The 57671-nt window shown below is 48.3% G+C and carries 50 protein-coding genes and 6 tRNA genes (1 of these 56 cut by a window edge); 28 read left to right on the top strand and 28 right to left on the bottom strand.

Annotated features, from left to right (window positions below):
• Positions 1–235 precede the first annotated feature (235 nt).
• The 9 genes from EHS89_RS12590 to EHS89_RS12550 all read left to right on the top strand — a co-directional run bounded on the left by EHS89_RS12590 (position 236) and on the right by EHS89_RS12550 (position 12718).
• Positions 236–1723: a glycosyltransferase family 39 protein gene (locus EHS89_RS12590; protein ID WP_124926497.1), complete on the top strand. Its 1488-nt coding sequence runs from the start codon at positions 236–238 to the stop codon at positions 1721–1723.
• Positions 1723–2409, top strand: coding sequence for a phosphatase PAP2 family protein (locus EHS89_RS12585; protein WP_124926496.1), 687 nt, complete (start codon positions 1723–1725; stop codon positions 2407–2409). Before EHS89_RS12590 ends, EHS89_RS12585 begins: the two co-directional genes overlap by 1 nt.
• Before the next feature lie 319 nt (positions 2410–2728).
• Positions 2729–4768 (top strand): hypothetical protein, encoded by a 2040-nt coding sequence (locus tag EHS89_RS12580; protein WP_124926495.1) that lies wholly within the window; start codon positions 2729–2731, stop codon positions 4766–4768.
• Positions 4769–4924: 156 nt separating this feature from the next.
• A complete protein-coding gene (locus EHS89_RS12575) occupies positions 4925–5446 on the top strand; it encodes a hypothetical protein (protein ID WP_124926494.1) in 522 nt (173 codons plus the stop codon).
• A gap of 9 nt (positions 5447–5455) precedes the next feature.
• The gene (locus EHS89_RS12570; RefSeq protein WP_124926493.1) at positions 5456–8434 is read left to right on the top strand and encodes a cytochrome D1 domain-containing protein; all 2979 of its coding nucleotides are present in this window, start codon (positions 5456–5458) and stop codon (positions 8432–8434) included.
• Between the two features lie 20 nt (positions 8435–8454).
• A complete protein-coding gene (locus tag EHS89_RS12565; protein WP_124926492.1) occupies positions 8455–9879 on the top strand; it encodes an FAD-dependent oxidoreductase in 1425 nt (474 codons plus the stop codon).
• Between the two features lie 48 nt (positions 9880–9927).
• Entirely contained in the window at positions 9928–10509 is a 582-nt protein-coding gene (locus tag EHS89_RS12560) for a hypothetical protein (RefSeq protein ID WP_124926491.1), read from the top strand.
• 74 nt (positions 10510–10583) lie between these two features.
• The gene (locus EHS89_RS12555) at positions 10584–11870 is read left to right on the top strand and encodes a hypothetical protein (RefSeq protein WP_124926490.1); all 1287 of its coding nucleotides are present in this window, start codon (positions 10584–10586) and stop codon (positions 11868–11870) included.
• An 89-nt stretch (positions 11871–11959) separates the two neighbouring features.
• Positions 11960–12718 carry a nuclear transport factor 2 family protein gene (locus tag EHS89_RS12550; protein WP_124926489.1) on the top strand — a complete coding sequence of 253 codons (759 nt, stop codon included), beginning with the start codon at positions 11960–11962 and terminating at the stop codon, positions 12716–12718.
• Positions 12719–12744: 26 nt separating this feature from the next.
• On the opposite strand, the gene EHS89_RS12545 is transcribed toward EHS89_RS12550, so the two are convergent.
• A tRNA-Thr gene (locus EHS89_RS12545) sits at positions 12745–12820 on the bottom strand.
• Between the two features lie 405 nt (positions 12821–13225).
• On the opposite strand from EHS89_RS12545, the gene EHS89_RS12540 reads away from it, so the two are divergent.
• Positions 13226–13813: a TetR/AcrR family transcriptional regulator gene (locus EHS89_RS12540; RefSeq protein ID WP_124926488.1), complete on the top strand. Its 588-nt coding sequence runs from the start codon at positions 13226–13228 to the stop codon at positions 13811–13813.
• Positions 13814–13863: 50 nt separating this feature from the next.
• Here the strand turns inward: EHS89_RS12540 and EHS89_RS12535 are convergent, their stop codons facing one another.
• The 7 genes from EHS89_RS12535 to EHS89_RS12505 form a co-directional block, all read right to left on the bottom strand.
• Entirely contained in the window at positions 13864–15171 is a 1308-nt protein-coding gene (locus EHS89_RS12535; RefSeq protein WP_211340337.1) for an ABC1 kinase family protein, read from the bottom strand.
• 397 nt (positions 15172–15568) lie between these two features.
• A tRNA-Asp gene (locus tag EHS89_RS12530) sits at positions 15569–15645 on the bottom strand.
• Between the two features lie 33 nt (positions 15646–15678).
• Positions 15679–15754, bottom strand: a tRNA-Thr gene (locus tag EHS89_RS12525).
• 177 nt (positions 15755–15931) lie between these two features.
• Positions 15932–16008, bottom strand: a tRNA-Asp gene (locus EHS89_RS12520).
• A gap of 47 nt (positions 16009–16055) precedes the next feature.
• Positions 16056–16131 (bottom strand) — tRNA-Thr (locus EHS89_RS12515).
• 125 nt (positions 16132–16256) lie between these two features.
• Positions 16257–16333, bottom strand: a tRNA-Arg gene (locus EHS89_RS12510).
• A gap of 105 nt (positions 16334–16438) precedes the next feature.
• Positions 16439–18547: a putative bifunctional diguanylate cyclase/phosphodiesterase gene (locus EHS89_RS12505; protein ID WP_124926487.1), complete on the bottom strand. Its 2109-nt coding sequence runs from the start codon at positions 18545–18547 to the stop codon at positions 16439–16441.
• A gap of 441 nt (positions 18548–18988) precedes the next feature.
• Between EHS89_RS12505 and EHS89_RS12500 the strand changes: the two genes are divergently transcribed.
• Positions 18989–19411 carry a c-type cytochrome gene (locus EHS89_RS12500; protein ID WP_124926486.1) on the top strand — a complete coding sequence of 141 codons (423 nt, stop codon included), beginning with the start codon at positions 18989–18991 and terminating at the stop codon, positions 19409–19411.
• Between the two features lie 108 nt (positions 19412–19519).
• On the opposite strand, the gene rep is transcribed toward EHS89_RS12500, so the two are convergent.
• Positions 19520–21535 carry a DNA helicase Rep gene (gene rep, locus EHS89_RS12495; RefSeq protein WP_124926485.1) on the bottom strand — a complete coding sequence of 672 codons (2016 nt, stop codon included), beginning with the start codon at positions 21533–21535 and terminating at the stop codon, positions 19520–19522.
• Between the two features lie 258 nt (positions 21536–21793).
• Here rep and EHS89_RS12490 point away from each other — a divergent pair, with 258 nt between their 5' ends.
• Complete coding sequence (locus tag EHS89_RS12490) at positions 21794–23530, top strand: putative bifunctional diguanylate cyclase/phosphodiesterase (RefSeq protein ID WP_124926484.1); 1737 nt, start codon at positions 21794–21796, stop codon at positions 23528–23530.
• On the opposite strand, the gene EHS89_RS12485 is transcribed toward EHS89_RS12490, so the two are convergent.
• From EHS89_RS12485 to EHS89_RS12475, 3 genes are all read right to left on the bottom strand, one after another.
• Positions 23502–25001 (bottom strand): YifB family Mg chelatase-like AAA ATPase, encoded by a 1500-nt coding sequence (locus EHS89_RS12485; protein WP_124926483.1) that lies wholly within the window; start codon positions 24999–25001, stop codon positions 23502–23504. The genes EHS89_RS12490 and EHS89_RS12485 overlap by 29 nt on opposite strands.
• A 79-nt stretch (positions 25002–25080) precedes the next feature.
• Positions 25081–26991, bottom strand: coding sequence for an EAL domain-containing protein (locus EHS89_RS12480; protein WP_124926482.1), 1911 nt, complete (start codon positions 26989–26991; stop codon positions 25081–25083).
• 33 nt (positions 26992–27024) lie between these two features.
• A complete protein-coding gene (locus EHS89_RS12475; protein ID WP_124926481.1) occupies positions 27025–27285 on the bottom strand; it encodes an accessory factor UbiK family protein in 261 nt (86 codons plus the stop codon).
• Between the two features lie 320 nt (positions 27286–27605).
• Between EHS89_RS12475 and glnK (EHS89_RS12470) the strand changes: the two genes are divergently transcribed.
• From glnK (EHS89_RS12470) to EHS89_RS12435, 8 genes are all read left to right on the top strand, one after another.
• Positions 27606–27944: a P-II family nitrogen regulator gene (glnK, locus tag EHS89_RS12470; RefSeq protein ID WP_124926480.1), complete on the top strand. Its 339-nt coding sequence runs from the start codon at positions 27606–27608 to the stop codon at positions 27942–27944.
• A gap of 66 nt (positions 27945–28010) precedes the next feature.
• Positions 28011–29270 (top strand): ammonium transporter, encoded by a 1260-nt coding sequence (locus EHS89_RS12465; protein ID WP_124926479.1) that lies wholly within the window; start codon positions 28011–28013, stop codon positions 29268–29270.
• 167 nt (positions 29271–29437) lie between these two features.
• Positions 29438–29776, top strand: a complete 339-nt coding sequence (gene glnK / locus EHS89_RS12460; protein ID WP_124926478.1) for a P-II family nitrogen regulator — start codon at positions 29438–29440, stop codon at positions 29774–29776.
• 152 nt (positions 29777–29928) lie between these two features.
• Positions 29929–31143, top strand: a complete 1215-nt coding sequence (locus EHS89_RS12455) for an aspartate aminotransferase family protein (RefSeq protein WP_124926477.1) — start codon at positions 29929–29931, stop codon at positions 31141–31143.
• A gap of 165 nt (positions 31144–31308) precedes the next feature.
• A complete protein-coding gene (gene astA, locus EHS89_RS12450; RefSeq protein WP_308430929.1) occupies positions 31309–32337 on the top strand; it encodes an arginine N-succinyltransferase in 1029 nt (342 codons plus the stop codon).
• Between the two features lie 72 nt (positions 32338–32409).
• Entirely contained in the window at positions 32410–33882 is a 1473-nt protein-coding gene (gene astD, locus EHS89_RS12445; RefSeq protein ID WP_124926476.1) for a succinylglutamate-semialdehyde dehydrogenase, read from the top strand.
• A 45-nt stretch (positions 33883–33927) separates the two neighbouring features.
• The gene (gene astB / locus EHS89_RS12440; protein ID WP_124926475.1) at positions 33928–35274 is read left to right on the top strand and encodes an N-succinylarginine dihydrolase; all 1347 of its coding nucleotides are present in this window, start codon (positions 33928–33930) and stop codon (positions 35272–35274) included.
• A 40-nt stretch (positions 35275–35314) separates the two neighbouring features.
• The gene (locus tag EHS89_RS12435) at positions 35315–38041 is read left to right on the top strand and encodes an EAL domain-containing protein (RefSeq protein WP_229753575.1); all 2727 of its coding nucleotides are present in this window, start codon (positions 35315–35317) and stop codon (positions 38039–38041) included.
• On the opposite strand, the gene EHS89_RS12430 is transcribed toward EHS89_RS12435, so the two are convergent.
• Positions 38038–39420 carry a sensor histidine kinase gene (locus EHS89_RS12430; RefSeq protein WP_124926474.1) on the bottom strand — a complete coding sequence of 461 codons (1383 nt, stop codon included), beginning with the start codon at positions 39418–39420 and terminating at the stop codon, positions 38038–38040. The genes EHS89_RS12435 and EHS89_RS12430 overlap by 4 nt on opposite strands.
• Positions 39421–39442: 22 nt before the next feature.
• Positions 39443–40144 (bottom strand): response regulator transcription factor, encoded by a 702-nt coding sequence (locus EHS89_RS12425; protein ID WP_124926473.1) that lies wholly within the window; start codon positions 40142–40144, stop codon positions 39443–39445.
• A gap of 161 nt (positions 40145–40305) precedes the next feature.
• Between EHS89_RS12425 and EHS89_RS12420 the strand changes: the two genes are divergently transcribed.
• Positions 40306–40779, top strand: a complete 474-nt coding sequence (locus EHS89_RS12420) for a Spy/CpxP family protein refolding chaperone (RefSeq protein WP_124926472.1) — start codon at positions 40306–40308, stop codon at positions 40777–40779.
• A gap of 156 nt (positions 40780–40935) precedes the next feature.
• Here EHS89_RS12420 and EHS89_RS12415 read toward each other — a convergent pair whose 3' ends face one another.
• Both EHS89_RS12415 and EHS89_RS12410 read right to left on the bottom strand, forming a co-directional pair.
• Positions 40936–41550, bottom strand: a complete 615-nt coding sequence (locus EHS89_RS12415; protein WP_170167494.1) for a DUF2799 domain-containing protein — start codon at positions 41548–41550, stop codon at positions 40936–40938.
• A gap of 110 nt (positions 41551–41660) precedes the next feature.
• Positions 41661–42005 carry a 4a-hydroxytetrahydrobiopterin dehydratase gene (locus tag EHS89_RS12410; RefSeq protein WP_124926470.1) on the bottom strand — a complete coding sequence of 115 codons (345 nt, stop codon included), beginning with the start codon at positions 42003–42005 and terminating at the stop codon, positions 41661–41663.
• Positions 42006–42266: 261 nt separating this feature from the next.
• Here EHS89_RS12410 and EHS89_RS12405 point away from each other — a divergent pair, with 261 nt between their 5' ends.
• Genes EHS89_RS12405 through EHS89_RS12395 form a run of 3 tightly spaced genes read left to right on the top strand, consistent with a single transcriptional unit; the run spans position 42267 to position 43431 of the window.
• Entirely contained in the window at positions 42267–42737 is a 471-nt protein-coding gene (locus EHS89_RS12405) for an Lrp/AsnC family transcriptional regulator (RefSeq protein WP_124926469.1), read from the top strand.
• A gap of 18 nt (positions 42738–42755) precedes the next feature.
• Positions 42756–43010, top strand: coding sequence for an FmdB family zinc ribbon protein (locus EHS89_RS12400; protein ID WP_124926468.1), 255 nt, complete (start codon positions 42756–42758; stop codon positions 43008–43010).
• Position 43011: 1 nt separating this feature from the next.
• Positions 43012–43431, top strand: coding sequence for a cytochrome b562 (locus EHS89_RS12395; protein ID WP_124926467.1), 420 nt, complete (start codon positions 43012–43014; stop codon positions 43429–43431).
• Between the two features lie 58 nt (positions 43432–43489).
• On the opposite strand, the gene EHS89_RS12390 is transcribed toward EHS89_RS12395, so the two are convergent.
• The 9 genes from EHS89_RS12390 to ftsY all read right to left on the bottom strand — a co-directional run bounded on the left by EHS89_RS12390 (position 43490) and on the right by ftsY (position 52632).
• Positions 43490–45691 carry a TonB-dependent receptor plug domain-containing protein gene (locus EHS89_RS12390; RefSeq protein WP_170167493.1) on the bottom strand — a complete coding sequence of 734 codons (2202 nt, stop codon included), beginning with the start codon at positions 45689–45691 and terminating at the stop codon, positions 43490–43492.
• A 180-nt stretch (positions 45692–45871) separates the two neighbouring features.
• The gene (gene trmB / locus EHS89_RS12385; RefSeq protein ID WP_124926465.1) at positions 45872–46603 is read right to left on the bottom strand and encodes a tRNA (guanosine(46)-N7)-methyltransferase TrmB; all 732 of its coding nucleotides are present in this window, start codon (positions 46601–46603) and stop codon (positions 45872–45874) included.
• A 223-nt stretch (positions 46604–46826) separates the two neighbouring features.
• A complete protein-coding gene (locus EHS89_RS12380) occupies positions 46827–47624 on the bottom strand; it encodes a thiazole synthase (RefSeq protein ID WP_124926464.1) in 798 nt (265 codons plus the stop codon).
• Positions 47625–47682: 58 nt separating this feature from the next.
• On the bottom strand, positions 47683–47883 hold the full coding sequence (gene thiS, locus EHS89_RS12375; protein WP_124926463.1) for a sulfur carrier protein ThiS: 201 nt from the start codon (positions 47881–47883) through the stop codon (positions 47683–47685).
• 45 nt (positions 47884–47928) lie between these two features.
• Complete coding sequence (locus EHS89_RS12370) at positions 47929–48306, bottom strand: DUF423 domain-containing protein (RefSeq protein ID WP_124926462.1); 378 nt, start codon at positions 48304–48306, stop codon at positions 47929–47931.
• A 201-nt stretch (positions 48307–48507) separates the two neighbouring features.
• A complete protein-coding gene (gene rpoH / locus EHS89_RS12365; protein WP_124926461.1) occupies positions 48508–49365 on the bottom strand; it encodes an RNA polymerase sigma factor RpoH in 858 nt (285 codons plus the stop codon).
• A 257-nt stretch (positions 49366–49622) separates the two neighbouring features.
• Positions 49623–50642 (bottom strand): permease-like cell division protein FtsX, encoded by a 1020-nt coding sequence (gene ftsX, locus EHS89_RS12360; RefSeq protein ID WP_124926460.1) that lies wholly within the window; start codon positions 50640–50642, stop codon positions 49623–49625.
• On the bottom strand, positions 50632–51294 hold the full coding sequence (ftsE, locus tag EHS89_RS12355) for a cell division ATP-binding protein FtsE (protein ID WP_124926459.1): 663 nt from the start codon (positions 51292–51294) through the stop codon (positions 50632–50634). The genes ftsX and ftsE overlap by 11 nt, the downstream gene beginning before the upstream one ends.
• A 12-nt stretch (positions 51295–51306) precedes the next feature.
• Positions 51307–52632, bottom strand: a complete 1326-nt coding sequence (ftsY, locus tag EHS89_RS12350) for a signal recognition particle-docking protein FtsY (protein ID WP_124926458.1) — start codon at positions 52630–52632, stop codon at positions 51307–51309.
• Between the two features lie 153 nt (positions 52633–52785).
• Here ftsY and EHS89_RS12345 point away from each other — a divergent pair, with 153 nt between their 5' ends.
• Together EHS89_RS12345 and rsmD are read left to right on the top strand one after the other, a co-directional pair.
• Complete coding sequence (locus tag EHS89_RS12345) at positions 52786–54021, top strand: hypothetical protein (protein ID WP_124926457.1); 1236 nt, start codon at positions 52786–52788, stop codon at positions 54019–54021.
• Between the two features lie 22 nt (positions 54022–54043).
• Positions 54044–54655, top strand: coding sequence for a 16S rRNA (guanine(966)-N(2))-methyltransferase RsmD (rsmD, locus tag EHS89_RS12340; RefSeq protein WP_124926456.1), 612 nt, complete (start codon positions 54044–54046; stop codon positions 54653–54655).
• A 59-nt stretch (positions 54656–54714) separates the two neighbouring features.
• Here the strand turns inward: rsmD and EHS89_RS12335 are convergent, their stop codons facing one another.
• A complete protein-coding gene (locus EHS89_RS12335) occupies positions 54715–55977 on the bottom strand; it encodes a M48 family metallopeptidase (protein ID WP_124926455.1) in 1263 nt (420 codons plus the stop codon).
• A gap of 175 nt (positions 55978–56152) precedes the next feature.
• On the opposite strand from EHS89_RS12335, the gene coaD reads away from it, so the two are divergent.
• Together coaD and EHS89_RS12325 are read left to right on the top strand one after the other, a co-directional pair.
• The gene (gene coaD, locus EHS89_RS12330; protein ID WP_124926454.1) at positions 56153–56632 is read left to right on the top strand and encodes a pantetheine-phosphate adenylyltransferase; all 480 of its coding nucleotides are present in this window, start codon (positions 56153–56155) and stop codon (positions 56630–56632) included.
• A 36-nt stretch (positions 56633–56668) separates the two neighbouring features.
• Complete coding sequence (locus EHS89_RS12325) at positions 56669–56914, top strand: YfhL family 4Fe-4S dicluster ferredoxin (RefSeq protein ID WP_124926453.1); 246 nt, start codon at positions 56669–56671, stop codon at positions 56912–56914.
• Between the two features lie 107 nt (positions 56915–57021).
• Here EHS89_RS12325 and EHS89_RS12320 read toward each other — a convergent pair whose 3' ends face one another.
• Both EHS89_RS12320 and EHS89_RS12315 read right to left on the bottom strand, forming a co-directional pair.
• Positions 57022–57534: a DUF501 domain-containing protein gene (locus EHS89_RS12320; RefSeq protein WP_124926452.1), complete on the bottom strand. Its 513-nt coding sequence runs from the start codon at positions 57532–57534 to the stop codon at positions 57022–57024.
• Between the two features lies 1 nt (position 57535).
• Positions 57536–57671 carry the final stretch of a M14 family metallopeptidase gene (locus tag EHS89_RS12315; RefSeq protein WP_124926451.1) on the bottom strand. 842 nt of this gene lie beyond the right edge of the window, so 136 of the gene's 978 nt are visible here — the last part of the coding sequence; its start codon lies off the right edge, out of view — the gene reads right to left on this strand; the stop codon is at positions 57536–57538.

Raw genomic sequence — 57671 nt, 5'->3', positions numbered from 1 at the left:
TATCCAATTTTAATGATTCCGCTTCCAACACCGGCAACTGATATTCAAAGTCTCTCCCTCTGATATTTATCTGAGCTCAAATATAGTCTTTGCCATCTTAGTAACGCCGAATCAGTTTTACATACTCCCCTCTATCGAGCGGTCATTTCTTTGACTATAGGGGTCTGATAAACTTAGCGACTTATCGTTTCAGCGCCGGTTTACCCGGACCTACAACCTCTTTCCGGAACATCCGATGTCTGCAGAGTCAGTCAATACCACTGAAGCCTTTATAAAACATCCTTTCAGATTATTTTTAGGCCTGATTTTCATTCTTTTTTGCTATAGAGAATGGGTGGTTCTCAGCACCCCTATTACACTGTTTTACGATGAAGCCTATTACCTGGGCTGGGCACAAACGCCAGACTGGGGCTACTACTCAAAGCCCCCGATGGTCGGCTGGCTAATAGCGGTGACTACCGCAATATTTGGCAATGCAGAGTGGGCAGTCAAACTCGGCGCCCCCTTGTGTTATAGCCTGGCCGCCATTTTAATTTATAAAACAGCAGAATTTCTGGTCGACTCAAAAGCAGCATTCCTGAGCGGAGCTATATTCCTGTTCATGCCGCTGGTTGCCTTTAACAGCCTGTTTATTACTACTGATGCACCACTTATCTTTTTCTGGTGTTTATGTTTCTATGCTTTTATCAGAGCCCGCCAGAGTAATGAATGGCAGTGGTGGCTGATTGCAGGTGTCGCAGGCGGCCTGGGGTTACTCTCAAAATATACATTCATCCTGCTGCCTGTCACTTTTCTGCTGTACGCCGCCTTTAGCCCTGCGGGTCGCCAGCTATTGCTTAATCCACGCTTCTGGATCACTTGCGTTCTTGCGCTTAGCTTCTTGCTACCCAACCTTTACTGGAACTATCAGCACGACTTCATAAGTTTCCAGCACACCGCAGAAATATCCCATCAGGACAGAAACTCGCTGAGTTTTGCCCGCTTAGCGGAGTTCTGGGGTGGTCAGCTATTTGTATTCGGCCCGGTTTTCCTTATCTATATCGTCATCAGGGGTTTGAAACGCCAACCAAAAAGCGATACCGAGAAACTGCTCTGGAGCCTGTTCTGGCCGACCTTTATTGTCCTGTCGCTACAAGCCTTTATGGCCAGAGCTAATATTAACTGGGCAGGCCCGGCCTATATTGGTGCCAGCCTGGTAGCCGGTTATTATCTGAGCCAGATAAAAGGCTACCGTCTGGTTATTGCAGGCTTAATTATCAATATGCTGTTTGCTGTATCTTTCTATCACTACAGCACTGTTACCGATGCATTGGGTATCGAGCGTAAGCGCGGTAGCGATCCCTATAAACGCCTGCTAGGCTGGCCAGAGTTTGTTAACCAATTCCAACCCTGGTTTGAACAGTACCCTGACCACAAACTCGCCAGCGATTCCCGTAAGTTGCTGGCTTATTTCGGCTACTACATTGCCCCTCAGGACTTTAAAGGTATTGCCCTGAGCGATGACAACTATATTGAAGATCACTACGAACTGAAATATCCACTGTCGGCCAGCACAGAGAAAAACTTTCTGTTTATTACTGAAGCAAAAGACGCTACAAAGCTGAGACAATATTTCGAAGAGGTGACTCTTTTAACAGAGCAGACTCTGGCCGTTTATAGCAACTTTTCCCGCTCGGCCCGGCTCTACAAAGTCAGTGGATTTAAAGGAGTACCGGAGCAATAATGCTTTTAACTACACTCAAAAATCACCGAACGTCCAGTATCTCGCTGATTCTTTTCTGCTTGTGTGCAGCCTTGTTTATCACTTACCCACAGCTGGATCTAATCATTTCCGGGGCATTTTATAACCCTGAAACCGAAGCGTTTATTTACCGCAAACAGTTGATAATCGTTGCGATCTATAAACTCTTTGCGGTTATACATCTCCCCATTCTGTTAGCACTGATACTCACCGGTATTCTGTATAAAATCGGCGTATTAAAACTCAGCAAACTAAAGAAATGGACCATAACCTTTCTCCTCACAGCCCTGATTCTGGGCCCGGGATTAATCGTTAACACCGTACTGAAAGATAACTCTATAGGGCGGGCCCGCCCGGTTCAGGTAGATAATTTTGGTGGCAACAGCCAGTTCACTCCTGCGTTTGTATACTCAGGTGAGTGTGCCAGGAACTGCTCCTTTGTCAGTGGCCATGCCGCCATGGGGTTTTATTTTATGATTCTGGGATGGCTATTCACCTCAGCCCGCTGGTTCTGGGCAGGCACTATGATTGGCGTCATTCTTAGCTTTACCCGAATCGTACAGGGAGGGCACTTTTTCAGTGACACCCTGTTCGCCTTCTGGGTGGTTTTCTTTGTTACCTCCCTTCTGGGTTACCTGTTCAATTTCAAGCATCCACTGAATAAATAAAAACTTAAGCTTTTCACCTTTCTGAATAATCACTCTCCAACAGGGGAGTGATGCTACCTGCCCCAAATCCAGAACTCCCTAGCTTCTCAGCATTATACTAATAAGCTCAACCCCATAAGTTCAAACAAAATCATAAGTATTTCACTATCAGGCAGCCCAAAAACAACGGCCAAATCATTTTAACTATTTATTGATTTGCGTCACGTAAATACAAATGATAATGTTTCTCATCTTCATTCGCATTGTGATATCTTTCACAACCAGCTGATGAACTCATTTGAACAGGGGTAACCCCTGCCACCCATATCAAGGAGAAACTATGTCTCGTCCCATTCTGAGCCTGACGGCCCTTGCCGCCATGGTGTTATGCAGTTCAGCACAAGCCGATGGTATCCGCGTAGAGGTTCTGGATAAGCGTTTTCAGCCGGCCGGATCTATGCTGGCATACACTGAATTTGAGCTATCGGGCGAACCACTGGCTGAAAGCCTGGGACTGGATCTGGACGTATTAGATCCCGATCAGCTAAATCAGCCGACAAGTTTTGATTACGCTGCAGGAATCGAGAGTTATGAATATTCCGAAGAAGCGATGTACGCCCTGAACTATCAGTCAAGAATGGGGCCTCACCTGTCTAACGGCCCACTAAATAAAGCCCGTGGCGGCAGTCCTGATAAACTAGGGCAGCGCTTTCTTGAAATGGCCAAATCAGTGGCCTTCCCTGCCGACGAGATTCCACTGAACCTATACCCGATATCCCTGCCTTATGAATCTGGTATGCCGGAGTTTGCTCAACCTGTCGATCAGACCGTTGTCAGCTCTGACCAGGTCGAGCACCTTGATGCCGCGGCTCAGGAACAGAAGCTAAACACTCAGACACCGGCATACTTCCGTGATTATAAATCGCTGTCATGGAGCAATAAGGACACCAGTAAAGTCATCAACCCTGCTGCACTAGGCGGCATTTTGCTTAAAGAAGTGATGTGGTCGCAAGACTTCCTGGGTGGTATGCATATCGCTGCCAGTGATGAAGAAGTGGAAGCCGAATCTTCAACTCAGGATCAGGATGGTGTACATGCACTGGGGGTTTCTGCTGCGGATGGCATGAACGGTATGATTCTGACCGAGCTTTCATTAGATAAGTTGTTAATTCTACAAGATAGCCTGGGATACGACGGTAAAAAACTTGGCGCTGCAATCACACCAGACTACGATCCGACTCAGGGAGCAGTCTGGTTCCCTCACAAAGTGAGCGTTAAAGAAGGTAGCAATAACGGCCTGAATGCTATCAATGAACTTACCGTGACCGATGCCAGTTCATCACTGCGGGATAACTGGCTGCTACTCTGGCCAGTAAGCGAGTACTTTGCATACTCTGACCAGCGCCAGGCCAATACCGGTCAGAACCCTGCCTTTACTGCAGTATTTGACGGAGCGCCTTTTGCTGCAGCTCCTACTGAAAATACAGATTCAGATCTGACTAACAATGTTAAAGCCAGCGATGCGTTCTCTGTAGCCAGCAACCTGAGCAATATGCTATTCAAAAACCTGGCAGCGCTACATTTCAACGCTGATAAGGGCACCTTGGTAGACAGCTATGATGGCAAACAAAGCCAACAGGTAACGACTTACGATGCCGCCTACAGCCTGGTAGCCCTGTCAATTTTCCAACGTGCTCAGGATGCACTGCCGGTAGGTTATGCATCTGCAGACGGTGGCGATGTTAATTTGAAGTCAGCAAACGGTAAGCAGGCTATGGATATGATAAAAGCGCAGGCTGATTTCATTCTTAACAGCCTGACAGCATCGAACGGTCTGGTTAATAACGGCATGACTCTGGGTGGTAAACAGGATACTGCACAATCACTGGATACTCAGTTCGCTGCTATCAGAGGCTTAACCGCCGCTTTCCTTGCAACCGAAGACAATCGTTACCGCGAAGCTGCACGGAATATTTACCTGGCAGTCGAACAGCAACGTTTTGATTCTGAAATCAATACCTGGGCTTCAGCGCCAGGCCAGCCAACCATTCACACCCCATGGACTGCAGCAGCCATTTCAGGCGCTCTGCGTGAAGCGATGCTGCATCTTAAAAATCAGGAAGGTGAAGAAGCTGAGGCTTTAGAGCTTAATACGCTGGCTCAGCGTTACGTTAGCTGGTTCAAAGGTGTTATTAACGGTCCTTCTATCGAGCAGGGAATGCAACTGGCTGAATGGCTGGGCGATTCCGGAGAACATCAGGTAGACGGCGGCAATGCCGATAACGATGCCGACAATGTCGCGCGGGTCACCGCTGCCGGTGGAGCCCATGGAACAGCGATGGTGATGGCATCGAAGGTAGAGGTGTCTGCTACTCATTAATCTGTCTATTGAGCTTATAAACGATAACACAGCTCACATCCGCCCCCGGATGTGAGTTGTCACTTTTCTAAGCTGAAGCCAGCTTTATACAGATAGCTTTTCTAATACTGACCTTTTAATAAAGAGACGATCTTTACGATTTACGGATCCGCTTATGTGTCGAATATGAATATACAAAGCCCCTCTGTGGCCACGACAGATGCATCATTAAAGCCTGCTATACAAAGCAGGCTTGGTGCGTGGTGGCGCCACCTGGCCTATCGACATAAAGCGGCTGAATTAAGCCTGTATCTGTTATTCATTACCGGATTACCGCTATGGAGCTTGTTTGAAATGGCATGGTCAGGGGAACGCTTTCTACTTCTGGCCCACTTTCTCGGTAGCATCATCCTATTTCCTCTGTTGATTCTGCCTTTCTGGCTCAGTCACCGACGACTTTGGCAAAGCAGCAAAAACCAAAAGCTGCGTAACACCGGCTATTACCTGGACCTGCTGATGTTAGTTTGCGCCCTGAGTGGCATTTACCTGCTATTACTTGGCAACCGGGGTGAATGGCTGGGTTACATCAGCCACTATCTGCACCTTGTGACAGCTATACCATTATCGCTGCTACTGCTTTTCCATGCCGCTCGCTGGTCTGTATTACGCCCACTATACCGCCCTTTTATTCGACGCTGAACACATACTATGAACGCTTTATTACGCATATTCACTCTTCTGTCTTTTGTACTTTGCACAACTTCGTTTGCAGCCCAAAGTAGCAGCTCAATCCTGGCATCTGCCGATCAGCAGTATATCTATACGGCTAACTTTGATGCGGGCAGCATAAGCCGTAGTTCAGGTACGTCAGAACAGGGGGATAAAGCGTTTAAAGAGATTAGCCTGGGGCAGGATATTCGTCGTATCGCCCTAAGCTCAGATGGAAAACGCTTAGCCGCTACCGATTACCTTGGCGACCGTATCTACCTGCTAAACGCAGCCAACCTTGAACTGATAAAAACCATCGACACCGGACGCCGCCCCTTTGCACTGATTTACGATACTAAGCATCAACTATTTTGGGCCACCCTGTTTGAAGCCAATAAATTAATCGCCTTCGACAATGAGGGAACTATTCGAAATGAAGTAGATACCGCTGACACCCCAAGAGGCCTGGCGCTGACTGATGACGGCCGTTTATTAGTCAGCCACGCGATGACGGGGCAAATATCCATCTACGACACAACATCCCTTGCTCTGACACTGATCAAACGAATTGATCTTGCTGAAAAGCAGTATACAGATGAATTCGTCTCACAAGGTTTACCCCGTTTACTCGACGATATCGCTATCAGCCCGGACGGCAAGGAAGCCTGGCTGCCACACCTGTTGTGGAATTTCGATCATCCGTTTCAGTTTCAATCCACTGTTTTTCCAGCGGTCTCCCTTATCGATCTCACTCCGGGTCAGGAAGCTGAGAAAACAGAGTTACGTAAAGAGCTGTTTCGTCAGATAAATACCATAGAAAACGCTAACCGTACCCGTATCGTTAGCAACCCTGCCGACGCAGAATTCTCTAACGACGGTAAACGGCTGTATATCACTCTGGCGGGCAGCGAAGACCTGATGGTGATCGACCTATCACGTCGCAGCACTAAACCTAAGAAAAAGCGTAGTAAGCGTCGTCAGGGTAAAAAACAGCAAGGTGGAGCCAAAGTGACTCAGATCCTGCGTCATATTCCCGGCGACAACCCCCGCGGACTGCTGGTTCAGGGTGATCGCCTCTTAGTGCAAAATGCGATGAGCCAGGATGTAGTACTGCTGGACGGCAGTGGGACAGGTCCTTTTGCCCGGGTAAAAATACTGCAGGCACCGTTGTACAAAACAGTTAAACAGGACCCGTTATCTGAAGAGTTACGGCTGGGTACCCGACTATTTAATAGCGCCAATACCGATGACTTTCCTGATACACCTATCGCTGGTGATTTTTGGATGAGCTGTAATAGTTGCCACCTGGACGGTTTTAACTTTACTAACCGCTATCTCATGGCAGACGGTCGCCGCTATCGTGACAGCTTTGAGGATGCAGTTACCGGTCACCGGGATGTCATTACTATGTTTGCCGGAAAACCACTTGCAGCGATCGCTGATGTTATTCAGAAAACCCAGGGCGGCCTGGGTGCTGAGGGTAACGAAACCGGTCCAGTAACGGTAAACCCTCAACAACTATCCCCTGAAGTGCGTGTTCTGATGAGTGCGCTTAAGGCCTATACGACCAAGCAGGAAAATCTGCCATTTCTCTCCACCTGGTTACGTCTCGACAGCAGTAATAAAACCGTCCATAAGAGCGAATGGCTCAACTCAGCCTCCTGTGCTGAGTGCCATACCGATATCTATCAGCAATGGGCGAACTCTAATCACGGCGCGATGATGGACCATCCCTATTATCGGTTCCAGGAAAATTACGCGGCGGCGCAAGAGGGTGAAGAGTTTCGCGCCCTCTGCCGGGGCTGTCACTTCCCTCAGGCACTGCTTAGCGGGGAACCAATGCCGCAGGAAACGATGGCAAATATGCATGAGAAAGACGGTATTAGTTTACAACAGGCCCTTGAAGATCAGAATCCGGTTGTTGAAGCCGGTACCAGCTGTTTCTTCTGCCACCGCATCAACCGGGCGGAAAATGCGGGCGGCAATGCCGACCTGACTATTAACCTTAAGGACCGGGAAAGCTATCTGTTCGATACCAAAATCGATGGCGTAAACCGCTGGCTGACCAGTCGTATGATCAATGCCAAGCCCGAAGCCCATAAAGATTCGTACAGCGATCCGAAGCTGTATCAGGACTCGCTATACTGCGCCACTTGTCATAACGAGTTCACGTCAGGCCCGGGCGCTATGATTAATGATAACTACGGCGAATGGCTGGCATCCTCGTTCAACAACCCGAAAGATCCGTCAAAGAACAGAACCTGTATCGATTGTCATATGGCTCCGGACATCAAACGTATCGGCGAACAAATCCCAGGGATATCCACCGAAGGAGGACCTGAAAAAGCCAATGTCCGTACCCACCATTTCACCGGCGCCAATAACTACCTTGCCGGATTACGAAGTGATGAGCACCGTCGCCTGAGTGATGACTTACTCAAATCAGCTGCCAGCCTGGATCTGGCGATATCCGAAGACCAGTTAATCGTGACCGTAGCGAATGTTAACGGTGGCCATCACCTGCCCGGAGGCTCCCGCCGCCAGCTTTGGCTCGAAGTTAAGGTAACCGATGCATCAGGACGCTCAGTGTTTGAAAACGGCATATTAAGCGATGACGGCCGGGTACCTGACGATGCGCGCAAGTTCCATAAAGTTGGCGCTGATCGTCATGGTAAGAAAGTAGGCCTGAGTTTCTGGCGCTATGAGAAACTGATCGAAGACACCCGTATCCCTGCAGACAGTAGCAGAGATGAACGCTATCAACTCCCCCAGGGCCTGGCCTACCCGCTAACAGTAAAAACCAGGCTGTTGTTCCAGGCGTTTTCCCGTCAGTTAACCGATAAAGTCAGGGCCGCCTTCCCGGAAGAAAACATACCTTATGCTCAGGTGATTGAGATGCAATCCATTAGCCGCTCATTTCAATTAGCTGATAAGCAGATTAAAGGTACAACATCAATGAAAACCGCAACCAACCACTGACAGACCGGAGATCAAACGTTATGAGTTCATTGCCCCAAATTGCGGTTCTGGGAGCCGGCCCTGCCGGCCTGATGGCCGCATGGGAGTTACGTCGCGTGGGTTACCCGGTGGTACTCATTGAAGCAGGCAATCAGGTAGGCGGGCTTTCCGCCACCCATAAATTCGAAGGTGCTGAAGGCAGTTATCGCTTTGATTATGGCGGCCACCGGTTTATTACCCGCAACCCGGAATTGCTGACTTTTGTTGAAGAGCTCATGGGCGATGAGCTACTCCACTCCCAACGCAAAAGTGTCATCCGCTTTCAGGGACGTACCTATCAATACCCCCTGGCCTTTGGCGACCTGCTAAAAAATGCTCCTCTGTCGCTGCTCGCCGGGGCCTCCAAAGACCTGCTTTTTCAGCTACCTTTTACGACTCCGGTGCAGGATAGAAACAACGCCAGCTTTGAACAGTGGATAGAGAGCCGCTTTGGTAAGACGCTGTATCAGCACTTCTTTGCCGGATACACTGAAAAGCTGTGGGGCATAAATCCATCAGAGCTATCCGCTGACTGGGCAGCACAACGCATCAGCCTGCTGGACCTGAAAGACGTGGCTAAACGACTGTTACCCAGTCGTAGTGGCACACCCCGTACCTACGCCCGTAATTATCGATATCCCAAACTAGGCTTTGGCCGTATTTTCGAACGTCTGGCGGAATCTCTACAAGCCGAAGGCCTGGATCTGCTGCTGAATACTGCCGCCACAGGCGTTCGTCTGGAGCAAGGCAAGATAGTCGCCGTTAAGTGTAAATCTAAAGATGCAGCAGAAGCTGAACAAGAGATTCCGGTCGGCCATGTCATTTCTACTCTGCCTCTGCCAACCATGGCTACATTCCTGGGTGAACAGCATCAGCTGAAATTTCGCGCACTGCGCTTTTTTAATATGCCGATGGCGACAGAGAATATCTCAGACAATACCTGGCAGTACCTGTCTGATCCGGACATCATGGCGACCCGATTACAGGAGCCCCGCCGTCGTTCTCCCTTTATGTCCCCCCCGGGACAAAGCTCAGTCATGCTGGAAATTCCCTGTTTCAAAGGGGATCAGCGCTGGTCCATGCCCGATGAAGAGCTCTTCCCTCTGGTATGCAACGATCTAAAACGCTTAGGGGTTGATCCGGCACTGGCTACCGGTGAGTTCTTTAGCGTTCGTGCTGAACATGCCTATCCTTTGCTGCGGGTAGGCTATCAACAGGAGCGCCAGCGTTTAATTGAACGGTTAAACCGGGTGCCTAATCTAACCATGACCGGACGCCAGGGCACATTCAGATATATCTTCACCGATACCGCGATGGAGATGGGCCAGCTGGCTGCACGCAGCCTCATTGAAGGACAGGATCGCAGAGCTGAGATCTTTGATTTCAGAAACGAAGCCACCGTTATCGAAACCCAGAGCGTTGCCTAAGATTCTGAATTACATAGGCGTCACGAATTTGAAAAGGAGAGCCTAACAATGAAAAAAATATTAATACCCTTTCTCCTGTTACTTTGCTGGAGCATCCAGGCTCAGGCTTATTCTTACTCTGCGGCTGGAAAGGAGCCTGTATTGGAGGCTTGGGTCAAAATCAGTAAAGCCCTGTCTGAACAGCAGCCCTCCATCGCCAGTGACGCCTTAGGTGAATTGCGGGATGAACTGGTCGAACTCGAATCAGAAGAAGACCTGCCGCTGGTATGGCCGCTGCAAGCCGCACTAAACAATCGTAGCCTGAGCCAGGCTGGTGAAGTGTTTAATACGCTGTTTCTTATCCAGATTCGCTGGCGTTTAGGCTGGGCCCGAGAACAGCTGGATGATTATCAGGTAGCGAAGGTGCATGTTGCCAAAAGTAAACTCTACCTGGATATGCTTATGAATGATGCTGACTTGTCTGGCAGTAAATTCTCACCGGATAGAAGACAGAGCATAAACAGAGCCATGCAAGCCTGCTTTGAAGCACTGGGCAGCCCAGGATTGTTTGGCAGCGGTCAACAGCCTGCATCTTTACCGGCCTTTGATCAGGCAACAGATCTGCTTATCCAACAATTGACCCAGCCTTAAGAGAGCGCTCTTTGTTGAGCTGGAGGCTGAACCTGAAGTTTAAATTACATCTAAAGCAAGTCACCGGATTGTTGATGGCTCTGGCATCCATGGCAACAACTTACTGGCTATGGTCTCAACCTGCAGCGCTGGGATCTGATGATGCTTTTTACTTCAGCAATGGCATAGAGCATTTCAGCGTCCTTGAATTCTCACCTCATTTCCCGGGCTACCCTGCTTTTATTTCACTCGCCCGTCTGGCATCACTTTTTCTCGATGATGCAACACAGGCGCTGATATCCACAACCCGTTTAGCAGCACTGCTAATTCCCTGGCTAAGCTATGCACTGCTCAGAGCATCAGGCTGCCAACAATCCTATGCTGCGGTGGGTTTTCTACTCTGCGCTGGTCAGCCTCTGCTATTAGGGCTGGGTCTACAAGGATTATCCGACTCAGCTGGTCTGATCTGGTTATTAGCCCTGTTACTCACGTTGCAACGCAACCACCTCTATCTCGCAGGCCTCATGTTAGGCTTGCTACTAGCAACCCGCCCCTCCTATGCCCCGTTGATCGTCGCGCCTCTTTGCTGGATCCTCTACCTTGAACCACGTCGATTGCTACAACTGTTACCTGGGGGCCTAATCATCGGTTTACTAAGCCTGGGCTTTGTTTTGTATCATGATAGTAGTGCATATTTTTATGAAGGATGGCGTTTTATTCAGGGACACTTCCAGCTCTGGGGCAACAGTTCGCTAGGCACAGTTCAAAGTGGAAGCTGGAGCGAAAGCCTGACAGATTATTTCGGTTCTTGCTTAGCTCTTGTTGTTCTCGCCATACCGGTTCTGTGGCTCATATGGCGTCAACGAACGCCTGAAACCATACTTTTGCTAGTCACTTTTATATTCAGCCTGGTCTGGACATTAGGCGCACAAAACCCCCTGAATCTGCGCCACATGGCACCTAGCCTGATACTACTTATCTGCCTGCTCTGTATCGCTCTGTCGAGATTACACATTAGAAAGCTATCTATAATTCTCAGCATTTTCCTGTTCACCGGCGGTTTGATTCAAACCCTCTCGTTAATGGAATGGCAACCTAAACAGCCTCCACTCCAACAAGCCAGAATCTGGCTGGAACAACAATCAACAGGGCAACTGGCAACCAACTACGGTGTCGACCTGTTACGCCATCAGCTACCCACTTTTGCCGTAGCCGATACCTATTATCCGGGTGCCAGCAAGCGGGTTCTGCAAAGTGGCGGCTGGCGACTCTCTGCAACACAATTAAACGATGATAGTCTGGTTATGAAGCAACAGTTCAGCGCCCGCTTTCCCGGTGAGCAAAGCCTGTGGATTTATCAATATAAGATCGACATATATTGAGATCATTCAATGCTATATTTTGATGCTAATACCTTTCTTAAACCATTCAGCATCAGTTAGCTGAATGATCTGATACAGGCGCCTCCTCTATGAGCTCAAAAAGAAAGCAACAGATCTGCGAACTGCTGAAAGGGATTGAAACTGGAGATCCGGCTTCAGTTGAGGTCGTCAATGAAGCGAAATACATTCAACACAACCCGCATACTCAAGAAGGTAGTATCGGTTTGGCCGAGCTATTCCAACGACTATCCCTGAGTAACCCAAGGGTCAATATCGTACGGGTATTCGAAGACGGAGACTTTATTTTCGCTCACACAGAATATGATTTCAGCAGCTCAAAAATTGGTTTTGAAATATTTCGTTTTGAAAACGATCAGGCCGTTGAACATTGGGATAACATTCAGCCAAGACGAGGCCCAAACCCGTCTAAACACTCGATGGTTGACGGCGAAACCAAAGCAGTGGATCTGAATAAAACAGAACCTAATCGTTTAATCGTACACAGCTTTATTGATGAGGTTCTCATCAAAGGCCGGCTCAATACACTAGATCATTACATCGATGGATCAAACTATACCGAGCATAATCCCAGCATGAGTGATGATTTGTCAGCACTCAAAGCCTCCCTTTCGCAACCAGGGTCCAACGGGATTACATATAAAAAAAATCATCGCTTACTCGCCGAAGGCAGCTTTGTGCTATCGGTCAGTGAAGGTTATCTGAATGGCGTTCACTCGTCCTTCTATGACCTGTTCCGCGTTGTTGATGACATGATCGTAGAACACTGGGATACTACCGAAGCTGTTCCACCGCGCGCCGAGTGGAAAAATGACAATGGCAAATTCTGAGCTAACTAGAAATACGAAGGGAGTAATGGTGCCGGCACCAAGAGTCGAACTCGAGGCCTACTGATTACAAGTCAGTTGCTCTACCAACTGAGCTATACCGGCAATGTGGCCACCCCTTATACATACTCCGTATAACAAGCATTGTGCACCCTTATCTCAGATGGATGGGGTAACAACTTCCTTATGAAATCAGAGTCTGGCGCGCCCAGAAAGATATTAAAAGCATGGAGAAGAAACAATAAAGCCCCCCCGACCTAAAGCAAGACCCGGTTTAGTATTAACCAGGATTAGCCCATGGAAAATTAACGCTGCCGGTTACATCCCTTACCTCTCTATCAAAAGATATATGCCAACCTAATCGACGTTCCCTACGCCTTTAAGTTAGCTGCTGCCCTATACTATTTAACAGGCAATGTTTATCACCTCCGATGGAATACGATACCGATATAGTTTGTTATCCACAGAGGGATCAGCCAACTACAGCTATTCCGGGCTATGAATAATGTTATGAATGATGCACAGCATAAACTAAAGGCTTTGGACGCCAGTCATATACTCAATACAGCGTTAGATCTGGCGCAGGAACAGGATAACTGGTATGACCTCAGCCTTGTGGACTTGGCGGCTCGTTGCGGCACCTCGGTAAACGAGATTCACCGTCACTTTGCCGATACTAACGCAATAGCCGATGCCTGGTTTGCACAGGCACTCGAAGCCATGCTTACAGCGGGTGATGAAGCTGCTGATAACTTACCCGTAAAGACGCGTCTGGAACAGATAATCTGGCGTTGGTTTGAGGCCCTGTCACCCTACCATAGCGTGACCGCTCAGATGTTAAAATCAAAGCTACATCCGCCACATATCCACCATTGGGTGCCCATGATCTTTGATCTGTCACGTCTGGTCCAGCTATGGCGTGATATGGCTGGGCTACATATGGGCGGACGACGCAGACAGATTGAGGAGATCGTACTGACAGGCATTTTCCTGGTTACCTTAAGCGCTTGGTGCCGGGATAAAAGTTCGCAACAGGCTCAGTCCCATTCCCGGCTGTTGAGTCTCCTGGAAAAAGCGGAGCAGTCCGGTCAGTTCTGATTCGCTGAAATTCAGCTCGAAACAAATATTCAATGACACAAGCATCGCGGCTAGTTGATGTAGGGGGCCACCAGGGCGCCTATGTCGACTTGCGCACGCAAACGGGCACATAGCAGATAGGAGCCTCCAAATTTACGGTGCAGAAAGAGTATATCTGTAGGCGGCAGGTGCATGTAACGCTGATGCAGCCGCAAGGATATTGCCTGATCTGCGACCCGTTGCGACAAATCAGAACGGCCGAAATCGAATGGGCCCTGCTGTCGCATGGGCTCTGCAACGGTACGGATCATCTTACACAATCCCTGGCGGTATTGCTTCACCTCATCCGCTCGCAGATAGCCCAACTCTAATGCATGTGATTCGATAGCAGAAAGGTCATCCCTGCGTGCAGCCGCCATCAATCGACGTAGTGCTGTAATAAAGTCACCGGAATAATGCCGTGTTGCCCCGAAATCCAGGAGCCCAATGCGATCCTGATCCGGTTGGTAACGGTAGTTACCGAAATTAGCGTCGGTCTGCACTAGCCCCCATTCGAATACTTCCTTTAACACCAGGGCCACCAGCCGTGTGGCTATTTGATTACGAACCTGACTCGATGCACTAGCAAGGGATTCGATCGGGACACCCGGGACGAACGACATGGTGAGCACTTCAGCTGTGCTTCGTGAACTATCTACCGAGGGAAGCTCGAAGCCGGAATCATCTCCGATACAGCTTTGGTATTCTGTAATACTGTCGGCTTCAGCGTAATAATCTGCTTCCTGGTGCAGTTGCTGCTTAGCCTCATCCAGCAGTGGTGAGATATCATAGTCCTTTGGCACTAGCCTCAGAAGTTTGAGTAGCGTTGCAACGTTATTGACGTCGCTATCGATGCTATCGCGAATCCCGGGATACTGAATCTTTATCGCCAGATGCTGACCATCTTTGGTTCTGGCTTCGTGTACCTGACCGATAGATGCCGCTGCAAGTGGGGTAAAAGAGAATCGCTCGAAATCATCTTCCCAGCCCCTGCCCCAGGCATTTTTCAGTACCAATGCAACCTCTCCCTGCGGCATTGAATAAGCATTCTCACGTAGCCTGGCCAGAATATCTGTCAGCTCTGGAGGAAGATAATCACCGGCTTCCATCGACAGAAGCTGGCCAACCTTCATCACCGCACCGCGCATCTCTGATAGCCTTTCCGTCAGATGCCTGGCATTGGCTGGAGTCATAATCAGATCGAAGGCCCTGAGCGGTTTCCCCGCCACCAAATGACTCGCACCTTCATATAGCATCTCGCCGGCAATGCCTCCGGCAAGACGGCCAAGTTTGAGTAAACGGCTTGCCCGATCTGACGATAGCGATCTCTCTCTAGCCAAAACAAATCACCCTTCTAGCTGTTAGGGGATCCGTCTCCAGTAAGCCGGGCCACAATCTTTGATCATGGCGTATTTCAAGTAAATAGGTCCTGTGTTCAGTATAGGAAACTGAATCTAAACCATGCTGAACTCTTCTTTAAAAAGGATCACGAATATTCAGCGATCAGTCACCTATGCTGTGTTAAGAAACTACCACTTAGAAGAGGCTGAAAGATAATAGTGAACGACAAGCAAAGCCCCCTGAATAATCCCCTCCAGGCATAGAAGAATAATTTATCGTGGTAGAGAAAGGTCGTTTGGGTGAATTTTTAATAAAGTGGCGGAACGGCCTGCATAGCCGTGAACCGTTACCGATGAGAGATGACAGGCAGGTATTTTAATATTATCTCTTTTATAGTGGCGGAATGGACGGGACTCGAACCCGCGACCCCCTGCGTGACAGGCAGGTATTCTAACCAACTGAACTACCACTCCGCAGTGGTCGATTTCTATCTAGAAACCTATAAATGGTGCCGGCACCAAGAGTCGAACTCGGGACCTACTGATTACAAGTCAGTTGCTCTACCAACTGAGCTATACCGGCATAAACATAAGAAGTATTGCAACGGACGGTGTTAAACCGCGAACCGCTAACTTTGAAAGATGACAGGCAGCTATTCTAACCGTTCATCAAAATAGTAGTGGAACGACAGCACTAAACCGCGAACCGTTGACTATGTACGATGACAGGCAGGTATTCTAACCTTTTCTCCCAAAGAAGTGGCGGAATGGACGGGACTCGAACCCGCGACCCCCTGCGTGACAGGCAGGTATTCTAACCAACTGAACTACCACTCCGCAGTGGTTTGGTTCCTAAAGCTAAGCCCCAGAGAACCTGATAAAAATGGTGCCGCCACCAAGAGTCGAACTCGGGACCTACTGATTACAAGTCAGTTGCTCTACCAACTGAGCTATAGCGGCACTGTGACCATACTGTGACCAACCAGATATTCACACCTTGCGTTGGCTGCAATGTGCCCGTCGCTCGGACGGATCAGGGTAGTACATTCCGTATGGAATCAGTGCGTTAAATGCGGTTAATCAAGTGGCGCGCCCGGAGGGATTCGAACCCCCGACCAATAGGATCGGAACCTACTACTCTATCCAGCTGAGCTACGGGCGCATTGCATTTAACGCGGCGAGTATATTACCCATCTAACCTCAGACTGTCTATTGCTAAAGCCGTTTCCAACTGTTTTTTTGCTTTTGCTACAGACAAGCTGCGTCGCTAGTCGAAGACCGGCCAAGCCGGCCCTGAATTTATGACCACATCCTGAACCAGATGGCTACGGAACTCGGGGATCAGCTGCGTCATTTCTGCTGCAATAACCGGGCGGTAGAAAAAATACCCTTGATAGAGGTGACAGCCACATTGTTTCAGATAGTCCAGCTCTTCCTGCTGTTCAACGCCTTCAGCAACAACTTCAATATTGAGTGTATCCGCCATTGCGATGATAGTAGCTACAACCGCGGCATCACTGTCGTTACTTATACTATCCCGAACAAAAGACTGATCAATTTTTAACGCATTCAGGGGCAGTTGTTTAAGATATTGAAGGGATGAATAGCCTGTACCAAAATCATCCAGGGAAAACCGGATACCCAAACGTGACAAGCGCTGCATCTTTATAAGGACGGTATCAATATCGTTAAGCAGTACGCCCTCTGTTAGTTCAAATACCAGATACTCAGCACGGGCACCCGTGGTAAGAATTATCTCCTCCACCATTTCAACAAAGTCACTTTGCTGAAATTCCCGGGGACTGATATTGATAGAAACAATTAGCTTCTTGTCCTGCTGACGCCACTCAACCATCTGCTGGCATACATTAGACAGAACCCAACGGCCTAATAAACAGATCAGATCAGTCATCTCTGCAATAGGAATAAATGCCGCAGGATTTACAAGACCGTTCTCGCCATCTTGCCAGCGAACCAGTGCTTCAGCACCCACGATATCACCACTATTATCAATCTGAGGCTGATAACAGAGGTATAAGGCATCATTATCCAGCGCGATACGTAACCGTTCCTCAACCTGTTGTCGATGATCGGCATGCTCCTGCATATTCTCTAAATAAAACTGAACCCGATTGCGGCCTTCCTCTTTAGCCCGGTACATCGCCAGATCAGCCTGCATGATCAACTGTTCATAGTTACTGTTTTCACCATTAAACAGTGCGATGCCAATACTGGGCGTTACCTGAAGACTGCTACTTGGAACCAGCTGCGACTGTGAGATAGCAACACGTACTTTCTCAGCGACACTCAATGCATTATGACTCGCTCTGGAATCACTCTTGCCCAGCTCCGGTAGCAACACAACAAACTCATCTCCACCAAGCCGGGCTGGCGTATCGACTTCACGTACCGCGCCGGTTATACGCTCAGCCACCCCCATCAGTATCGAGTCACCCATCATATGCCCAAGAGAATCATTGATCGCTTTAAAGTGATCCAGGTCCATATACAGGAGCGCTCCGATCTGGCCCGTTCTGCGGGCACGAATAACTTCTCGCTCCATTCGCTGGATCAGGAGACGTCGATTAGCCAAACCGGTAAGAGGATCAAAAAACACATGCTGTTCAATCGCTTTCTGCTGCGCTTTAAGCTGAGCGGCATTAAGGCCGACCTGTTCCAGCATCTCATTGAAGCCGTTAACCAACACCCGTAATTCACCATTCTCATCGCTACTGGGAATACGGACATCGAAATGCTGTTGTGTTGTGACCTTATCCATCGCCCGAAGAATCTGATCGATCGGTTTAGAGATTCCCCTCTGTATACGTTTTGACAGAAAATAAACCGCGATTAACGAGAACAGGTATAGGACCAGGCCAAACACCATAAACATTATAAACTGCCGGACCACACCTTCGAGACTGTACTGCAGATAGATCTGACCAACTGCCTTATCTGAAAGCCAGATAGGCTGGCTGTATTGAAACAGATCCATACTAAACAGATGTGATGGTTTTATCTGGGACCGCAACACGACCGAAGGCTGTGGCAATCGAGCTTCATACCCGGGCCTGATTGTACTGACCAGCAAACTGCCATCGGTTTTATATACATAGATACCCACCAATCCAGCTTCGGATAAATAATTATCTAATAACAAGTTAGCCAGTTCCGCAGAATCAGTCGCCAGAACGTTAGCCAGATGAGGAGATGTCAGCCCGGAAAAGGATTCAGCCCGATTAATGATACTGTTACGTTGACTCGCAAAATCAAAACTCAGTACAACCAGCCCGGTCAACGCTAAGACTAAAGCAGTTGCCGTGACAAAAAGACGATGTAATTTACCGGTAAAAGACGCTTTAACGCTGCGACTCATGCAGGCGTACCTATATAAAAAGTACGATCTGATAACTTGCAAATATCAGAGTAGGTATAACCAGTTACCATAACTATTCCTTTTACGGTATTTGATCTACCTGCGACGTCTGGCTATATATTCTCAGCCCTGCAGAGTATTGATGTATAACTTGAATGTAGTACTACCGTCGTAAAGCAACAACAGGACTAATACCTAAAACTACCCAAAATGAGAGACCGTTAATGCCTTCTAAGCGGTTCTTTTTACCCTCTGTTACTAATTAATTAGTCCGGATCGGCCTTACCCCCATTTTCGTTATGACCATTTACCGCTATAATCCCGGCCGACAAGATTATATAAAGGCTATAACTGCCCCGAAAAACAGGTAACTACCTGCTTAATGAGGGCGACAAAATATAGCTGCCTGTTTTTAAAATTAGCGATGATGAGGTCGTGACTGTGAGTAATATTGCTGCCAAAGCTATTTCTGCCCTGTTTGCTATCACACTGGGTTTCCTGGCCACCTCCACAATGGCCAACACCGATAACGATGCAATTGCAGAGCGTATTAAGCCAGTTGGCTCTGTATGTGTTGAAGGTGAAGATTGTGGTGGCCCTGCCACTGCCGCAGCGGGTGGAGCTTTCTCTGCTGCTGATACTTATACTGCCAGCTGTGCGGCATGTCACGCGAGTGGCATTCTGGACGCACCTAAGTTTGGCTCCAGTGACTGGTCTGATCGCGCTACGGCGAAAGGCATGGACACACTGGTAACAAACGCAATCAACGGTATCAATGCAATGCCACCACGTGGTACTTGTGCAAGCTGTTCTGATGACGATATCAAAGCACTGGTTGAATACATGGTAGACAGCGCTAAATAAGCGTTTTATGGTATCGCCGTTCCTGCACATCCATGTGCCCACGGCATACAATACATCCTGTACTTAAAAAGGCCGCTATTGCGGCCTTTTTTATTAGCTGGTTAACGCTTAAAGGTCATCCAGCAAGCCACGTAGCCCATTCAAGGTTGCATTGCCCCGCGCTCTGTTAGTGGTTTCGCAAACCTCGCCACGCCCTTCAAAGACCAGATCCTCCTCCGGCAATTCATCCAAAAAGCGACTCGGCTGACAATCGTTTAATTCACCAAACTGTCTCCGCTGTCTTGCCAGGGTTAAGGTCAGGGTCTCTTTAGCCCGGGTAATACCTACATAGGCCAGACGGCGTTCCTCTTCAATATCACCACTTTCGATGCTATTGCGATGCGGCAGAATCTCCTCCTCCAGCCCCATCAGGTAAACATGGGGGAACTCCAGTCCTTTAGAAGCATGCAAGGTCATTAACTGCACCCGGTCAGAATCATCTTCCTCCTCCTGACGTTCCATAATATCCATCAGGACCAGCCGGGCAATCGCCTCTCGAATACCCGCATCCGGGTCATCTTCCTGTAACCGTTCCAGTGTATTACTCAGAGACTCAATCAGGATCCAGACATTTTGCATACGCCGGTCAGCGACAACTTCCCCTGAGCTGTTCTGCGCTATCCAGCCTGCAAAGTCGATATCATCGACCATCTTACGCATCGCCTCAATCGGATCGCCTCTTTCACACTGCTGATAGATCTCCTGAAGCCAGTTATTAAAACGCCTCAAACGCTCAACCTGCGCAGGCTTAAGCACTTGTTCCAGTCCCAGTTCGTTACAGGCATTAAACAGGCTGATATGCCTTTCAGAGGCGTACTCCCCCAGCTTTATCAGCGTTGTAGGACCAATCTCCCGACGGGGCAGATTAATGATCCGTAGAAAGGCATTATCGTCATCCGGATTCACCAGCACTTTCATATAGGACATGATGTCCTTAATTTCAGCCCGACTAAAAAAAGAGGTGCCGCCACTGAGTTTATAAGGCACCTGATAGCTTTGTAATTTCAATTCCAGCAAACGCGCCTGATGGTTGCCCCGATACAGAATTGCATAGTCTTTAAACTGGCGTCGCAAACGCAGATGCTGATCCAGAATTTCAGTTGCGATACGTTCACACTCGGCATCCTCATTACGGGTATAAACCACCCGAATCGGTTCGCCAAAGCCCATCTCACTCCAGAGGGTCTTATCAAACATATGCGGATTATTAGAGATAACCGTATTAGCCGCCTTCAAAATCCGACTAGTTGAACGGTAGTTCTGTTCCAGCTTAACAACACGAAGGGATGGAAAGTCTTCCTGCAGCTGGTTCAGGTTTTCTGGCCGGGCTCCCCGCCAGGAGTAGATCGACTGATCGTCATCGCCAACAACAGTTAACATGCCCCGGCTACCAACTAACATCTTTACCAACAGATACTGGGTTACGTTGGTATCCTGATACTCATCCACCAGCAGGTAGCGAATTTTATTCTGCCAGCGTTGCAGGATATCCGGATTTTTACTGAGCAACAGTACCGGCAGCAGAATCAGATCATCAAAATCAACCGCATTATAAGCTTTCAGGCTTTGCTCATATGACTCATAAGCCCGGGCGGCAAGAATATCTGCCGGGCCCTGCGCCTGCGCAAGTGCCTGCTGAGGATCCAGCATATCGTTCTTCCAGTTCGAAATCGTACTTTGAACAAAATCCAGTTGATCCGTATCTTCTTCATTATGCAGCAGCAGGCTTTTTAACAACGCCTTACTATCCTGATCGTCAAACAACGAAAAGCCCGCTTTAAAGCCCAGGGTTTTGTGCTCTTTTCGAATAATCGTTAAACCCAGGTTGTGAAAAGTCGATACCGTCAAACCCCGGGTCGCTTTACCTTCAACTAATGAGGTTACCCGCTCTTTCATCTCCCGGGCCGCCTTATTGGTAAAAGTAACTGCAGCAATATTGTGGGCTTTAATACCGCAACCTTCGATCAGATACGCTATTTTACGGGTAATTACGCTGGTTTTCCCCGAGCCTGCACCCGCCAGAACCAATAAAGGCCCACTAATATAGTCGACGGCTTCGCGCTGCTTCGGGTTAAGTCTTGCCATTAAAAAAGATCTCTTACTGCTAAAGTTTAGAACACCTACTGCCGATACAGTAGTGTTAAGCCGACAAAAACGCTCCTAAAAACAACCTAATTCATTGTTTTTTAAGCAAAAATACATCAAACACTTGTTTGATATTATTGGCAGCCATGTTAGTCTAATGATTGAACAAGGTGGGCAATTATCGCATGGAATGAATTGTCTTATCAGTTTTTAATCATCAGGATAAACAAGGTGGTTTAATCCTGCAGTATATTCAATATGTTATCTGCAGTTACCCGTCATTCAGAAAATGAATGTCTTATAATCGACAGTTGCGGTTTCTCACTTCAGGACCTGAACGAGCTCCTTGCGTCAGTTGACTGTGCGGCACAGCATTGTAGTTTCGATCAGGTCACTCACCTGATGGAGCAGCATGATTTCAAGCTGATATTCCTGCACACCTGTGTCACTGATACCAATGCTTTATCTGAACTTCACTTTCTACGTCAACAATACCCAACGACTCCGGTTATCGTATTTGATCAGCAACTCAGTCAGAGTCGAATAGATGAGTTTTTGTTATGGCGCGCTAGTGACTATGTTTCAATCACGCAGCTGGACACTAAGACAATACAGCGGGTTATCCGATACAACCTGTCAATTAAACAACACCTGACGGATATAGTAAGGCTGAATAAGGTAGATCCCTTAACCGGTATGACAAACCGGCAGCAGTTTTATAAAGAACTGAGCCGCCAGCTAAAACCTTTCCAACAGTCCAAACAACATAATAGTCTGGCTCTGTTTATCATCGACCTTGATGGCTTCCGACGCTTTAATAACATTAATGGTCACGCCGCCGGCGATAAGATTGTTAAAAAGCTGGGAGACAGGCTCACCAAATTAGCCCCTGCGCTGATAACCAGACTGGGTAATGATGAATTCGCCCTGACCTTAACTGCCGACCCGGATGATGATCTGGTTCAAAGAGCGACACTGCTCTGTTATCAGATCTTGCATGCTCTGACTAAACCCTACCAGTATCATGAACTTGAGATTATCCTGCCCTGCAGTATCGGTATCGCCCTGGCACCCCAACATAGCTGCGAACCCGATAGCCTCATTCATCAGGCAACTCAGGCACGCCTGAAAGCTAAAGAACAAAGTAGCTGCAGCTACTTCATTTTTGATCAACAGCATTCTCATTTGAATGAGAAACAGGTCGTGATTGAGCCTGAGCTTATCAGCGCCGTCAGACGACGTGAGTTTGAACTCTATTACCAGCCCCGGGTTGATATTTCTAACGGTAACATTATCGGAGCCGAAGGCCTGATCCGCTGGAACCATCCGGAGAAAGGACTGATATTCCCCGATGAATTTATTCCTACGGCAGAGCGTACCGGCCTGATTGTCCCAATGGGCTACTGGGTACTGCAACAAGCGGGGGAAGATATCCACCGCCTTAGAGAAGCCGGACTGGATATTAAGCACCTGAGTATCAACCTTTCGTTCCGACAGTTTCAAGACGGCTATCTATGTCGAACTATTCAGAGAATTATTGAGAAGTACGATATCGACACCTCAATATTAGAATTTGAACTGACTGAATCAGCACTGTTTAACAATGAGCTACATGTCAGGGAGGGGATTGAAGAGCTACATAAGCTGGGTATTAATTTTTCTCTGGATGATTTTGGCACCGGCTATTCATCTTTTTCGCTGCTACAAAAACTACCTATCAGCAGCCTGAAAATCGATCGCTCTTTTGTTGCCGGGGTGGCAGACAATCAAGATGACCGGGAAATAGTCAAAGCCCTGATACGCCTGGCCCACAGCCTTAATAAAGAGGTCATAGCGGAAGGACTGGAAACCCGACAGCAACTTAATTTCCTGGCCAGTTATGGCTGTACACAGGCGCAAGGGTATCTGTACAGCAAACCCGTGCCTTTTGCAGAGTTCCAACAGCAACTGGCTGAAGGCATTCAGACTAAAGAGCCGATCGCCGCAAGCCTATAGCTTCTAACAAGGCCGGTGAACTGATCTGCGGCTCACCGTTCAGGTCTGCAATAGTTCTGGCAACTTTTAAGACCCGATGCGCCGCCCGGGCAGACAACCCCATCTGATCAATACTCTGACCAAACAGTGCCGTTTGCTCAGTTCCCAGTATGCAATGCTCTTCCAAGCCCTGAACCCTGAGTTCATCGTTACAACAACCCTGACGTTGCTGTTGTATATGTCTGGCACCTATGACCCGCTGTTGAACGACAGAACTTGTTTCACAAGGCTCTGATTTGCCGATCAACTGCTCGGCAGTCAACGCGGGAACCCAACTTTGTAGATCAATACGATCCAGCAAAGGGCCTGATAACCGGGCCTGGTAGCGATGAACCTGATCAGGAGTGCAGTGACATTCTCCCCGGGGATCTCCCCGATAGCCACAAGGACAAGGGTTCATCGCCGCAATCAGCTGAAATCGGGCGGGAAAACTGGTCTGTAATGCTGCCCTTGAAATATGAATAACCCCTGATTCTAATGGCTCACGCATCACTTCCAGCACCTGGCGGCTGTATTCTGGCAACTCATCAAGGAACAGAACCCCCTGATGAGCCAGTGATATTTCTCCCGGTCTGGGCTGGCTTCCACCGCCAACCAGCGCAACTGCCGATGCGGTATGATGGGGACTTCGAAACGGACGCCTGCCCGATAACAAATCACCCGGCGGTACTCCCGCCACCGAATAAATCGCGGCAATATCCAGTAACTGATCCTGCTCCAGAGGAGGCAGGATACCCGGCAACCGACTCGCCAGCATACTCTTGCCACTGCCCGGCGGCCCACTCAGCAGGAGGTTATGTCCACCAGCCGCGGCAATTTCTAATGCCCGCTTAGCCTGAAACTGGCCCCGTACCTCGGCAAGATCTGGAAAAATCGTTACCGGCTCTGGTTTTTCAAGGTTAATCAGGGGCTCCTGCTGGCTAGCGCCGGCCAGAATATTACAGACTTCAAGTAATGAACTTGCAGCCCTTAACGGGAGCCCTTCGACTAATCCTGCTTCCCGGGTGTTGGCAGGCGCCAACCAAAGCTCACGCCCCGCACTCCGACATGCCCGTGCGACAGGCAGGATTCCCCTAACCGGTCGTAACTCACCCGATAGCGCCAGCTCAGCGATATATTCGAAGTTATCTGAAGCGTTGTTAGGAAGCTGGCCACTGGCCTGTAGAATACCGATGGCGATAGCCAGATCATATCGACCGCCTTCTTTGGGCAGATCTGCCGGGGCAAGGTTGACGGTAATTCTACTGGCAGGAAAGTCGAAACCACTATTCAAGAGTGAACTGCGTACCCGTTCCCGGCTCTCTTTAACAGCCGTCTCAGGCAGCCCAACTATCGCAAAGCAGGGTAAGCCTCCGGAAAGATGAACCTCAACCGCCACTTCCGGTGACTCTATCCCGAGCTGGGCCCGGGTCGTTACGATAGCTAGTGCCATAAAATCCGTCCCTGGATTCGTTATAAGAGCTAAGAAACCTGTGCTGAAAAGAGGCGTAAGGGGCTTATTCGTACCTACCTTAGTTCTCCAGATCAAGCCGTTCGATCATCTGATCCGACGTCAAAAAATGTCCAACATACTTACCACTCATTCTAAAACAGCCCTGCTGGGTCAAACGCGCCATCTGGCCCGTGGTTCTGACTCCTTCAGCCATCACCTCAATATCCAGTCCCCAGGCCTGTTGAATAACGGTTTCAACTTTTACAACCGCTGCATCATCGTTCATCTGATCTTCAACCAGTTCAGCATTTAGCAGCAGCATATCCGGCACCAATGCCAGTTTATCTACCTTCAGCGACTGTCCTTCGGTATCCAGCAACAGTCTGATTCCCTGCGCTTTCAGCTGTTCAGCATCTTCAGTGAACAAGCGTAACTGGGATTCACTGATAATCACCGTTAAACGTTGCGGCGGTATCTCGGCCCGCACCAACATCCTCACCAGATCGCTGATCAGTGTCGAAGTAATTAACTCTTCATCCTCTAACCTTAAACAGAGACTCTCAAAGCCTTCAAAGCTATCCCAAACCCTGAGGAAAGGTTCTATCTTAGCTAAAATCTGCTGATGAAATTCCTGCATCAAACCGTATCTGGCCAGTTGCGGAATAAACTGTTCACCGGCAAGCAAGCCTTGCTCCGGGTAGTTTATGCCCGGAGTGAGCTCTGCCGCCATCAGCTTATGACCCTGCATTGAATACACCGGATTAAAGTGTAGCTGCACCCAGCCTTCAATAAGCGCCTGTTCTAGCTCAGGGCGGCTTAAAATAGATCCTGCACCTAAGCGGGTTTCATACAGCTTAATACCCTCACCTGAAGCCGATTTAAGCGCCACCCGGGCTCTATCGAGCAATAACTCTCCCGTTAAACCCACTTTATCCGCGATGGCACCAGCCAGTTCATAACTTAAATCTGAAGCGTCACTGGACTTGACCAGTTCATCAAGCACCGTTTCAACTCTGCTGGCTAACTGTTCAAGCAACTGCTCGTCAGGGCAATTATCAATCACCAGCGCAAAACATTCCTGATAATCAAACGCCAGCAGGTCCTGCTCTCTGATCATACTGCCCAACTGAACGGCCAGCAGCGCTAACAGCTCCGCTTTAGTGTCAGGATTGTATTGCGGTCGTATCAATAAAACCGCACAACTCCGACCGGAGAGTTCATCTCTGAGCAAGCGCAAATCCAGGTCATCGACCAGCATCTGCTCATCGGGCAAGCCGGTTTTTTCATCGTGACTATTATGACTAAACCGGTTCTGATCAGAGTAGCAGCTACTGATATCAGAAAACTGCGCGACAAAACCGGTCACCTCGTTGTTTTCATCCCGGTTAGCCGTCAGGCTATACCAGGCAGGATAATTGTGGCCATCCTTATGTCGGTTCCACAACACGCCTTCCCAATATCCCCGATTCATCAGTTGATGCCAGAGATGATCAAACAGTTCGATGGATATCTCTCTGTTAGTCACTATGCCCGGCCCCTGACCTACGACATCCTTAAAGCTGTAGCCGGTCACTTCAGAAAAGCTCAGATTAACCTGGCTTATGCGATTTTCACTATCCAGCAGCATCACCGCCTGAGGGGTGTAATCAAATAAACCAGCCACCGGCTGCTGCACCATTTGACGCGCCGACAGTTGCTGATTTCTATACGCATTAACAATGAAAATGTTAGCGTCGGGGTTCCAGCAGATATCCAACTGTAACCACAAAGAGGTGGTTTCCGTGAAAGGTTGCCAGCGTATCGATGCAGAACCTTTCGTTCTGGCCAGCATCAATGCATGCTGCAGTTCAAACAACGGCTCATCGGTATGAACGGTCGTCAGGGAGACGTTATTAATCTTACTCTGCCAACCCAACAGACTCAGATATTCAGCGGTCGCATACTGATAGGTAAGATCAGGGTTGATACAGGCAAGCATCGGTTGAGTCAAAATATCACCCCTCGGGTTGATAGGCAGTCTGCATTATTGCTCAGCTTTATTTTGCTTCTGCTCTAATTCGGTCAGTTGCTGCTGCAACGCTTCCAGTTTAGTACGGGTTCGTGCCAGAACGGCACTTTGAGCATCAAATTCATCACGGGTAACCAACTCCATACGTGAAAAGGCGCCCTGCAGTATCGCTTTAATCTGTTGTTCCAGCTCGGTATCAGAGCAGCTATTGGTCGCGCTGTTGATCAGCTGCCCTATCTGCTCACTGATACCTTCAAGTAGTTTCTGACTAATCATGGCTCATTCATCCAGCTTATTTAATAAGACTATAACAATAAGCCGGACAGCTTTTTAGCCCGCACCGAAAAACAGCACCCTCTCTGCCGCACCAAAACAGTGCCCGCACAAAAAATGTGCACCATCCGCATTAGAGAAAATCACATATTTCTATCATCACAACAACCTAGCAAACAGCAAAACAAACTCCATCCCTTTGTTTAATAAGAAAATAAACAACCATGGCACAGCGCATGCAAACATCCAGGTAACCGTTTATAACTGCTCCACTCTTGGCGTAGTCATTCAAAACAGTTTTATTTAGGTGGAGATCAGATCCCATGAAACTTATCTCAGCAATTATTAAACCGTTCAAACTGGACGATGTGCGTGAGTCACTTTCAGAAATCGGTGTGCAGGGTATCACTGTTACTGAAGTGAAAGGTTTTGGCCGTCAGAAAGGCCATACCGAATTATACCGGGGAGCAGAGTACGTCGTTGACTTCTTACCCAAGGTAAAAGTTGATGCCGCAGTTGAAGACAGTGTCGTTGATCAGGTAGTCGAGGCAATCAGTAAGACAGCACAAACCGGAAAAATAGGCGACGGTAAGATTTTTGTTCAGTCGGTAGAAGAAGTGGTCCGTATCCGGACCGGCGAAACCGGCGACAGCGCTCTTTAATTCCTTTCACGGCTTTAACTATTACAAACTTAAGACAACTCTAAGCACCTGCTTCAGGGGGACATGATGGAAAACCAAATTTTTGAATTACAGTATGCGATGGACACCTTTTATTTTCTGGTGTGCGGCGCATTAGTTATGTGGATGGCGGCGGGTTTCGCTATGCTCGAAGCCGGTCTGGTTCGCTCTAAGAACACCACCGAAATCCTGACCAAGAACGTGGCATTGTTTGCTATCTCCTGCATCATGTATCTGATCTGCGGATATCAGTTGATGTACGGCGGTGGTTTGTTCCTGTCCGGTATCGAAGAGGTTGATGTGGCACAGGTACTGGCCGACTCAGCTGAAGAAGGCTTTGATGGTGGATCAGTTTATTCTGGCGCTTCAGATTTCTTCTTTCAGGTGGTCTTCGTTGCAACCGCTATGTCTATCGTATCCGGTGCTGTTGCCGAACGAATGAAGCTGTGGGCTTTTCTGGCATTCGCCGTTGTTATGACCGGTGTTATCTATCCGATGGAAGGCGCCTGGACCTGGAACGGTGAGGACGTGTTCGGTATGTATAACCTGGGAGACCTTGGTTTCTCTGACTTTGCCGGCTCAGGTATCGTACATATGGCCGGTGCATCTGCCGCTCTGGCGGGTGTCTTGCTACTGGGTGCCCGTAAAGGCAAATATACCAAGAACGGTATCAACGCTATTCCGGGTGCAAACCTGCCGATGGCAACACTGGGTACCTTTATCCTGTGGATGGGTTGGTTCGGTTTCAACGGTGGTTCGGTTCTGAAGCTAGGCGATATTTCCAGCGCTCACTCCGTGGCTATGGTATTCCTGAATACTAACGCTGCGGCGGCTGGCGGCGCTATTGCTGCACTGATCACTGCCCGTTTACTGTTCGGTAAAGCCGATCTGACTATGCTGCTTAACGGCGCACTGGCCGGCCTGGTTGCGATTACCGCTGAACCTTCTACCCCAACGGCTCTGCAAGCTACCTTGTTCGGTGCTGTAGGCGGTGTGTTGGTAGTCTTCTCAATTATCACGCTGGATAAACTGCGTATCGATGATCCGGTTGGTGCTATCTCAGTACACGGTACTTGTGGTCTGCTGGGTCTGCTACTGGTACCACTGACCAATAGTGATGTTAGCTTCAGCGGTCAGCTGATCGGCGCCCTGACTATCTTTGGCTGGGTCTTCGTTGCCAGCCTGGTCATTTGGTCAATACTGAAAGCAGTTATCGGTATTCGGGTAAGCGAAGAGGAAGAATACGAAGGCGTCGATATCGCTGAATGTGGAATGGAAGCCTACCCTGAATTCACCACCGGCAAGTAATCTTAACCGGGGCGAAATCTAAAGTATCAAACCCAGGGGGAGCTTCGGCTCCCTTTCTGGCGTTTTATTAAGCAGTTTAAACTGGGTATACTAGATCCAGTTTTTTTAAATGATCTCCACTGTCTGCCGCCCCCCGGGCATATCAGACCCAAGCGAGGATAATAATTATGAAACTGGTAAGCGCGGTAATTAAGCCGTTCAAACTGGACGATGTGCGTGAAGCACTCTCTGAAATTGGTATTCAGGGTGTAACCGTCACCGAAGTAAAAGGCTTCGGACGTCAAAAAGGTCACACCGAGTTATACCGTGGTGCTGAATATGTCGTCGACTTTCTGCCTAAAGTAAAAATTGAAGCGGCCATCGCTGATGACCTGGTCGATCAGGTTATCGAAGCGATCAGCTCTACCGCCAACACCGGTAAGATTGGCGACGGTAAGATCTTCGTGACTGCGCTTGAACAGGCGATTCGTATCCGTACCGGCGAAACCGGTAACGACGCGCTATAAAAGATTGTTCTATCAGTTAAAAAGCACCTCTGAGGTGCTTTTTTTATGCCTGTAATAAAGCCACAGAACAGCTCTGCATTCACAGTTTTTTCGGTCGACCTGAATACAACGTCTAAACTTAAGTGAAAGTTTACTCGTGGAGGCGCTGGAATATGGATGCAACAATAACCCGGCACGGCTTTGATGAAGTAATGGTGCCAAACTACGCTCCCAGCCAGATAATTCCGGTTCGGGGTTCAGGGTCCAGGGTATGGGATCAGAGTGGTAAAGAGTATATCGACTTTGCCGGAGGTATCGCAGTTAATGCGCTGGGGCATTGCCACACAGAACTGGTGAACGCATTAAAGGCCCAGGGAGAACAGCTATGGCATCTGAGTAATGTCTGGACCAACGAGCCCGCTATCCGCCTTGCCCGGCAGCTGTGCGCTGCTACTTTTGCCGAGCAGGTCTACTTTGCTAATTCTGGTGCAGAAGCCAACGAAGCCGCTTTCAAGCTTGCCCGAAAATATGCAAAAGATCATTACAGCGCTGAAAAAACTGAGATTATTGCATTTAACAACGCCTTCCACGGCCGTACACTTTTCACCGTATCAGTAGGCGGTCAGGAAAAATACTGTCGGGGTTTTGAGCCCCTGCCAGGCGACATTACCCATTTGCCGTTCAATGATCTGGCTAGCATCGAGTACCAGATTTCTGATAGAACCTGCGCCGTGGTGGTTGAACCTATTCAGGGCGAGGCAGGTATTCTGCCAGCTGAACCGATATTTCTCGAAGGTCTTCGAGCCTTGTGTGATAAACATAATGCGCTGTTAATTTTCGATGAAATACAAACCGGTATGGGTCGTACTGGTGACCTGTTTGCTTATCAGGGTACTAAGGTGACGCCTGATATTCTAACCAGTGCTAAAGCGCTGGGCTGTGGCGTCCCTATCGGCGCGATGTTAACCACCAAAATAATTGCAGAGAGCTTTTCAGTAGCCACCCATGGCAGCACCTATGGGGGCAATCCTTTAGCCTGCGCTGTCGCTTCAAGAGCACTGGAGCTTATCAATGATCCAACCCTGTTAGCCGGTGTAAAACAACGTCATCAAACCTTTATGTCCGGGCTACAGCAGCTAAACAGTAAGATTGGTTTGTTCAGTGACATTCGCGGACAAGGGCTACTCATTGGTTGTGAGTTGAAACCTGCCTGGCAGGGTAAAGCCCGTGAACTGCTCACATTTGCACAGGAGCAGGGCTTGATGATACTGATAGCCGGACCCGATGTGATACGTCTCGCGCCTTCGCTGATTATTCCCTACCCGGATATTAACAAAGGCTTACAACAATTAGCTCAGGCTATGCTGGCACTAAAAATGGGTTACTGAGGCAGTGCGATATGACCGGCTCAGAGCAGGCACTACTTAATAGAATCTCACCCCCGTCAGTCCACCCTGACGGTTCTTTATTTCAAGATTTTGTAACAGGCTACGCAGACAAAATATTCCAAAGCACTAATCGGCAACAGCACCATTCTTCGAAGGAGTTGAACGATGGATAATATTAATATCATTCGCCCGATTGCGATGAAAGATCTTGACCGCCTCTGCCAGATTGCAGTCGATAGCGGGCCCGGTTTCACCTCGCTGCCGAGTAACCGAGAGTTGCTAGAGCAACGCATCAGTGCTTCTGAGCAGGCCTTTAGCAACGCTCAGCCTGATCCTAGTGGTGCCAGCTATCTGTTTGCATTAGAACAGGTCAGTTCCGGACAGGTCATCGGCGTTTGCGGTATTGAAGCGGCGGTAGGCCTAAGGGAACCTTTCTACCATTACCGGCTGGGCACCGTGGTCCATGCATCAAGAGAGCTAGGGGTTCACAACAGTTTCCAGACGCTCTACCTCTGCAATGATTACACCGGCTGCTCTGAAGTCTGTTCACTCTATCTCGCACCTGATTTTCGCCATAGTAGCAACGGCGCTTTGCTGTCCCGTTGCAGATTTCTGTTTATGGCTCAGTTTGCCAACCGTTTTCCGGGAAAAATCATTGCTGAAATGCGTGGCGTCAGTGATGCTAGCGGGCGCTCCCCTTTTTGGGATGGTTTAGGCCAACACTTCTTTTCGATGGAGTTTTCAGAAGCAGATTATCTGACAGGTATGGGGAATAAAGTCTTCATTGCTGAGTTAATGCCAAAACATTCAATTTATCTTCATTTGCTGCCAGACAGCGCTAGGGACGTCATCGCCCAGGTGCATCAGAATACGATTCCAGCACGAAAGATGTTGGAGAATGAAGGTTTTCGTTTCGAAAAATATATCGACATTTTTGATGGCGGGCCAACCCTGGCCTGTGAACTTGAAGATATAAGAGCGGTTCGTCAAAGCCGCTTTGTCAAAGTACATATAGGCCCCGCACAGGCCCATAGCATCCCTTACCTGATCAGTAATACTGAGCTGGAAAACTTTCGCTGTACGCTTGTAAACATTGGCCCGTCAGAAGGCCAGATTACACTGCCGGCGGATCTGGCTCATCAACTGCAGGTAAGCCAGGGTGATGAAGTAAGGGTCGTTGAATTAAAAGGTTGAATTAAAAGCCCGGGCAAAAAGGCCTGGCCAGCAACTAAGTATAACGCTGAACAATATAAGAGGAGCTACACCATGAATTCAGTCGCATCACTGTTCATAGACGGTAGCTGGATACAAGGCTCAGGTCAGCCATTCGCCTCCGTTAACCCCGCTTCAGACGAACGTATATGGCAGGGCTATGCCGCATCAGACCAACAGGTAGATCAGGCAGTAAACGCCGCTCGTAGCGCTGCCGAACGCTGGAGCCAGATGGCCGTGGAACAGCGACAAGGCTATATCAAACGATTTACTGGTCTGATATCTGAATATAGTGAATTACTGGCAGACACTATCGGTCAGGAAACCGGCAAGCCATTATGGGAAAGTCGTACAGAGGTCAGCGCTATGCTGGCCAAGACCGACATTTCGATCAAGGCTCAGCAGGAACGTAGCGGCAATAGCATACAACACAGCTCTAACGGTGATCTGGTGTTAAGGCATAAACCTCATGGCGTCGTTGCCATTTTCGGCCCTTACAACTTTCCAGCCCATCTTCCTAATGGCCATATTATTCCCGCGCTGCTGGCTGGTAATACCATAGTATTCAAACCAAGCGAACTCACTCCCCGTTGCGGTGAGCTGTTGCTTCACCTGTGGCAAAAAGCTGAACTGCCAGACGGCGTTCTTAATCTGGTTCAGGGTGCTGCTGACACGGGCAAAGCGCTGGCGTCACATGTTGATATTGATGGTTTATTCTTTACCGGTAGCGCCAGTACCGGTCAGTTACTACATCAGCAATTCGGTGGCCATCCGGAGAAAATACTGGCGCTGGAAATGGGGGGAAATAACCCTCTGATCATTACTCCGCTACAAAACCTGCGCGCAGCGCTGCACGATACCATCATGTCCGCTTTTCTGAGCGCCGGTCAACGCTGTACCTGCGCCCGTCGTCTACTAATCCCCGATAATCACTGGGGTGATGATTTTATTGATCAGCTGGTTCAGGCAACAGCCAAGATACGCACAGGCTTTTATAACGCTGAACCTCAACCTTTTATGGGCGCGTTGATCAATCAAAGCGCCGCGCAGAGCATTCTGTCGGCACAACAAGAATTACAGGACGCTGGCGCCAGCATATTACTCGAATCAACCGTTCAACATAACACCAGCACTCTGTTAAGCCCGTCAATAGTCGATATTTCAGCCCTGTCCGATGCAGCAGACACTGAATATTTTGGCCCTCTGCTTCAGGTCATTCGATATCGTCATTTCGATACCGCCATCAGCATTGCAAATAATACCCAATACGGACTTTCTGCCGGGCTGTTCAGTGACAGCCCTGAGCAATATGAGCAATTTCAGCGCCAGATTAGAGCCGGTATCATCAACTGGAACCGACCACTTACCGGTGCCAGTAGCGGCTTACCTTTTGGTGGTTGTGGCATCAGCGGTAATCATCGTCCGTCCGCTTATTATGCCACCGACTATTGTGCTTACCCTGTCGCATCAATGGAAAGCCGACAGCCAATAATGCCAACCCAACTCAGCCCGGGTCTGGAGCTTTAATTTATACCGGACTCTGTGCAGAAGCTGCATTCTGAGGTAAAGCCTATGCGTTATCAGGAAGCTAATTTTGACGGTCTGATCGGACCCAGCCATAACTTTGCCGGACTATCACCCGGCAACCTGGCCTCGAACCAGCATAAAGGTGAAATCGCTTACCCTAAGCAAGCAGCCCTGCAGGGACTGGAAAAAATGTGGATGCTACAGCAACTGGGGATTCCTCAGGGAGTATTACCCCCCCTGTGCAGGCCAGATCTGGACTGTTTACGTAAACTGGGGTTTAGTGGCGATAACAACCGTGTTATTTCTCATGCGGGTAAACAAGCCCCTCACCTTCTGGCTGCCTGCTATTCTGCAGCAGCCATGTGGACTGCAAATTCCGCTACGGTGACTTGCAGTAAGGACAGCCCGGACGGCCGGGTTAATTTTACACCAGCAAACCTGCTAACCGCTTTTCACCGTTCGCTAGAAACATCAGCGACAGCAACCCATCTGCAACGCATATTTAGTGACCCCTCATATTTTCATCATCACCCGGCTCTGCCTGCGCAATCAGACTTTGCCGATGAAGGTGCGGCCAATCACACCCGGTTATCTGAATCCTTTGATAAACCCGGTATCAATTTGCTGGTCTATGGCCGCAGCGCAGATAATATCCAGCCGCTGGTGTTTCCCGCCCGACAAACCCGCGCCGCCTGCGAAGCAATAGTAAGGCAACACGGCCTTGCAGAAGCAAACACTCTACTGGCGCAACAAAACCCTGAAGTGATCGATCAGGGAGTCTTTCACCATGATGTTATAGGTGTTGGCCAACAAAACTTCCTGATGCTGCATCAACGAGCGCTATTAGATCAAAAATTACTGATCAGTAAATTAAAGCGTAAATGGCAGGCGCTCTACCCGAAACAACAAAAAAACCTGGTCGTTACTGAATTCAGCGATTCGCTAATCAATGTTCAGGAAGCGGTCGACAGCTATCTGTTTAACAGCCAGCTTCTGACGCTGCCCGATAGCTCTATGCTATTGCTAGCGCCTAGCCGCTGTGCTGAATCCAGTGCTGCGCAAACGGCAATAGACTGGTTGTTAGCAGAAAAAAATCCTGTTTCACAAGTCGCTTATGCTGAACTGACACAAAGTATGAATAATGGTGGAGGCCCTGCTTGTCTGCGCCTCAGAGTCACTCTGAGTGACAAAGAATTAAACGCGGTTCACCGGGGAGTAATGTTGGACTTTACACTCTACACCCGCTTAAAGGGCTGGATTGAAACACATTATCGGGATCAGTTGAGTGCTGATGACCTGACTGACCCCCGGCTTATTCTGGAGATTCATACCGCACTGGATGAGTTAAGCGAAATCCTCGATCTTCCGCTGTTGTACCCGTTTCAGGTATAGCCACGACAAAAGCCAATGGAATAATAGCTATAGTCTGCTTATGACTTTTAAAATGACCAGTCGGGTTTACCTTGCTGTCCTGGTTTATGTAGCCTGGGTTGTAGCTTATCTCGGCTACGATTACGGCAAAGAGCGCGACCTCCTCTATCAAAAAATCGATAACTCCCTGGTTACCAGTGCTTTGGCTGTGCCTCTTATACTACCTGATAACATTCATCGTCAGGAAATGCGCAAGGGTGATCTGCCGAGCGATATAGATATCGCCAATACTTACAAGTTATCCGATTATGTCCGCAACACCGATGTCATCTATATCTATAGCCTGATCAGACAAGACTCGAAACTATACTTTACAAGCTCCAGCGCCACCGATGAAGAGATTTCAGCAGGGGAAGATCTATACAACTATTTTGATCCCTATACAGACGCAAATCCCGCTATTACTGATGTATTCGCTACAAAAGAGAAGAAGTTTCTTGAGATCAGCGACCAGTGGGGGAAGTTTCGTAGTGTCTTTATTCCACAAACCAGCGCTGATGGCACCCCTTATATAGCCGCCGCTGATATTGAAATTAGCCATATAGAGCAGATGGTGCGCAACCAGCTTTTAAATGAGTTAGGACTAGCTACAGTTTTTATGTTGTTCCTGATTCCGGTAATGATGACCTTTTCATCAGCACAGCGTCGCTGGGCCAGAGACTTGGAAACAAGAGTTGGAGAGCGCACCCAGGAACTCCATGCTAATGAAAAGCGCCTGAGCTCAATTCTGGAACACTCCCCGGTCGGTATTTTTCACTACGACAAATACTCAGCACTGACCATGGTTAACCATCGTATGGTTGAGATTATTGGCGCCCCAGAGCAGGTGCTGGTAGGTTTTAACATGCTTGATAACCTTGTAAATGCAGATCTGTTACAAGCACTGAATGACTCACTTACCGGTGAGCTTGGCTATTTTGAAGGCCCATATACCTCGGTAACAGGTAAACGGGATATGTATCTGATAGCAGAATTTGTTCCATTGAAGGATAGCAACGGGGAGATAAATGGGGGAGTCGCAGTATTCAACGATGCCACCGAACAGGTCAATGCAAATAACTCCCTGAAAAAGTTATCTATGGCCGTCGAACAAAGCCCTAATGTGGTAGTGATAACCGATGTTGATGGCAATATCGAATATGTAAACACCAAGTTTACGATAACGACCGGCTATATCGCTGATGAAGTACTGGGACAAAACCCCCGTCTTTTCAATTCCGGAGAAACAGCTCCGGAGGTCTATAAAGATCTTTGGCAGACGTTGCTCTCAGGCCAGGAGTGGCGCGGAGTGCTGCATAATAAGAAGAAAAGTGGTGAGTTGTATTGGGCCGAAGAGGTTATCTCACCGATAACCAACGCCCAGGGAGAAATTACGCATTTCATTGCACAGCAAGAAGATATCACCGAAGTACGCAGAATCTCCGATGAGATTAGCTTTCAAATGACCCATGACGCCCTCACCGGATTACTCAATCGCCGGCAATTTGAAAAAGAGCTGGTACGGATCGTGGATCATGCCCGCAAACATCAGTCGCATCACGTACTCTGCTTTATCGATATTGACCAGTTCAAAATCATTAACGATACCTGCGGCCATATGGCGGGGGATGAAATGTTACGTCAGGTCAGTAATCTGGTGCGGGATAAAATACGCAGTCGGGATATTCTGGCCCGACCCGGCGGCGATGAGTTCCTGATTCTGTTTGAGAACTCAAGCCTTGCTCAGGCGGAAAGAGCTATCCAGGTTGTTATCCATCATTTGAACCAGTTCCGGTTCCAGTGGCAGGAGCGAAACTTCCCGGTTGAGATAAGTGCCGGATTGACCGTGATAGACAGAGACACCTCTACAGCCACCGAAGCGATGAAAGAGGTCGATACCGCCTGCTATACCGCCAAGGATGCCGGCCGTAACCGAATTCATATCTATAGCGAAGATGATGAACTGCAGCTAACTCACAAAGGTTATATTCAATGGGCCAATGAGATCCATGCTGCGCTGGATGAAGACCGGTTCTGTCTCTTCGCGCAACAGATAAAGCCCCTGCAGGCGGACCAGAAACCCAGTTATGAAGTTCTGATTCGCCTGACTGATAACCAGAATAACCTGATCCCTCCTGGTGCATTTCTGCCCGCAGCAGAACGCTATAATCTTGCCTCTCAGATAGACCGCTGGGTCATTAGTCACACACTGCAGTGGATGGCAGACAATCTCGGAGGGCTGGATCATATCGACAGTATCTCGATCAACCTGTCCGGTCAGTCGCTGGGGGATGAGGCTCTGCTTGGCTTTATTATCCGCAGTATTGAACATGGCCAGGTGCCTACGGCGATGATCAAATTTGAAATTACCGAAACCGCAGCGATAGCCAACCTGAAAGACGCTCAGATCTTTATACGTATGCTGCAGAACCTGGGCTGTCAGTTTGCGCTGGATGATTTTGGCAGCGGCTTATCCTCCTTTGCTTACCTTAAAAACCTGCCCGTAGATCTGCTAAAAATTGATGGCATGTTTGTACGGGATATTCTGACCGACCCCATCGATGAAGCGATGGTACGCTCCATCAATGAGATCGGCCATATTATGAAAATGAAGACGATTGCCGAGTTTGTCGAAACGGAGGAGATTCAGCAACGTCTGATAGAGCTGGGCGTCGATTACGCCCAGGGCTACGCTATCAGTCATCCAGAGCCTATCGATAACATCCTGCAACCGGTGAAGGCCTGTTAAGCTCTGGCAGGAAACTTCATCACCAGTTCCAGTCCGGCACCGGGCTCACTTCGGGCCTCAAGACTACCACCCAGCAACTGCACAGCACGTAGCGCAATACTCAACCCCAGACCATAGCCATTGTTCTGTTCCGTAAAGCGGGTAAAAGGTTTGAACAGGCTTTCCAACTGCTCAGGTGTTAGCCCCGGACCATTATCTTTTACCCGGATAACGGCATCCCCCCCTTCACTGCCAACGCTCAACGCTACCTGACTCCCCGCGGGTGTGTGTTTAACGGCATTGCCTAAAATATTATTCAACGCACGCTCTAACAATGCAGAATTACCTTTAATAAAGCAGTTTGTTGTATCTACCGTTAACTGATGTTCAGGCGCGCTAAAACGATAATCCTCAACCAGGGTTTCAATAACTTTAGCCGCATCAAACCTTTGATCCGAGGCTTCCATCTGCTCTAACCGGGACAGACTAAGAATTTCATCAATCAGTTTATTGATACGATCGCATTCCAAGTTGATCCGTTCAATATACTCCCAATCCTCCTCTGCCACCCGCTGACCGGCCAAACCAGCCGCCATCTGCAATCTGGCTAGCGGCCCACGCAACTCATGGGACACATCCTGTAGCAGATGCTGGTTGGATTGCAGAGTCTGCTCGACATAATCTGCCATACGATTGAATTCGCGGCTGAGTTCACCAATTTCATCACCCCGCTGATTCAGGCAGCCATCGGTCCGGGCACTCAGATCACCGTTATACAGGTCCCGGGTATGCTGGCGTAAACGATTAATAGGACGAACAATAATCCAGCTGATCAAAAGCGCAGTCAGGGTCGCAACAAACAACATCAGCACAACTTGCACCGAAACAACAAAGCCAATGACTTTAGCCGCAAAAGAGCGACGAAAATCCATTTCTACCACGACCCGGTACATTTTATTATTGAATGATTGAAGCTTCAGCACCCTTGGGCTGCGAAACTTTGTCTCGTCCTGAATACCAAAAATAACCAGACCTTTTTGCAGATCAAAAATCTGCATTTTCAACGGAAATAAATCGCGATCCTTAGAGCGCTTATCCCGATCGTGGCCTCTTCTGCGGTCATCATCCCAGTCATCCCGGTCGTCATCCCAGTCGTCATCGTGGTCATGATTCCAGCGAAACTCCCGCCGAGGTTTTGGTGGCAGCCGTCCGGTACGTTCATATCGATCGACAATTAACTCTGCCTGGCCCAGCACCTTAGCCGTTAAAACCTCCTGATAACGCTCTTTCTCAGACATCGAGCCTACGATAAAGGCCGTTCCTGCTATCACCAGAAAGCTGGTTAGCCAGACGATCAGAAAGATCTTACAGAAAATCCGTTTATACCAGCGAATTGCCATTACTCAGGCCCCATATTTAGCATTATTCCTGCACTAACATATAGCCGGCACCACGCACCGTCTTTATTAACTCAACATCCGGTAATACCGCAGCCAGCTTCTGTCGTACCCGACTCACATGCACATCAATCGCCCGATCATAGGCGGTCAGTTTTCGGTGTAGTACTTTCTCAGTGAGATCGTCTTTACTGACAATATGTCCCACCTGCCTCATCAACTCAGTCAGCACATTAAACTCTGCACTGGTCAGCTCTATGCTATCGCCTTTTACAACGACTTCACGTCTACCGGTATCCAACTCAATACCATGCAGACAAAGCTTTTCTGAAGCACTAACAGGTACCTGCGGTACCGATACCCGACGCAATACTGCGCGAATCCGGGCAACCAGCTCGCGGGGATTACAGGGCTTACCCAGATAATCATCTGCCCCCATCTCTAAACCGATTATCCGGTCAATATCTTCTCCGCGACCGGTCAGCATAATAACCGGTGTAATAATCCTGGGACGAATCTGCTGTAACAGCTCAAGACCACTCTGACCCGGCATCATAATGTCGAAGATCAACAGATCAAAACTGCCATCCTTACCCAGTAACGGCAACGCCTGTTCCGCACTGTGAGCAACGCTGACCTGAAAACCTTCCGTCTCCAGGTATTGTCCCATTAACTGACAGAGTTCCTTATCATCATCGACTAATAACAGTTTTACGGCTTGGCTCATATCTATATTCCTCTGCTGTTAGGGTCAGAATAATGAACCTTGCTGGTGATTACATCTTTCTACAGATCTCTTTACCAAACTTTACACCGCCTTTACCCAACTTAGCAGGGGCCTGACACATACTGTAGCCATCAAAACAGATAGATTTCAGGAGCAAGATCATGAACAAGAAACTAATTATTGGTATTACTGCCGTTGTTATCGGCGCTGGCACTTTAACCGCAGGACTGGTTTCCGCGGGGGATGGTTGGGGCCGTTGTGGCGACCGTGATGAAGGCCGACATCATAACCGCCACTCTCAAATGGGAGAGCATGGCTATAAATCGATGAAGCAGATGCGCTACATTGCTCAGGAACTGGAACTGACCGACGAGCAGAGAGATCAAATGAAAGATCTGATGCGTAATCAACGCAACGCTATGTTCGATCAGAAAGATACTATGCAGGATATGCGGGAAGAGCTACGCGACCTGGATGTATCCGCTGCTGACTATGATCAACAAGTAGCCGCATTAGTTGATAAAGCCCAGGGCAGTGCTGCAGAACTGGTTAAAATGCGTGCTGAACAAAAGAAAGCCATGTTCAACATTCTAACCCCGGAGCAACAAACTGAATTTATGAATATGAAGCGATAACAGCAGAAATAAAGGTAAGAGAGGGCTGAATCAGGCTCCTGGCCGCCCTACCTGATGAGGGGAGTTTTCCCTTCGTCGGCTCATGCCATAATGAACTCACCGTCGCCTTTTTCAGGCTTCTTGCCCCGCCTCCCCCAGGTGGGGCTTTTTTTCGACTTATAGCTGCTGACGCAGGTCCTGCTCCAACTGCCGCGAATAACGTCTTTCCATCTCTACTTCTGTTTTTAACCGCTGAATATCAGGTTTACGGCTATATATCTGATCACGTAGTGACTCAATATCACGAAGTAGCTGATAGCGCTGTTCAGGTTTAGTCTTATCTGCCACCAGCTTTTTCTCTAGCTCTGCGATCCTGTTCTCATCTTCCCGCTGGGACGATTTCTGATCACTTAGCTGTCTTTCAACCTGCTCTTGCTGCTGTAGCTGCCGATAAGCTTCCTGTCCAAGTTCAAAACCGCGCTCAAAATCATAGCTCAACCCACCGCTGCATACTGAATTATAACCCTGACCTGCACGGGCCCGGTTATAACCGTTCTCAGCCGTACAATAACGCTCAGCACCACGATAATGCCCATCAAGATAATCATCCATTAATGGAGAGATACCATAGTCAGCACAGGCTTCCCGGTGCTGCTCTAATCGCTCAGCTGAACGGCCGGCGACACCATCATTAAACCCGATCAACTGCCAGTCCGCAGTTTGACACTCCTCCCGATCCAGCGTGGCACAGCCTGCCAGCCCCAGACTTAACAGTAATATAATAATACGCAAAATAGTTCCCCTTCCCCAACGATACCGGCAGTGTGGCACGTATAAACTTAACCTCAGCCAAATAGAAAGAGGAGGCTAACGCCTCCCCTTTTGCAGATCAACTTTTTATATCAGGAAACCAGTGCATCGACTTTAGCGGCACAGATAAAATCATTTTGCGATAAGCCATCAATTGCATGAGTACTGAAATTTACCAGACAATGGTTGTAGCCTACTTCAAAATCGGGATGATGGTTTTCCCGGTTGGCAATCCAGGCCAGGGCATTTACAAACGCCATGGTCCGATAAAAATTTTTGAATGGGTAATCTTTACTAATCTGCTTACCGTCATCGCTCAGCTGCCAGCCCGGACTAAGTTGCTTTAACAGCGCTTCTGCATCTTCTCTATGTAAAACAGGCGTTTCGCTACTGCACGGGGCGCACTCCTGGGTACCTAATGAGTCGGTTGTTTTCATTTCAAATACTCCGGATAGGCTAATTTCTGCTAAGGAATCCGCTTCCGTCACTATGACTCCTTCTCTTAACCGTTAATATAGACTGTGCTAGCGCGCCACTTTGATATATATTTCTTCGCAACAACAAAAACCAGTTCCCTGCTGACGCTAAGCAAGACAAAGTCGCAGGAATCAGGCCAGTCATTGTCTTATCAGCTTAGCCAGAAGGCACATAAAAACTGATAGATAATTTAAACGATATAAAACCTTAGCAGACCCTCTATGAACCTGGATAAATTAGATTTAGCTATCCTGAAACAACTGCAAACAAACGCGCGCTTATCTAATAACGAGCTGGCAGAGAAAGTAGGGTTGTCCGCGTCACCATGTTGGCGTCGGGTTAAACGACTGGAAGAACAAGGCGTGATTCAGGGCTACGTTGCCCTGCTTAACCCAGAATATACCGGCACGCCGATTCTCGCCTATGCTCATATTTCGCTGACTGACCATCGACCCGAGTCGGTACTGCAGTTCGATCTGTTTGTGAAGGATTGCAATCAGATTCTGGAATGCTGTTCGCTTAGTGGTCAGTATGATTACCTGCTTAAAATTGTCAGCCGCAGCATGAGCGAATACGAACATTTCATCAGTAGCGAACTTCTACATCTGCCGGGTGTACAGTCCGTTAATACCAGTTTTGTGCTGGACCAGAAAAAATATACCACGGCACTACCGCTGACAGACGCGGACTAACGCCAGGGAAAGCATTCTATGCCTGTTTACGATTACCGCTGTGAAACCAGTGGAGAAATATTTGAAGTCCGTCATCCGATGGCGATAAAGCTTTCAACCTGGGCTGATCTCTGTGATGTCGGCGGATTTGCGCCGGGAGAGACTCCACCAAATAGCCCGGTCAGCAGAGTGCTGACTACCGGTGGTGTAGTAAGTAGCAAAGCCCTGAAAAACCAGGCACCACCTTGTATGAGTGGTGGTGGTTGCCCTGGAAGAAAAGAGTGTGGTAACTGAAATGAATTTAACACCCTGCAAGTCACTATTTACAGCGCTTATTACTGTACTGCTGCTTAGCTTTTCTCTCAACACCAGTGCTGGCCCGCTAAAACCCACCATGAAAGAGATGCGCCTGCACTACAAGCAGGCGATAAAGGCAGAGAGTCCGGAGCAATTTAACCGGGAGATACAGCTATTTATTGAAGAGCTGCATACCGCTCAGGCATTTAACTTTTCACCCGAGCGTAAAGATATTTCTCTGGAAGGCTTGAATAAGGTCGAACAGTTTCTAACCGGGCTACCATTGGCGAACACAGCCAACCTATCAAAGCTGCAGCAAGACCTGAAACAAGTTGATCAGCTGCGTGAAGAATATCACGATAAAGCTAAACCGGGGGTTTGGGATCTGCTATTGGATACTCTAAAGCAGATGCTTTAACGCATACTCAAGGCCTGGAACCAATACCAGACAAAGGCAATAGTTTTAGCCAATCTGGCTAAAACTTATATTGAGCGGTTAAACCAAATTGTTGAGGGTAGGTGCCTTTAACATAAGCTCCCTCAAGGGTTTCACCTAAGTACTCTGCAGAGTTAAAGAGATTTTTAACATAGACTGATACGTCTACACCTGAGTTCATATAATCAGGCATCTGTAAGTTCAGATCGATAAAGTGCATGGGATCAAGCTTTTTATAAGTTACCTGCTTGCCATACTCTGTCTTATAAAACAGGGTGCCGACCGGCTTTGGGGTTACCTGAGCTGTGACAAAGAAAAAATCTGTCGGGGTATAGCTATGTTTATAGGTGACATTAAAGAGGCCACGGTAGTTAACATTAAGTTTATAGTTATTAGCCAGTTTAAAAGTGGCGCCCAGATTCAGGGTCAACTCAGGATAATTAAAAAAGCTCTCTTCATCATCAATGAGTGAATTCAGGCTCAGCATCTGAGTAGTATTCCAGTCATTTGGCTCAATGAACTCGTAATAATCTATATCTATCGGCACTGCCCCAAACAGCATTGGCCGCTCTTTAGACTCTGAACGGGTATAATTAATCGAGCTATATAACTCTCCCCATGAGTACTGATGCTGCAGATCAAATTCAACGCCTTTACTGATAATCTCGCTGGGAAAATCATCTATCTGGGTATAGTAAATATTATCCTGATCACCAAGCGGGAAATCGGTAAAAGCCCTGTTTTCATACCAGGTGGCATTAAGGAAATTCTGGCCGCGTATATAGAAGAAATTTAGCTTTGCCTGAGTATTTTGCGTGCTATATGAGAACTGAAGATTCTTCGACCTGACCTCACGCTCATCCTGAAGGTCGAACATGATCATCTCATTAATTGCACTTTGCAGGTAGTCAGGACCGTCAGTCACTTTAAGGAAAGGAAAAAACTCTGATTCAGAGTACAGATATTTAGCCGTTAACTTATCTGTTAGCTCATAACTGACGGAAAATTTCGGTAGATTGTAATACCTTGTCCCTTGTTCATCACGTTTTTCCGTATAACGACCACCTACACTAAAAACAAAGTCTTCAAGGCCCGTATAACTGTTTTCCAGAAAGACTGACTGGCTGTATATGTTGCTACTAAGATTAAGCCCATCCGCCCCGTTAGAAGTATTTTTAATCTGCTGTTGATGACCATAAAGCCCAACTAAAAGTGTATTGGCATCACTCGATAAAGTCGTTATTGCCTCTGCACCTTTAGTTATCACCTGGTAATCAGAGGTGTTCTGGTTGTCACCAAATAAACTGTAGAAATCATGATAATCATTATGGCGGGTGTAAAAAGTACGAAGGTTCGTCGTTATGGCAGAGGTGAAGTCATGATCATAGTTCAGGGCAAATAAATCATCATTCCGATATTGTGTATTCCTTGCGATCTCTTCACCTTGTTTATAGTAGTTTTTTGCCGACCTTAGATTAACACTGAAGTCGTTATAAGATCCCTTCAGGTACAGGTCATAACTACGATCAAAATCAAAATCCCCCATATCATTACTTAGCTCATGGGGTACCGGACCGGATTCAGAGGTATTGAATCCCTCGCCCCAGCTAGCATCACTATCAAAGCTGGTCAGAGAAGCAAACACCGAGCCCTGGTCATAATGTTTGGACATCATCACATTCTCGATGTCACGTTGTTGTAGCGCCTCGTAATCAGCCGAGGCCACCAGATTATAATCATCGTCGCCAAGGTCATCAGCGCCTTTAGTAATAATGTGCACAATACCTAGCGAAGCACTATCGCCCCAAAGCACAGCGGAAGGCCCCTTAATGATCTCTATCTGCTTTACATAAGCTAAATTTGGAAAGGCGTGGTAGTTCGCGAGGTTATTAGCTATCAGGTTGTTATCAATAACCAAAGCATAGCCATCGGTCACTTGTGGCAGACCATGTAAGCCTACTTTTATCTCACCGCCAAAACTGAAAAAGAAAAAGCCCGGCGTATTGCGTAAGACATCATAGAGAGACTTATAACCTTTATCCTGAATGTCTTCGGATGTTACTACTGTAATATTAGCTGCCGCTTTATCTATATCCGTCAGGTATCGAGACGCGGTATATATCCTCACATCACCCAGATCCATCAGACTGAGATTCAATAAAGCCAGATCGTTTACAGCAGCCGCTTTATAGGACTGCAGCAATAGTAAAGCCGTACACAAGGTGAGTGATATACTACGCATTTTATCCCCCAATAAAATACAGATACAGCTCATATGCATTAACTAAAATGCTCGCAATTGCTGTACCAACTAATTCTTCAACTCATCCCTGTTAAATTTTTTTTACAATAGCATCATCCTATATTGAGCCATAAATAGTATTGATCAGCCACAAAAAAGGCCGCCATTGCGACCTTTTGATTATTCGGTTCGTTCAAACATCAGGTCCCAGACCCCATGCCCCAGTCGTTCTCCACGACGTTGAAACTTAGTCACCGGACGCCAATCAGGCTGCGGTGAGAACTGTCCCTCCCCCGCTGAATTGCGGTAACCCGGTGCTGCTGACATCACTTCCATCATATGCTCGGCATAGTTTTCCCAGTCAGTGGCCATGTGGAACTGGCCACCCACTTTCAGTTTCTTGCGCAGAGTCTCGGCAAACGCCAGCTGCACGATACGACGCTTATGGTGCTTTTTCTTATGCCATGGGTCTGGAAAAAACAGTTGCAGGGTGCTGAGGCTGTTATCAGGAATGCACTGGGCCAGAACTTCAATGGCATCATCGCAGAATACCCGGATATTACTCAACCCTTCCTTTTCGACATTGCTCAACAAGCGACCAACGCCCGGACGGTGCACCTCAATGCCGATATAGTTTTTCTCAGGCTGATCTTTCGCCATTTCGATCAACGAATCGCCCATACCAAAACCGATTTCCAATACTACCGGGGCTTCCCGGCCAAACACTTGCGCCAGATCCAGCTGCCCCTGACTCAACTCCAAACCCATTTCAGGCCATACCGATTCCATCGCTTTCTGCTGACCTTCGGTCATACGACCGGCACGCAGGACAAAGCTTCTCACAGTACGCATATACTTCTGTTCAGCAGGCTGTTCCTGATTCTGCTGTTCGGTGTTGTTCTCTTCTGACATCAATCTGACCTGACTCTTCTAATGCTTGCTTCTTATGAAACCTGATTCTGAAAAAAAACAGCCTGATCAATTGATCAGGCTGCAATATAGATATTTCAACTTAGACGGATTATACCAGCGGTTGATATCTTGTGGTGATTATTTAAGCACCGGTTATTTCTGAATACGTATTTTCCAATACTTACCTAGCAACACTTATTTGCCAACACTTACCGACCGACACTTATTTACCGACAATAGTCCCTTCCATCGGCGAAGATGCGCTGGCATACTTTTTCCGGGGCATACGGCCCGCCAGATAAGCTTCACGACCGGCCTCTACCGCTTTACGCATAGCATGAGCCATGAGAATAGGGTTGCGCGCGCCGGCAATTGCAGAGTTCATCAATACGGCCTCACAGCCCATCTCCATCGCTACCGCCGCTTCAGACGCTGTGCCGACACCCGCATCAACCAATACCGGCACTTTACAATCTTCCATAATCACATTGATATTATGTGGATTGAGGATACCCAGGCCGGAACCGATCATAGAGCCCAGCGGCATAATGGAAACACAGCCAATAGCTTCCAGCTCTTTAGCCACAATCGGATCATCACTGGTATAAACCATCACCTTAAAACCATCACGCACCAGTTCGTCAGCCGCTTTAATAGTTTCAACCACATTTGGGTACAGTGTTTTCTCATCGCCCAGTACTTCTAATTTAACCAGGTCGTGACCGTCCATCAGTTCCCGCGCCAGCTTACAGGTACGCACCGCATCAACCGCATTAAAACAGCCCGCTGTGTTTGGCAGGATAGTGTACTTATCCGGTGAAATAACATCCAACAGGTTTGGCTCATCCGGGTTTTGACCAATATTGGTCCGGCGAACAGCAACAGTAACAATTTCCGCACCACTGGCTTCAATCGCCAAACGGGTTTCTTCAAGATCCCGGTATTTACCAGTACCGATAAGTAAACGGGACTGAAAACTTCTACCGGCAATAATCAATGGATCGTTATGTTGCTCTGACATTCTCTTCTACCTAATCAAATTCTGTTTTTATTCAAAAGCCGTTGTCACTTCTGGTCGCTCAACCGCCGCCGATCGCGTGCACTACTTCCAACCGGTCACCCGCTTTTAGCAGGGTTTCAGCATGTAGACTACGGGGTACAATTTCCAGGTTGAGTTCAACCGCTACCCGGCGCTCACCCAGATCCATTCTGGCTATCAGCGTTGCTACAGAGGCATCATCCTGAACCTCGATATTGTCACCATTTAGCTGTATCTGCATTGAGATTGATCCACTCTTATTACTTATTTTTTGAAAAAACCAGGTTTATTTAAGCTGGCGAAACGATATCCAGCCTAAACTCAGCCAACCACAGAGGAAAAGTACTCCGCCCAGAGGAGTAACAGCCCCTAACCAATGCTGCCCACTCAGAGCAAGCACATATAAACTGCCACTAAACAGCAGTATACCGGCAAGAAAGAGCCCTGCAGTAAACTGTAAGCTTTTTAAACCGGTCTTCAGCATGGTGACGCCCACCAGCAGCAACGCCAGGGTATGAAACATCTGATACTGAATACCTGTCTGTAACACCTCAAACATTCGCTCACTCAGTAAGCCCTGTAACAGGTGCGCAGCAAAAGCCCCTAAGGCAACACAGACAAAGCCGCTAATTGCAGCGAATAAAAAAATAAAACGGGCTGACATATTTGATTCCGTATTGCCGGGAGCATTATTCTAACAAAGCTATACGATGGCGATAAGCGATACCGCTCCTGCATATTCTATTCACTAACGACAGCGTTTGCTCCCCGAGTAAATACAGAGCTTTGAGTTAAGCTATAAGTAAAAATATACGTAAAAAAAGCCGCGCTCAATTCGAGGGCGGCTTTTTAAATCTGATGAAGATCAGGCTTCCAGCATCGCTGTTTTGATCTTCTTCATAGCGTTCTTTTCCAGCTGACGAATGCGCTCTGCAGACACCTGATATTGTGCTGCCAGTTCATGCAAAGTAGATTTCTCTTCGCCCAACCAGCGCTGCATCAGAATATCCCGGCTGCGCTCATCCAGTAATTCCATCGCCTGACTCAGGCGCTGATTCGAGTCAGCCTCCCAGTTAGAATCTTCCAACTGCTGAGCAGGATCCAGACTATGGTCCTCAAGAAAATAAGCCGGTGACTGATAAGCACGTTCATCATCATCGCCAACCGGGGCATCAAAGGCCATATCAACGCTGCTCATGCGACCTTCCATCTCTCGCACAACATGTTGGTCTACGCCGAGATCTTCAGCCATGGCGGCAACTTCATCGTTAGTCAGCCAACCCAGGTTTTTCTTCTTGCTGCGCAAATTAAAGAACAGCTTACGCTGAGCCTTAGTCGTAGCGACTTTTACGATACGCCAGTTACGCAGAATATATTCATGCATTTCGGCCTTAATCCAGTGCACAGCAAAAGACACCAGACGTACACCAACGCTCGGATCAAAACGTTTAACCGCTTTCATCAGACCGACATTACCTTCCTGAATCAGATCGCCCTGTGGCAGTCCGTATCCGGAGTATGACTTTGCTACATGTACTACAAAACGCATATGCGACATAACCAACTGGCGCGCCGCTTCAAGATCATTTTGGTAATACAGACGTTCCGACAGTGCCCGTTCCTCTTCTATTGTAAGAACAGGAATTGCTGTTACCTGACGCACATAAGCCTCCAGATTCTGACCCGGAGACAATGCTTCAACGACTTGCAGGCTTTTGCCCATTACACAACCTCAATAATATCTCGTTAACCGTGTCTTACATAAGTTACAGCTATGACACGTAGTAGCCAGATAAGTTCCGACTATGATAATTCCCTTTTTTAACCCGCTACTCCCTTATTAAGTTTAGCGGACCGGTAAAGATAGCGGCTAGATTAGCAGATGACAAGTACTGAAACCCAGTGGCTTTACCAAAATTTACATTTACCAACCTTACCTACAGTTGATTAACAGAACCTTAGCCAACGCTTAAGTTAGTGTTAGCGGGGCTGTATCTGCCGCAAATGCCTACCCACAGCCAGCCAGGCACCCAACAGACCTAGTAGTATGCTAATCAGCAATAACACTATTGATTCAATGAATCCCAGACCGGAAAGCTCAAACTGACTATTATATAGCTGCATCAGCTTTTGCACCGGATTGCTCAGTAGTAGCAAGCTTATCTGAATCAATAACCAGGCCAGAATGCCGCCAGCAATACCGAACCAGATGCCATCGTAGAGAAAAGGTCTGCGCACATAGGCATCTGTCGCGCCGACAAGCTTAGCGATAATAATCTCATCACGGCGACTCTCTATCGCCAGGCGAATAGTATTTCCCACCACCAGTAACACAGCCATGACAAACAGCGCCGCCAACACCCATACTGCCCGTTCCGCTAATACGATAAAGGCAGCAAGACGCTGAACCCATTCCATATCAACAATCGCTTCATCCACCTGAGGCAATTCCTGCAAGCGTGACTGAAGCAGAGGAATAGACACAACAGACAGGTCCCGGGGAATAACCATAATCACAGCTGGCAGCGGGTTCTGATCAAGAAAATCAAACACTTCACCAAAACCGGACTGCGCTTTAAATTCAATCCGGCCCTGTTCCGCAGTAATCAGTTCGGTAGCCGCTACATCATCCCGTAGCAAGAGCTCCCGACTGAGCTGTTCAGCGGCGGTTTCATTAACCGACAGATCCAGATAGAGCGCCACCCGGGGATCACTATCCAGTCCCTGGCTCAATTGCTGAAGGTTCATTAAACCGGTATAGAGTGCGCCGGGTAACGCCAGAGATATAGCCAGCACAGCCAACGTCATAAAGGTTGTCAGAGGCGAACTCAATAAAGAGAAAAAAGAGAACCGCGCAACTTCCTGATGATGACGCAGATAACTACGCCCCTGGTCGGAGATATTCAGGCGAAACTGCTCAGCCCCCCGGTGTAGCTTGGCTTGCCGCTTCGGATGAGGCTCAACTCGTACAGCCCCTTTTTGACGCTGATTATTGTCCATCACTGATCAGCCTGCCCCGTTGCAGTGTAATAACCCGATGTGGCATCCGGGCGATAAGGCCAAGATCATGACTGGCAATCAGTACCGTGGTACCTACCTGATTAAACTGTTGGAACAGCCGCATAATCTCTTCAGACAATTTAGGGTCCAGGTTACCGGTTGGCTCATCGGCCAAAAGTAACTGAGGTTTATGCACAATCGCACGGGCAATGCCTACCCGCTGCTGTTCACCCCCGGAAAGCACCACTGGGTTAAGCTTTTCTTTACTTAGCAGGCCTACTTTATCCAGCGCTGCCCGGGCACGTCGGGCAGCATCAGTAGGATCAAAGCCACAGATACGTAGGGGTAATGCGATATTTTCGAATACAGAGCGATCAAATAGTAGCTGATGATTTTGAAAAACCACGCCGATACGGCGACGATGATAGGGTATCTGGTTATTGGCGAGCGTAGCCAGATCCTGATCTCCCACTAAGACCCGGCCGTTTGAAGGCCGCTCCATCAGCATAATCAGTTTTAAAAGCGTACTTTTCCCCGCCCCGGAATGTCCGGTCAGGAACGCCATCTCACCCTGTCCCAGGCTAAAATCGACCTGACTCAGCGCATCGTAACCGTTGGGATAGCGTTTAGTTACATTGTCAAAACTGATCACAGAGCCTTAACCTCAGTCAAACAGCGCGGAGACAAATTCCTTCGCTTTAAAGGGGCGCAGATCATCTATCTGCTCACCCACACCGATATAACGAATCGGCAGCTCCAGCTGCTTCGCTATGGCAAAGATAATACCGCCTTTTGCCGTACCGTCCAGCTTGGTTAAACTCAAACCGGTGACTCCAACCGCTTCTTTAAAGAGTTTCGCCTGACTCATGGCGTTCTGACCGGTACCAGCGTCCAGTACCAGCATCACTTCGTGGGGCGCTTCCGGGTCCAGCTTCTTCATCACCCGGACAACTTTTTCCAGTTCTTGCATCAGGTTTTCTTTGTTCTGAAGCCGGCCAGCGGTATCGGCAATCACGACATCGACATTCTTAGCCTGCGCAGATTGTAGCGCATCGTAAAGTACTGAGGCAGAATCCGCACCGGTGTGTTGAGCGACTACTGGCACATCATTTCGTTCACCCCAAACCTGAAGCTGTTCGACCGCAGCCGCGCGGAAAGTATCTCCGGCAGCCAGCATTACTGATTTGCCTTCGGCCTGATATTTCTTCGCCAGCTTACCGATGGTCGTAGTTTTACCTACACCATTCACACCCACCATCAATAAGACAAAAGGCCCTTTGCTGGCATTCAGATCCAGTGGTTCCTCTGCATCATCCAGCAGTGCCGCCAATTCCTCTTTTAGCGCAGCGTAGAGTGCATCAGCATCGGCTAACTGCTTACGGCTTACCCGGTCCGTCAGTTTACCGATAATTTCTGTGGTGGCTTCAACACCAACATCCGCCATGATCAGATGTGTTTCAATCTCTTCCAGCAGGTCATCATCAATCTCTTTTGCGCCCAGAAACAGCGCCCCCAAGCCCTCAGTCAGGTTCGCCTTAGTTCGGCTCAGTCCTGATTTAATCCGGCCAAAGAAACTCTTTTTTTCCGACTCTGGCGGTTTAACATCTTCCTGTACGCTTTCTTCAGTAACAGGTTCTTCTACGACGAGCTCTTCAACTTCAGTCTCAGGAGTCGTTTCAACCAAAGCCTCTTCAACCGGGACCTCTTCAGTCGCAGTCTGTTCAGCAGGGGCCTCGTCTAACGGTTCTTCAGCTACAGGGGCTGTCGGAGATGCGTCGTCTGACTGTTCAGAGTCCGATGAAGACTCCTGAGTCAATTCTTGAGTCAGCTCTTGCTCAACCTCCTGAGCCGGCTCTTGTAATGGCTCAGCTTGTGGCGTCGATTGCTGTTCTGATAGGGTCTCTTCGGCATTGTTATCCAGTGCCGGTGTTTGTTCTTCCTGAGCAGGTTTCTGATCAGAATTAAATAAGGATTTCAGCTTCTTAAACATGCTTAATTACTATCCGCTGTCAGGCTCTAAGATACAAAAAAACAGGGTAATCCCTGTTCCAACTGTTAGTCGTCCTGTATGTTTCATTTAGGCGGATTATCTTACCATAGGAAAGTCCGGCAGGGGCAGTAAGATAATGACCAGGAACAACAGATGTCCGAAAGCCACAAACCACTATTTAATCGTACCTATCTGAAAGCAATTATCTGGATAGTTGCCATCGCTATTATTTTGCTAACCACCAGTCAAAATAGCAGCATTGACTTTATCAGCATCAAAAAGCACGACTCTGCGCCGGTTTACTACGTAGATAGTGCTGATGCCCCCTACCTGCAGATAAACCTGCTCTACCGAACCGGGCCAGCCATTAGTGAGCAACAACAACTGCTACAGCAGTTGTTAGGCCTCAGGATCAATGATGCGCTTGCACAAATAACTCAAAGGCCTGATTTTACTGAGCTCAAAGCCCGTTTTAAGGCTGAGACTGAAGCAGATCGCATTAATGTCAGGGTAGTCATCGCTAACGATTACAGCGAACAAACTCAACAGATCAGTACAATGATAAAAGCCTTACAGCAAGATCTGAGTGAGGCACTAATCTATAACAGCCTTGAAAAAAGCTGGAACCGGTTGGAAGCAAAGCAATACTTAAACCAGAAAGATCCAGAAAACCTGTTGCTCAGCACTTTCCTTAATCAGCTAAACCCTGACCCCAGTGTTCACCCACTACAGCGCTTCGATGATCTTTATCGCGCCCGCATCAACCCTACAACTCTGACGATTACGGTTCAGGGACCTGAAAGCCGGGCATTAGCACAGTTACTTGGGCAAGCTCTGCCGAATTACAGCAGCAATGATGATTTCAGCCGCCCACCGGGTACGCCGAACCAACTTTCATTAGCGCCGCAAGGTAACAGCACCTATATGCTGGCTGGACTAGAACTTCCAGGACGCCAACAAGCCAACTTCCTTAATGAGCTGCTGGCGGTTCGAACCCTGCAACAACTATTACAAAGCCAGGAAGCTAAGTTTCGTCTGATTTGGAAATCGCTGGACAAACAAGGTTATATCGCTATGATCCTGCACGGCCCGCAGATAACCGCCAATACTGATCTGTACAACCTGTTGCAGCCATTAAAAGCACAACTATCAGACCAGCTGATTGATAAAACCCGCGCTCAATTGCAAGACAAATTCAATAATCAGATGGCACAGACGCAGGCACAACTCGGTCAGCTGGAAAACATCGCTTTCTACCAGCTCCCCGTGGATTATCTGGATCAGTTTTCCGAACGGCTGGAGCGGGTTGATAACCAGCAGGTTAAACAATTAATAAATCGCTACCTGGATAGCTCTCAGCAATATCAGCTGATACTACCCGCCTACTAAGCAAAACGGTTAAGGAAAATGCATGGCCAGACGACGTCCGCAACGTTCACCTCAGAAAGTAGGTGCGGGTAAGCAACAACTTCGCATTATCGGTGGCGAATGGCGTGGCAGGAAGCTGAACTTTCCTGAATCCGAAGGTTTACGGCCCACGCCTGACCGGGTGCGGGAAACGCTGTTTAACTGGCTGGCAAGCTATGTTCCCGGTGGTCGCTGTCTCGACCTGTTTACCGGCAGCGGCGCATTAGCCTTTGAAGCTCTGTCCCGGGGCGCCATTCATGCCACCATGATAGACAATGCTCCTGCGGTTATTCATCAGCTACGGCAGAATATTCAGGACCTGAAAACGCAACATGCCGAACTGATTACAGGCTCAGCTCTGGAGTGGCTGGAAAGCCGTAGCAACGATTTAGAAAGCCAGTACGATGTGGTGTTTTTAGATCCCCCCTTTCATAAAGGCCTGGCCCAGCTCTGCTGTCAGCTTCTTGAGCAGAAGAATCTGTTATCGGATCATGCAATGATCTATCTGGAGACCGAGCAAGAACTAACCGATCCGCAGGTACCTGAAAACTGGCAGCTCTATCGTGAAAAGCACGCCGGTCAGGTGACCTACCGGCTTTACGAGCGCAATGCATAGTAGAATCGACTTAACAAAAAACGCGCTTCCGGCGCGTTTTTTTAAACCTGAAAAACCAGCTATTTTGCGGGTAATGCATCGTCCACATAGTAACGGGTTTTCATACCTTCTAACTGTTTAAGTGTTACTCCATCCTGCATCCTGAACTCAAGATCAAATCGCTGCCCTGGTCTCAAACTACCTTTAAGATGCGACACATAACGATGTAGTTTGCCTTTACTATCCTGAGCCATCATTCCCATCACCACATTGTTCAATGGGATATTTCCACGCCACCGCCAGCGGGTAACCCAGCTGGTATCGGTTTTTCGGGTCTGCTTTTCTAACTGCATATGTTGCTCTACTGCTTTCACAAACTGAGCCTGCTGAGACTGCCTTGAAGCCTCCTGCTTTGCCTGTTGATGATCAACATAGGCACCCAGTGCAGTACTCAACACCGCAGCAACACCCCCTCCTTCTCCCGCAGTCTCTTTATGCCGGTTATCGCTCTTTTGCCACAAACTATTGTTATCCAACAACGTCGCAGCCTGAGGATTAATCCGTCCCGGCTGATAATACTGCTTAACCCGGCCGGCCAGTATTTTCGTTTCTGAGGCACGCTCGGCGTTAACCGGGTGATCATGGGCGAACAAGCTACGGGCATTACCCTGCTGCTGGTACTGACGCTGCCAGATCCTGCTTGAAGCATAAGGATCAAACCCCGACAGCGCACTATAGAGAATACCGATACGATCCGCTTCTCGCTCAAGCTCATGGGTAAATGCCGCCTGATACCCTTTTTGCCGGGCCGCTTTTGAAGCGAGTAAACTCAGCTGTTGCTGGGTCTGACGTTCACCCACATGGTTTGCAACGGTATGCGCTATCTCATGACCGACAACAGCGGCGACTTCATCATCGTTCAACTGCTGCATAAGCCCCAGATGCACCACAATATAAGTACCACCGGTGGTAAACGCATTAAAGGAATCCCGATCTATTAATATCGGTTGCCACCGCTCCCGACTCAGGTGACTCACCCGGTGTACCCGATCGAAGATACGAACTAAACGCTGATACTGCTTACGATCCAACGCCGAATCTAATTTACGACCCTGTTTTTTTTCATCGGCTACAATTTTTTCAACCGCAGCATTACCCTGACGGATCTGCGCACTACGATCTGCGGCACTCAGAGTACGTTGCCCTGTCACCCGATCTGTTTCACTAATCGACTCCGCCGCATTATAGAGACCTTTATCGATGTTCTGCAGCGTCTGGCAACCGCTCAGAAACACTGTTCCCAGCGCCAGCAGTAATGTTGTAACTATTTGTTTTCCGGTCATCTGCGGCCCGCTCCGATACATATTATTCTTAAATGTAATTAAAAAAATATTTCTTATAACTAAAATATAATAATTCATTCCATTATTGTATTTGTGATAGCCTTGCATTTCAGCTAATATCGCGCACTTGCGGATTTGCTAATATTCATTCAAGCACAATCATAGTGAACTCATAATGAACATTGCAGTATACCCGGGTACTTTCGACCCAATTACCAATGGGCACTCAGACCTTGTTGAACGTGCATCAAAGCTGTTTGATAAAGTCGTAGTCGCTATCGCCGCCAGCCCAAAAAAGGCACCGCTTTTCGAAATAGAACAGCGTGTTGCGTTAGTAAAGGCTGTCACGGCTCATCTGGATAATGTTGAAGTAGTTGGTTTCGACTGCCTGCTGGCAACGCTGATTGAACAGCAGAATGCCAATATCATTCTTCGGGGGTTACGGGCTGTATCCGACTTCGAATATGAGTTCCAGCTTGCCAACATGAATCGCAAACTGGCGCCAACAGCAGAGAGTATTTTCCTCACACCAGCGGAAGATCTGTCTTTTATTTCATCGACCCTGATTCGCGAGATCGCAAGCCTGGGTGGTGATGTTGAACAATTTGTACATCCTGAAGTGCATCAGGCACTGAAGGATCGTTTCGCACGCTAATAATATTAGCAATTACGAGCTAGTGAGGTAGCCACAATGGCATTAATTATCACAGATGAATGCATTAACTGTGACGTGTGTGAGCCGGAATGCCCAAACGAGGCGATCACTCCGGGAGATGAGATCTATGAGATCGATCCAGCTAAATGTACTGAGTGTGTAGGTCATTACGACACGCCACAGTGTGTTGAAGTCTGTCCGGTAGATTGCATCCCTAAGGATCCGGATCACGTTGAAACTGAAGATCAGCTGATGGATAAATACCACAAGCTGACCGGTTAATACGATTTCAGAACTAAAAAAGCAGGCTAAAGCCTGCTTTTTTATTGCCTGTTCTATCGTTTCGCAGCGACCTGCTTCAATCAATAACGCTATTCACCATAAGCGGCTTATATAGTTAGCTCCAGACTAGCTAAAGGGTAGCGTTGTTCAAGTAAACGACCGATCGCCGTCCCCCCCACAGCTAAATGATACGCATACTGCATATGCAAACAGCGCACTTTATCCCAGTGCCGAATACCGCCAATGCCATAACTATTAAACAGCTCGGTAAAGCCCAGCTCTTCAATTCTTAGCCGATCACTCTCAGCCATCTCCTGCCAGCGAAGATCAACATAACGCTGCTGATCAGCCAGGTGAGCCTGACGCAATTCATCATCCTCAGCCATTTGTTGCTCGATCCGCTTCACTTCACCACCGGTCTCTATCTCGGCGATCGCCTGATACAGATCCTTTGAGCTGAGCCAGTACAAGGTCGGAAACGGCTGATCATCGACCAGAGATCGCATCTGCAGTACAGCAGGTACGCCCTGTTTACTCTGCCAGGCGATATCCACAAGGCCTCGGGGCTTACGTCCCAGCTGACGTTCAATTATTTGCATTTGTAGTTCAGTAATCGGCATCTCAGTTCCTGTCGATATATTCAGCCAGTGTCACAACTTCTTCCCCTTCCACCGGCACCCGGGCCGGCATGATCAGAGCGCAGTTATCAAAAGGTGCAGCGATCAACTCCTGATCATCTGTAGCGATCAGCTCACCC

It is taken from the genome of Amphritea balenae (assembly GCF_003858655.1).
GTDB classification, from domain to species: Bacteria; Pseudomonadota; Gammaproteobacteria; order Pseudomonadales; family Balneatricaceae; genus Amphritea; species Amphritea balenae.
Note: the sequence above shows the minus strand (reverse complement) of the source record. Positions and strands in the feature narration are given on the sequence as shown.

Bases quoted from the DNA above. Each gene is read 5' to 3' on its own strand.
- EHS89_RS12590 (WP_124926497.1), top strand. From the start codon at position 236: ATGTCTGCAGAGTCAGTCAATACCACTGAAGCCTTTATAAAACATCCT.
- EHS89_RS12585 (WP_124926496.1), top strand. From the start codon at position 1,723: ATGCTTTTAACTACACTCAAAAATCACCGAACGTCCAGTATCTCGCTG.
- EHS89_RS12580 (WP_124926495.1), top strand. From the start codon at position 2,729: ATGTCTCGTCCCATTCTGAGCCTGACGGCCCTTGCCGCCATGGTGTTA.
- EHS89_RS12570 (WP_124926493.1), top strand. From the start codon at position 5,456: ATGAACGCTTTATTACGCATATTCACTCTTCTGTCTTTTGTACTTTGC.
- EHS89_RS12565 (WP_124926492.1), top strand. From the start codon at position 8,455: ATGAGTTCATTGCCCCAAATTGCGGTTCTGGGAGCCGGCCCTGCCGGC.
- EHS89_RS12560 (WP_124926491.1), top strand. From the start codon at position 9,928: ATGAAAAAAATATTAATACCCTTTCTCCTGTTACTTTGCTGGAGCATC.
- EHS89_RS12555 (WP_124926490.1), top strand. From the start codon at position 10,584: ATGGCTCTGGCATCCATGGCAACAACTTACTGGCTATGGTCTCAACCT.
- EHS89_RS12550 (WP_124926489.1), top strand. From the start codon at position 11,960: ATGAGCTCAAAAAGAAAGCAACAGATCTGCGAACTGCTGAAAGGGATT.
- EHS89_RS12540 (WP_124926488.1), top strand. From the start codon at position 13,226: ATGAATGATGCACAGCATAAACTAAAGGCTTTGGACGCCAGTCATATA.
- EHS89_RS12505 (WP_124926487.1), bottom strand. From the start codon at position 18,547: ATGAGTCGCAGCGTTAAAGCGTCTTTTACCGGTAAATTACATCGTCTT.
- rep (WP_124926485.1), bottom strand. From the start codon at position 21,535: ATGGCAAGACTTAACCCGAAGCAGCGCGAAGCCGTCGACTATATTAGT.
- EHS89_RS12490 (WP_124926484.1), top strand. From the start codon at position 21,794: ATGTTATCTGCAGTTACCCGTCATTCAGAAAATGAATGTCTTATAATC.
- EHS89_RS12485 (WP_124926483.1), bottom strand. From the start codon at position 25,001: ATGGCACTAGCTATCGTAACGACCCGGGCCCAGCTCGGGATAGAGTCA.
- EHS89_RS12475 (WP_124926481.1), bottom strand. From the start codon at position 27,285: ATGATTAGTCAGAAACTACTTGAAGGTATCAGTGAGCAGATAGGGCAG.
- glnK (WP_124926480.1), top strand. From the start codon at position 27,606: ATGAAACTTATCTCAGCAATTATTAAACCGTTCAAACTGGACGATGTG.
- EHS89_RS12465 (WP_124926479.1), top strand. From the start codon at position 28,011: ATGGAAAACCAAATTTTTGAATTACAGTATGCGATGGACACCTTTTAT.
- glnK (WP_124926478.1), top strand. From the start codon at position 29,438: ATGAAACTGGTAAGCGCGGTAATTAAGCCGTTCAAACTGGACGATGTG.
- EHS89_RS12455 (WP_124926477.1), top strand. From the start codon at position 29,929: ATGGATGCAACAATAACCCGGCACGGCTTTGATGAAGTAATGGTGCCA.
- astA (WP_308430929.1), top strand. From the start codon at position 31,309: ATGGATAATATTAATATCATTCGCCCGATTGCGATGAAAGATCTTGAC.
- astD (WP_124926476.1), top strand. From the start codon at position 32,410: ATGAATTCAGTCGCATCACTGTTCATAGACGGTAGCTGGATACAAGGC.
- astB (WP_124926475.1), top strand. From the start codon at position 33,928: ATGCGTTATCAGGAAGCTAATTTTGACGGTCTGATCGGACCCAGCCAT.
- EHS89_RS12435 (WP_229753575.1), top strand. From the start codon at position 35,315: ATGACTTTTAAAATGACCAGTCGGGTTTACCTTGCTGTCCTGGTTTAT.
- EHS89_RS12430 (WP_124926474.1), bottom strand. From the start codon at position 39,420: ATGGCAATTCGCTGGTATAAACGGATTTTCTGTAAGATCTTTCTGATC.
- EHS89_RS12425 (WP_124926473.1), bottom strand. From the start codon at position 40,144: ATGAGCCAAGCCGTAAAACTGTTATTAGTCGATGATGATAAGGAACTC.
- EHS89_RS12420 (WP_124926472.1), top strand. From the start codon at position 40,306: ATGAACAAGAAACTAATTATTGGTATTACTGCCGTTGTTATCGGCGCT.
- EHS89_RS12410 (WP_124926470.1), bottom strand. From the start codon at position 42,005: ATGAAAACAACCGACTCATTAGGTACCCAGGAGTGCGCCCCGTGCAGT.
- EHS89_RS12405 (WP_124926469.1), top strand. From the start codon at position 42,267: ATGAACCTGGATAAATTAGATTTAGCTATCCTGAAACAACTGCAAACA.
- EHS89_RS12400 (WP_124926468.1), top strand. From the start codon at position 42,756: ATGCCTGTTTACGATTACCGCTGTGAAACCAGTGGAGAAATATTTGAA.
- EHS89_RS12395 (WP_124926467.1), top strand. From the start codon at position 43,012: ATGAATTTAACACCCTGCAAGTCACTATTTACAGCGCTTATTACTGTA.
- EHS89_RS12390 (WP_170167493.1), bottom strand. From the start codon at position 45,691: ATGCGTAGTATATCACTCACCTTGTGTACGGCTTTACTATTGCTGCAG.
- trmB (WP_124926465.1), bottom strand. From the start codon at position 46,603: ATGTCAGAAGAGAACAACACCGAACAGCAGAATCAGGAACAGCCTGCT.
- EHS89_RS12380 (WP_124926464.1), bottom strand. From the start codon at position 47,624: ATGTCAGAGCAACATAACGATCCATTGATTATTGCCGGTAGAAGTTTT.
- thiS (WP_124926463.1), bottom strand. From the start codon at position 47,883: ATGCAGATACAGCTAAATGGTGACAATATCGAGGTTCAGGATGATGCC.
- EHS89_RS12370 (WP_124926462.1), bottom strand. From the start codon at position 48,306: ATGTCAGCCCGTTTTATTTTTTTATTCGCTGCAATTAGCGGCTTTGTC.
- rpoH (WP_124926461.1), bottom strand. From the start codon at position 49,365: ATGGGCAAAAGCCTGCAAGTCGTTGAAGCATTGTCTCCGGGTCAGAAT.
- ftsX (WP_124926460.1), bottom strand. From the start codon at position 50,642: ATGGACAATAATCAGCGTCAAAAAGGGGCTGTACGAGTTGAGCCTCAT.
- ftsY (WP_124926458.1), bottom strand. From the start codon at position 52,632: ATGTTTAAGAAGCTGAAATCCTTATTTAATTCTGATCAGAAACCTGCT.
- EHS89_RS12345 (WP_124926457.1), top strand. From the start codon at position 52,786: ATGTCCGAAAGCCACAAACCACTATTTAATCGTACCTATCTGAAAGCA.
- rsmD (WP_124926456.1), top strand. From the start codon at position 54,044: ATGGCCAGACGACGTCCGCAACGTTCACCTCAGAAAGTAGGTGCGGGT.
- EHS89_RS12335 (WP_124926455.1), bottom strand. From the start codon at position 55,977: ATGACCGGAAAACAAATAGTTACAACATTACTGCTGGCGCTGGGAACA.
- coaD (WP_124926454.1), top strand. From the start codon at position 56,153: ATGAACATTGCAGTATACCCGGGTACTTTCGACCCAATTACCAATGGG.
- EHS89_RS12325 (WP_124926453.1), top strand. From the start codon at position 56,669: ATGGCATTAATTATCACAGATGAATGCATTAACTGTGACGTGTGTGAG.
- EHS89_RS12320 (WP_124926452.1), bottom strand. From the start codon at position 57,534: ATGCCGATTACTGAACTACAAATGCAAATAATTGAACGTCAGCTGGGA.